The organism is Pseudomonas sp. GW822-FHT03F04 (genome assembly GCF_058801405.1).
This window is the reverse complement of the sequence record NZ_JBXANF010000009.1, coordinates 52,956-109,370: the sequence shown is the minus strand read 5'-3', so window position 1 is coordinate 109,370 and position 56,415 is coordinate 52,956. Positions and strand designations below refer to the sequence as shown.

The following is a 56,415-nucleotide window of genomic DNA, read 5'->3' as shown; positions in this document are numbered from 1 at the left end:
CACTTCGACTTTACCGATCACGTCGCCCTTGGCGATTGGCGCGGTCAGTTGCGGGTTCATGGTCATGCTGGCAGCGAGCTTTTTCAGCTGGCCTTTCGGCAGGGTCATGGTCAGGTCTTCAGCCAGGCCGGCCTTGACTTGATTGGTGGTGCCTTTCCACACCGGGGCCTGAGCCAGTTCGGTGCCCTTCTGGTAGAAGGTCTGGGTTTCGAAGAAACGGAAACCGTAGGTCAGCAGCTTCTGGGTTTCAGCAGCGCGAGCCACTTCGCTGTTGGTGCCGAACACCACGGCGATCAGGCGCATGCCGTCACGTACGGCCGAGGACACCATGCAGTAGCCGGCTTCGTCGGTGTGACCGGTTTTCAGACCGTCAACGGTCTTGTCGCGCCACAGCAGCAGGTTGCGGTTAGGTTGCTTGATGCCGTTCCAGAAGAACTCTTTCTGCGAGTAGATCGCGTAGTGAGCCGGGTCTTCGTGGATGATCGCGCGAGCCAGGATCGCCATGTCGTGAGCCGACGAGTAGTGCTCAGGGTTCGGCAGACCGGTCGGGTTCATGAAGTGGGTGTTGGTCATGCCCAGATCGGCGACGGTCTTGTTCATCAGGTCGGCGAAGGCGTCTTCGCTGCCGGCGATGTGCTCGGAAACCGCGACGCTGGCGTCGTTGCCGGACTGGATGATGATGCCGTGCAGCAGGTCGCTGACAGTCACTTGCGAGCCGACTTTGATGAACATCCGCGAGCCGCCGGTGCGCCAGGCGTTTTCGCTGATGGTCACTGGATCGTTTTCACCGATCTGGCCGCGACGGATTTCCAGCGTAGCGATGTACGCGGTCATCAGTTTGGTCAGACTGGCCGGTGGCAGACGCTGGTCACCGTTGTTCTCCACCAGCACGTTGCCGCTGCTGGCGTCCATGAGCACGTAGGCTTTTGCGGCCAGTTGAGGTGGCGACGGCATCATCTCGGCCGCGAAGGCGGCTGGCGAGAGGAGCAGCGGGACTAGCAGACACAGGCGTTTGGCAAAGGTGGTGATGTTCATCCGTCTCTCGAAATCGCTAATGGAAACTTGCCCGAGGGCAAAAACTAATCAAATAACCTTCTAACGGGTTATCGCGTGTTCAGTTGCTCACTCCAGTCACCCTTTGCCGGGCTTTTGTTCTTCGACGAGCCAACAACCTGGCTCACCCCCCAATCGCTGGTGAACCGTCAATCAAGTGCTACGTATTACTTACTCGGTGACCACGCTTGGCGAACCAAGATTGGCCGAGCGCACGCTGTTCTGTACCTGGGCAATTTCACCCGGCGAACCGATCGGTCCCAGGCGTACCCGGTGCAGGGTCTGCTGATTGCGCACGATCGAGCTGATGAACACCGGAGCGCTCACCATCCCGCTGAGCTTCGACCTCAGGAGTTCTGCAGCGTCCGGGTTGGCGAACGCGCCCACCTGCAGATACTGGCCAGACGCTGGTGCAGAAGCGTTTTTTTTTGCGCTGATCTGTACAGGTACAGTGTCAGAGGCATGTTGTTGCGGCGGTGGAGTCCACTGCTCGATGGTACCGGCCGAGGCCGTGATCACCGGCGCAGTATTCTGCGCGACTTGCGGCTCGTTGAGCATCAAAGGCGCCGGACGGCCCTTGGCGGCCCACCATTGTTGCGGGTCGATACCCTCGACCTTGACTCGCGCGGTGCCGATTTCGGCATAACCGAGCTTTTTCGCCGCAGCGTAGGACAGGTCGATGATCCGGTCCGAATAGAACGGCCCGCGGTCGTTGACCCGCAGGATCACGCTCCTGTTGTTGTCCAGGTTGGTCACCCGAACGTAACTTGGCAGCGGTAATGTCTTGTGGGCGGCGCTCATGCCGTACAGGTCATAGACTTCGCCGTTGGCGGTGTTCTGACCGTGGAACTTGGTGCCATACCAGGATGCAGTACCCGAAGCCACGTAGGTCTTGGATTCCTGCAACGGGAAGTAGGTCTTGCCCAGCACGGTGTACGGGTTGGCCTTGTACGGGCCGGTGTGCAGGGTCGGCGTGGCGTCCGGGATGCGCGACACATCGACGTCCCACCACGGCGCGCCATCTTTGTGGGCCCGGTTGATATCCAGGCCCGGCTGCGCGCGAACAGCAGTGGACGAAGTCTTCTGGCTCGGCGCACGGCTGGTCGAGCAACTGGCGACCAACACTGCCAACGCAGCGAATGCCACCAGCTTCAGGGGTTTGTTGATAGGCAATGCCTGCATTACTTGACGCCCCGTGCTTTTACCAGCTCTTCAGACAGTTGATGTACAGCCATGGCGTACATCACGCTGCGGTTATAACGCGTGATCGCGTAGAAATTCTTCAGGCCCATCCAGTATTCCGGGCCGTTGTCGCCTTCCAGGCGAAATGCAGTAACCGGCATATCATCGCGCAGCGCATCATGACTTGACCAGCCCAGCGCTCGCAACTCCCCGACGGTCTTCGTCGGTTCGATCCCGGTGGTCAAACCCTCATCCACCTGTTCGCCGCGCACATCGGCCCGACTGACCACCGGCTCGCCGGCCACCCAGCCGTGACGCTTGAAGTAGCTGGCGACGCTGCCGATCGCATCATCCGGGTTGTTCCAGATATTGATGTGGCCGTCGCCATCGAAATCCACCGCGTAGGCGCGAAAGCTGCTTGGCATGAACTGCGGCAAGCCCATCGCCCCGGCGTAGGACCCCTTGAGGGTCAGCGGGTCGACCTGCTCTTCACGCGCCAGCAGCAGGAACTCACGCAGTTCCTTGCGGAAAAATTCGGCACGGGGAGGATAGTCGAATCCCAGCGTGGACAAGGCATCGATCACCCGGTAATTACCGGTATTACGTCCGAAAAAGGTCTCAACGCCGATGATCGACACGATCACCTGGGCCGGAACGCCGTATTCCTGCTCGGCGCGGGCCAGCACGGCCTCGTGCTGGCGCCAGAAGTCCACACCCCGGGCGATGCGCGCGTCGGTGAGGAACATCGGCCGGTATTCTTTCCACTGCTTGACCCGTTCGGCGGGTTTGGAAATCGCGTCGAGAATCGCCTGCTTGCGCTGCGCCTCGCGGAACACCGCCATCAGCTGTTCGCCGGCGAAACCGTAGTCGCGGGTCATTTCACCGACGAATTCGGCCACCTGGGGCGAGCCTTCGTAATCGCCGGCCAGCGCTTCCTGCGCGCTGCCAAGGATGCCTACCAGGCCGAGCCACGGTGCGTATCGTGTCGCCCAGTCACGCATTACTTGCATTGAACTCTTCACCTTATTCAAACCTGTGCGATCCATTTGCGATGCGTATGGATCGACATCAAAACCCCAAACGCTGACAGCAGTGTCACCAGCGAAGTTCCGCCGTAGCTAATGAACGGCAACGGCACCCCCACCACCGGCAACAGGCCACTGACCATACCGATGTTGACGAAAACATAAACAAAAAACGTCATGGTCAAGGCGCCGGCGAGCAGTTTGCCGAACAGCGTCTGGGCCTGAGCGGTAATCACCAGGCCGCGACCGATCAGCAAGAGATAGATCAGCAGTAGCGCGCAAATCCCCACCAGGCCGAACTCTTCGCCGAGTACAGCGATGATGAAGTCGGTGTGGCTTTCCGGCAGGAAGTCCAGGTGCGACTGAGTGCCCAGCAGCCAACCCTTGCCGAACACGCCGCCGGAACCGATAGCGGCCTTCGACTGAATGATGTTCCAGCCGGTGCCCAGCGGATCGCTTTCCGGATCGAGGAAAGTCAGGATCCGTTGCTTCTGGTAGTCGTGCATGATGAAGAACCACATGGCGATCGCCACGGGTACGGCGGCGGCCAGCACGCTGAGGATCCAGCGCCAGCGCAACCCGCCCATGAACAGCACGAACGCACCGCCGGCCAGAATCAGCAGCGAAGTGCCCAGATCCGGTTGACGCACAATCAGAATGAACGGCACGCCAATCAGCATCAGGCTGATCCCGACATGCTTGAGCTGCGGCGGCAGCGTGCGTTTGGACAGGTACCAGGCGATGGTCGCCGGCATCAGGATCTTCATGAATTCCGACGGCTGGAAGCGGATCACCCCGGGAATGTTGATCCAGCGGGTCGCACCCATGGCGTTGTGGCCCATGATGTCCACCACCATCAGCAGCACCACCCCGACCACATAGCCGAGCGGCACCCAACGGGCCATGAACCGTGGTTCGAACTGCGCGATGACGATCATCGATACCAGACCGATGCCGAACGATGTGGCCTGTTTGGCCAGCAGGTCCCAGCTCTTGCCGCTCGCCGAATACAGCACGAACAGGCTGCCGGCCGCGAGGATCAACAGCAGAACCAACAACGGGCCATCGATATGCAGGCGTTGCAACAGCGTCGCCCGGCGACGCATCACATCCTCGCTGGAGAGCATGCGATCGAAATTATTCTTCACGGGCCGTAGCCTCCGCACTGATAGGGCTGGCGTATTCGGCCTTCAAGCGTCCGTCCTGATCCAGCAGCCAGGCGTCCATCACCTGACGCACAACCGGCGCGGCGACGCCGGAACCGGACTCACCGTTCTCGACCATCACCGACACCACGATTTTCGGGTTGTCGGCCGGTGCAAACCCCACGAACAAGGCGTGGTCGCGGTGGCGTTCCTGCACTTTGGAGCGGTCGTACTTCTCGCCTTGCTTGATCGCGACCACCTGGGCGGTACCCGATTTGCCGGCGATCCGGTATTGCGAGCCGATAGCCGCTTTGCGCGCGGTGCCCCGGGCGCCGTGCATCACCTGCTGCATGCCGTGATTGACCTTGTTCCAGTCCGACGGATCGCGCAGGACGATGTCCGGCATCGGATTTTCATCCTTGGGCCTCTCGCCTTCGACGGTCTTGGCCAGGTGCGGGCGGTTCCACACACCCTTGTTGGCCACCAGCGCAGTGGCCTGGGCCAGTTGCAACGGGGTCGATTGCATGTAGCCCTGGCCGATCCCGAGAATCAGGGTCTCGCCCGGGAACCACGCCTGGCGACGGGTCGCGCGTTTCCACTCGCGGGACGGCATCAGGCCTGGGGATTCTTCGAACATGTCCAGCGAGACCTTCTGGCCGATGCCGAACTTGTTCATGTACGCCGACAACCGATCGATGCCGAGCTTGTGCGCCAGGTCATAGAAGTAGGTGTCGTTGGACCGCATGATCGCTGTGTCGAGGTCGACGAAGCCGTCCCCGGTGCGGTTCCAGTTGCGGTATTTGTGATCGTAGTTGGGCAGCATGTAGTAACCCGGGTCGAACACGCGGCTCGACGCCGTCACCACGCCCGCGTCCAGACCGGCAATCGCTACCGCCGGTTTGATCGTCGAGCCCGGCGGGTACAGACCGCGCAGTACGCGGTTGAACAGCGGCCGGTCGATGGAATCGCGCAGCTCGGCGTAAGCCTTGAAGCTGATGCCGGTGACGAACAGGTTCGGGTCGAAGCTCGGCTGGCTGACCATCGCCAGCACCTCGCCGGTGTTCGGGTCCAGCGCCACCACCGCACCGCGTCGCCCGCCCAGCGCGGCTTCGGCGGCTTCCTGCAATTTGATGTCGAGGCTCAGGACGATGTCCTTGCCCGGCACCGGATCGGTACGCTTGAGCACCCGCAACACACGGCCCCGAGCGTTGGTCTCGACCTCTTCGTAACCCACCTGGCCGTGCAGTTCGGCTTCATAGAAGCGTTCGATGCCGGTTTTACCGATGTGGTGGGTGCCGCTGTAATTGACCGGGTCGAGGGTTTTCAGCTCTTTCTCGTTGATCCGCCCCATGTAACCCACCGAGTGCGCAAAATGCGCACCCTGCGGGTAGTGACGCACCAGTTGCGCGACCACTTCCACGCCCGGCAGGCGGAACTGGTTCACCGCGACGCGGGCAATCTGCTCTTCGGTCAGCTCGAACAAGATCGGCACCGGCTCGAACGGCCGGCGCCCCTGACGCATGCGTTTCTCGAAGATCACCCGGTCTTCCGGCGTCAGCTCCAGCACCTCGACGATCACATCGAGCACTTGCTGCCAGTCGCCGGAGCGCTCGCGGGTCATGCTCAGGCTGAAGCTCGGGCGGTTGTCCGCCACCACCACGCCGTTACGGTCGAAGATCAACCCGCGGGTTGGCGGAATCGGCTGGACATGCACCCGATTGTTTTCCGACAGGGTCGAGTGGTACTCGTACTGGATGACCTGCAGGAAATACAGCCGGGCAATCAGCACACAGATCAGCAACACCACCGCAATGGCCCCGAACACGACGCGGCTACGCACCAGACGGGCGTCTTTTTCGTGGTCCTTGATGCGGATCGGCTGGGACATGAGGGCAGGATTACTTGTGGTAAGGGTGGCCGGACAACACGGTCCAGGCACGATACAACTGCTCGCCGATGAGGATGCGCACCAGCGGGTGCGGCAGCGTCAACGGCGACAACGACCAGCGCTGATCCGCGCGGGCACAGACTTCCGGCGCCAGCCCTTCCGGGCCGCCGACCATGAAATTGACCGTGCGCGAATCCAGCCGCCAACGGTCGAGTTCGACCGCCAGTTGCTCGGTGCTCCAGGGCTTGCCGTGCACTTCGAGGGTGACGATCCGCTCGTTCTGCCCGACCTTGGCCAGCATGGCTTCGCCTTCCTGACGGATGAAGCGTGCCACGTCGGCATTCTTGCCACGGGTATTGAGCGGTATTTCCACCAGTTCCAGCGCCAGCTCGGACGGAAGACGCTTGGCGTATTCATGCCAGCCTTCTTCCACCCATTTGGGCATGCGTGAACCGACGGCGATCAGTCGCAGTCGCACAGCGCGTCCCTTACAGCTGGTCTTTGTTGAGCTTGGTGAAATGCTCGTGGGTGTTTTCCGGGCTGTGGTGCTTGGCGTCCGCCGCACGGCTTTGCTCGGCACCGGCCCACAGGCGCTCCAGGTCGTAGAACTGACGAGCCGAGGCGGTCATCATGTGCACGATCACCAGGTCCAGGTCCAGCAGCACCCAGTCGCTGTCGCCCTTGCCTTCTTCGCCCAGCGGCTTGGCGCCCTGCTTTTTCACTTCTTCGCGAACCTTGTCCAGCATCGCGTTGATCTGGCGGTTGGACGTACCGGTGGCGATGATCATGTAGTCAGTGATGCTCTGCTTGTCGCGCACATCGATGATCTGGATGTCCTGGGCCTTGACGTCTTCCAGGGCTGCCACGGCAATCTTGACCAGTTCGTCGCCTTTCAGCGGCTCGTTGGTGTTGACCGGCTCTGGCAGCGGAGCGCTCTTGAACGTGCCTTTGCGCTTTACTTTGGTTTGGTCTTTGTCAGTCATATAAAACTCGTTTTGCTCATGTATTCGGCGTCTCGTCCCACGATGATCGTGTTACTTGAGCACGCCTTGTTCAGTTCGACGCACGATACAGACCGTGCGCATCGATGTAGGCCAGGACCGCGTCGGGCACCAGGAAACGTACCGACTTACCGCTGGCCAGCAGTTGACGGATCTGGGTGGCGGAGACCGCGAGCGGTGTCTGCCAGACGAATGCAATCTGTCCGCTCGGCCCTTTCAGGGCCAGCGGGTCGCTCACCGAACGCGCTGCCAGCAGGTTGCGCAAGGCATCCGGCGGTTCGCTGTCGGCGTCCGGGCGCTGTAGCACCAGGATGTGGCAATGCTGGAGCAACTCCTCCCAGCGGTGCCAAGTGGGCAGGCCGCAAAATGCGTCCCAGCCCAAAAGCAGAAAAACCTGGGTCTCGGCGGCCATTTCGGCGCGCAGCGACTCCAGGGTATCGATGGTCCAGGACGGTTTGTCCCGCTGCAATTCGCGGGCGTCCACCACCAGCGGCGGCACTCCGGCCACCGCACATTCAACCATTGCCAGCCGATCCTGCGCCGACACCTGCGGGGTATCGCGATGCGGCGGCCGGGCGCTGGGCATCATGCGCAGCTCATCGAGGGCCAGCGCTTCGGCGACTTCCAGCGCGCCACGCAAATGGCCGACATGCACCGGATCGAACGTTCCGCCCAGAACGCCAATGCGCCGGGGGCGAGACTTTCTGCCGGATTTCGGCGCTTTCAGGTCGAGGTCGGACAAGTCAGACCGTCGCCTGGCCGCGCAACTGGCCATCACCGACCACGATGTACTTCTCGCAGGTCAGTCCTTCGAGGCCCACCGGGCCACGGGCGTGCAGCTTATCAGTAGAAATGCCGATCTCGGCACCCAATCCGTATTCGAATCCATCGGCGAAGCAGGTCGGGGTGTTGATCATCACCGACGCCGAGTCGACCTGAGCCACGAACTGGCGGGTGTCGGCGAGGTTTTCGCTGACGATCGAATCGGTGTGATGGGAGCCGTAATGGTTGATATGTTCGATGGCCTGGTCCAGACCGTCGACCACACGGATCGACAGAATCGGCGCCAGATACTCGGTGCCCCAGTCTTCTTCGCTGGCCGGCACCGCATCGATGATCGCCCGGGTGCGCTCGCAACCACGCAGCTCGACGCCTTTTTCGCGGAACTGGGCAGCCATCGACGGCAGGAAATCCTTCGCAACACTTTGATCGACCAGCAAGGTCTCCATCGCGCCGCAGATGCCATAACGATAGGTCTTGGCATTGAAGGCGATGCGCTGGGCTTTCGGCAGGTCGGCGTGTTCGCTGACATAGACGTGGCAGATGCCGTCCAGGTGCTTGATCACCGGCACCCGCGCGTCACGGCTGATGCGCTCGATCAGGCCACGGCCACCACGCGGCACGATCACATCGACGTACTCGGGCATGGTGATCAACGCGCCAACGGCGGCGCGGTCGGTGGTTTCCACCACTTGCACCACGGCGGCCGGCAGTTCGGCTTCGGCCAGGCCGCGCTGGATGCAGGCGGCAATCGCACGGTTGGAATGAATCGCCTCGGAACCGCCACGCAGGATCGTCGCGTTACCGGACTTCAGGCACAGGCTCGCGGCATCAATGGTCACGTTCGGACGGGACTCGTAGATGATCCCGATCACGCCCAGCGGCACGCGCATCTTGCCAACCTGAATGCCCGACGGACGGAAGCTCATGTCGCGGATCGCACCGACCGGGTCCGGCAAGGCCGCCACCTGGCGCAGGCCGACGATCATCCCGTCGATACGCGCCGGGGTCAGTTCCAGACGTTCCAGCAGTGCAGGCTCCAGACCGTTGGCGCGACCGGCGGCCAGATCCTGTTCATTGGCTGCCGCAAGCTCGGCGCGGGCGGCGTCCAAGGCATTGGCGGCAGCCAGCAGGGCGCGGTTTTTCTGCGCGGTGCTGGCACGGCCGATGACCCGGGAAGCTTCGCGGGCGGCGCGACCCAATCGGGTCATGTAGTCAAGAACGGACTCAGTCATGGTCTGCTGGGGTCTTGGCAAAGAGGAAAGCGGCAGATTATAGCTGTCGCGTCCCGGGACTAACAGCGGTGACGGGCGGATGGTCGAAATGGACGGCGATTTGCCGATGTTCAGCCGTAATTAAGGCTCGGATTGTTATCATCACGACCTCTTTCGCCTGGATAAACACCGTTTGCCATGTCCAATCTGACCGTTCGTGCCCACGCCGAGCGCCTGCCGATGGGCCTTCCGGACGCTTTTTTCGACCGTGACGCCCAGACGCTTGCCCGGGATCTGCTCGGTAAAGTCATCCGTCACCGGGTCGGCGACCTGTGGCTCAGCGCCCGGATCATCGAAACCGAAGCGTATTACTGCGAAGAAAAAGGCAGCCATGCCTCCCTCGGCTACACGGAAAAGCGTAAGGCTTTGTTTCTGGATGGCGGCCACATCTATATGTACTACGCCCGTGGCGGCGATTCGTTGAACTTCAGTGCACAGGGACCCGGCAATGCGGTGCTGATCAAATCGGCCTATCCATGGGTCGATGAAATCAGCGGCCCGGCCAGTCTGGCGCAGATGCTGCTGAACAACCCCGATGCACAGGGTCGCCCGCGACCGTCGCAAAAGCTTTGCGCCGGGCAGACCCTGCTGTGCAAGGCCCTGGGGCTGAAAGTGCCGGTGTGGGATGCCAAGCGTTTCGATCACGAGATACTGCTGGTGGAAGACACCGGCCCCGCGCCAGGCCACATCATCCAGACCACCCGCCTGGGCATCCCCCATGGGCGTGACGAGCATTTGATGTATCGCTTCGTCGATGCGGCCTACGCCCAGTGGTGCACCCGGAACCCGCTGCGCCGGGGGCAGGTCGAAGGGCGCGATTATTTTCTGCTGTGAATTTCCCCTCTGCGGTACGCCGATCAGGGACATCAATGAAATGGAGTGTGTTGTATGGGCCCATGGCTCGATAGCGTGACCGGGTGGCTGGCCGCCAATCCGCAGTGGCTGGCCGCCGCAGTGTTCGTCGTAGCCTGCGTTGAATGCCTGGCGATTGCCGGGCTGATTGTTCCCGGCACTGTGTTGCTGTTTGCCGTGGCAGTGCTGGCCGGCAGCGGTGCGCTGTCGTTGAGCGAAACCCTGTTGCTGGGTTTTCTCGGCGGGATTCTCGGCGACGTGATTTCGTACTTCCTGGGCCGCCACTTCCACCAGAACATCCGGCGCCTGCCGGGCTTGCGCCATCATCCGGAATGGATGGCCGGCGCAGAAACCTACTTCCAGCGCTACGGTATCGCCAGCCTGCTGGTCGGGCGTTTCATCGGCCCGTTGCGACCGATGCTGCCGATGGTCGCCGGGATGTGCGACATGCCCTTCCCGCGCTTCGCGGCCGTGAGTCTGCTGGCGGCGGCGGGCTGGAGCATCGCGTACCTGCTGCCGGGCTGGGCTACCGGGGCGGCGATTCGTCTGCCATTGCCGGAAGGCTTCTGGCTGCAGGCCGGGATCGTCGCCGCCAGCATTGCGGTGATGGTCGGCCTGAGTGCCAACAGCAGCCTGCGCCGCCATCGTCGGGCAACAATCTGGATCAGCAGCATGAGCCTGTTGATTCTGATCGGTCTGTTTGTCAGTTACCCATACCTGACCGCCCTTGATCAGGGCGTCATGACCCTCGTACAGGAACACCGCAACGCGGTGCTCGACGAGGTCGCGGTGGTCTTTACCTTGATCGGCGAGTTCCGCAACATGCTGGTGTTCAGCATTTTGCTGACCGGCCTGTTGCTGCTGTGCCGCCAGTGGCGTCAGGCAATCTTCGCTGGCAGTACCCTGCTCGTCACCGCGCTGGCCAACACCGGAACCAAACTGTTTTTCGCCCGGGTACGCCCGGAGGTGCTGACCGACCCGTTGACCAGCTACAGCATGCCCAGCGGCCATGCGTCCGGATCGTTCGCGCTGTTCCTGACCCTGGCCGTGCTGGCCGGACGCGGGCAACCGCCAAGAATGCGATTGACCTGGCTGCTGGTCGGCTGCATTCCGGCACTGGCGATTGCCTTGTCACGGGTGTACCTGGGGGCACACTGGCCAACCGATGTGCTGGCCGGTGCAATGCTTGCCGCCTGTGTCTGCGCCGCGAGCCTGTGGCTGATTCAGCGCCGTTCGCCCCTTGAAGCGATGCCGCAGAAAGTCTGGTGGCTGGTGCTGCCGGCACTGGTCGCCTTGTTCGGTTTCTTCGTGTTGCGGCATTTGCCGCATACATTGTTGCGATATTCGTACTAGGTGACGGCAGACAGCGCCGAAGGCTGGGGCCTCAAGACGAACGACGCTGACACGGGATTGTAGGCATTGTGCTCGGGGTCGTTCGGATTCCTGTCGAGGAAGTGCTTGAGACCGCCCTTTGTTTCGTGCTGAAACAGCCCCAACTTCTTCTCGACACTGAACAACGCCACAGGGGCCGGATTGGAGGGCAGGTCGCCAAAGGACTTCAGCTTTCCCTCGTAGGTTTCCAGTTCGAAGTAGCTGCCGATATTCTTCGATGTTTCAGACATGGAGCCGGACACCGAACGCAATTACGAGACGACCCTTTCACTGCCGAGCGGCAAGGACTGGTTCGCCAACGACATCGTCTGGCCCGAATAACCTGAACGCGTCTTAAGCGAACAACTCGCCCTGCAATTCATCGAGCAGCGCCTGGATCGCATCCAGTCGCTGCTGTGGGTCGTCGAGTTGCAGCAGGTCGATCTTGTCTTCCTCGGCGAACGGCAGCAGATACGCCAACTGATTGGCCAGCGACTGTTGCCCCGCCGCTTCGATGCCCATGTTCAGCGCCTCGACCATCGGGTGCTCGGCCAGGGCCTTGAGCAGCGCCACCAGATCAGCGTCTTCATCCTGCAAGGGTTGCTCGGGTTCGTCGTCCAGCCACTCGACTTCGGCGACGATCAGTTGATCGCGCTGCACTTCGGTGCGCTGCACGATGAACCGGCGCCCGCCCTGCACCCGGATGCCCAGCAGTCCGTTGTCCTGCTGCTGGAAATCGGTGATGCGCGCTTCGCAGCCGACCATGGCGAAACCTTCGGGGGCGACACCGACTTCGCTGCCTTCAAGGATGCACACCACGCCGAACCCACCGCCCTGTTTCATGCAGCGGCCGATCATGTCCAGGTAGCGTGCTTCGAAGATCTGCAGATCCAGGTTGCAGCCGGGAAACAGCACCGTGTTCAGCGGAAAAAGCGGCAGACTCATAGACATTTCCTTACACCACCATCGACACCGCCAACGGCAGGAACACCGCCGTGGCCACGCCCATCAGACTCATCGCCAGCGCCGCGAAGGCGCCGCACTCATCGCTTTCCTGCAACGCCACCGACGTACCGACCGCATGCGCCGTCATGCCCAGCGCCATGCCGCGCGCCTCCGGGCTGTGCACGCCCAGACGAGTCAGCAGTGCCGGGCCGAAGATCGCGCCGATCACCCCGGTGATCAACACGAACACCGCGGCCAGCGCCGCGACGCCACCGATCTGTTCGGCCACCAGCATGGCGATCGGCGAGGTCACTGACTTGGGCGCCATGGTCATCAGGATCATGTGATCGGCGCCGAACCACCAGCCCAGCGCCACGCCCATGCCCGTGGCGACCACCCCGCCTATCACCAGCGTAGTAAAAATCGGCCAGAACAATTGGCGGATGCGCCGCAGATTCAGATACAGCGGCACCGCCAGTGCCACGGTCGCCGGGCCCAGCAGAATGCTGAGGATCTCGGTGCTCTTGCGGTACTCGACATAAGTCAGGCCGCAACCCACCAGCACACCGATCACCAACAGCATGGAGACCAGCACCGGTTGCAGGAAAATCCAGCGGGTTTTCTCGAACGCCGCCAACACCAGTTGATAAGCCCCCAGGGTGATACCGATGCCGAACAGTGGATGGTGAATCACCGAAGCCCAGGCACCTTGCCAGTCGAACAGCATCAGGATTCCTCCGAATGCGGGGCGTGACGCTTGACCAGCCGTTGCATCAGCACACCGGCGAAGGCCATGGACAGAATCAGCGAGACCACCAGCGCACCGACGATGGCCCAGAAATCGGCGGCAATGGCCGTGGCGTAAACCATCACGCCCACCGCCGGCGGCACCAGCAGCAACGGCAGATAACGCAACAGACTGCCGGCGGCGAGATTCAGCGGCTCGCCGACTTCACCGCGCACGATCAGGAACACCAGCAACAGCAAAAGACCGATGATCGGCCCCGGCAGCACCGGCAACAGCAAATGATTGAGGGCGGTGCCGAGCAATTGAAACAGCACCAGCATGGTCAGGCCGCGTAGCAACATCCGTCATCTCCGTCCGACATCCCGCCAAGCACGGGCCGGGCATTATAAGCACGCCAGCGCTATGGATCGGCATTCGCCAAAAGCATGGTCGGTTGACCTGAGCAAATCGTCATGATGATCTACAGTGGTTCGCAGGGCGGTCAAATCCCCCACCTGAAAAACTATAAAACCGATGAACCCAAGGAGAGTCTCAATGCCCTATGTTCCAGTTGCAGAGCTCAAAGATTATGTCGGCAAGGAACTCGGACGTTCCGAATGGCTCACTATCGATCAGGAGCGCATCAACCTGTTCGCCGAAGCCACCGGGGATTATCAGTTCATCCATGTCGACCCGGTCAAAGCTGCGCAAACGCCATTTGGCAGCACCATCGCACACGGTTTCCTGTCGTTGTCGCTGATCCCCAAACTGATGGAAGACATCCTGATCCTGCCGCAAGGCGTGAAGATGGTGGTCAACTACGGCCTGGACAGCGTGCGTTTCATCCAGCCGGTCAAGGTCAATTCCAAAGTCCGGCTCAAGGTCGACCTCGGTGAAGTGACCGAGAAGAAACCTGGCCAGTGGCTGCTCAAGGCCACCGCCACCCTGGAGATCGAAGGCTCGGACAAACCGGCCTACATCGCCGAACCGCTGTCGCTCTGCTTCGTCTGAGTGCCGGGATGCGAAGCGGCTCACGCTGTTTCGCATCCACTCCCCTCCGCCGGCTGTATAAGGTCACATAGCTGCGGCATACTCGGTCGCCTAATTGCCCGGATCCCGCTATGCGCTCACTTGCTGCTCTTGCACCGCTTGCCTTGACCCTGATGCTCACCGCTTGCGGCGATGGCGAATCGCTGTTGCCCCCGGATGCGCGCCTGCCCGATGGCGGACGCTATCGCGGCGAGCTGGTCAACGGTCTGCTGCAAGGCCAGGGCCGGGTCGACTACCCGAACGGCAGCTGGTACGCGGGCGAGTTCGACAAGGGCCAGTGGCACGGTCAGGGCGAATGGCACGGCAGCAACGGCGAGGTTTATCGCGGGAATTTCCAGCAAGGCCTGTTCGACGGCCAGGGCTCGCTGACCACCCACGGTGGCAGCTACACCGGCGGTTTCAAGCTCGGCCGACGCGAAGGCGAAGGCACCCTCAAAGAAAACGCGATGACCTATCGCGGCGAATTCAAGGCCGACCAGTATTCCGGGCTCGGCCGCCTGGAGCTGGACGACGGCAGCTCCTATCAGGGCCAGTTCGCAAACGGCAAACCCAACGGTGAGGGCCAGCGCGGCGATGCCAGCGGCAATCAGTTCACCGGCCATTTCGTGAACGGCCAGCTCGAAGGCAACGGCACCTTCAACAGCGCCGACGGCGATATCTATGTCGGCGGCTTCAAGAACAATCAGCTACACGGCAAGGGCCGCTACGAAAACGCTGACGGCGACGTCTGGCTCGGCCAGTTCAAGGAAGGCGCGCTGACCGGCAAGGGCGAACTGATCGGCGCCGACGGCAGCCATTACACCGGCTACTTCAATGACTGGCGCTTCAGCGGTCAGGGCCGACTGAACCTGTCCGACGGCAGTTTCTACATCGGCGGGTTCGACAGCGACAGCTACGCGGGCCGAGGCACGCTGGTGCTGACTGACGGCAGCGTGCTCAGCGGCACCTGGATCAACGGCCAGCGCGTGCGCGACGCCGACGGCAAATTGTTGCCCGATACACTCGAACTCGGCCTGTTGGCCCAGGGCCGCCTGCTCGAGGAAGCGCTGGCCAATGTGCCAGCCTCGACCCCGGCGGTGGAGTTGTACTCCCTGACCCTCGGCGGCGACGGCAAACAGAGCGTGTTCCTGCGCGAATCCGATTACGTGGCCAACATGCTCGCCAGCCGCTTCGGCGCCTTTGGCCAGATCCGCCTGGTCAACCATCGCGACCACCTCGGTGACCGGCCGATGGCCACCCGCGAAAATCTGCGCCGCGCGGCGTTGACCCTGGCCGAACGCAGCGGCCCGGAAGATCTGGTGTTCATCTACCTGACCAGCCACGGCACCGCCGAACATGAACTGGTGCTCGACCAACCGCGCATGGAACTGGCCGACCTGCCCGCCGACGAACTCGCCGCCGTGCTCGCACCGCTGAAGAACCGCGACAAGATCATTGTCATCTCCTCGTGCTATTCCGGTGGCTTCATTCCGGCGCTGAAGGACGAACGTACGTTGATCATGACCGCGTCGCGCGCCGACCGGGTCTCGTTCGGTTGCTCCGAAGAAGCCAACTTCACCTACTTCGGCGATGCCCTGTTTGCCCAGGCGCTGAACCAGACCGATGATCTGGAGCAAGCCTTCAAACTGGCCAAGGCCACCGTCGCCGAGCGCGAACTGGCGGACAACTTCGAAGCCTCGGAACCGCAGATCTGGGCGCCGAAAACAGTGCTCGCCCATTGGCAGCTGCTGCGCAAGCAGCAAGCGAGAAAAGCGTTGCAAAGTGCTGCGCTGAACGACGGAGCGACAAAGAGCAACTAAGCTGAACAGTATCAAGGGAGAGACACTATGTACTTGACGCCTCAGCATGTCTTGCTTGCCGGAGCCACCGGGCTGACCGGTGAACACCTGCTCGACCGTTTGCTCAACGAACCGACGATCACTCGCGTCCTGGCCCCTTCACGCCGGCCGCTGGCCGAACATCCTCATCTGGAAAACCCGGTCGGCGACCCACAGACCTTTCTGCCGCAACTGGCCGGTCGCGTCGACATCGCCTATTGCTGCCTCGGCACCACCATCAAACAGGCCGGCTCCGAAGAGGCGTTCCGCGCCGTGGATCTGGACATGGTCGTGGCGTTCGCCAAACGCGCCCGGGAAATGGGCGCACGGCACCTGATCGTGATCAGTGCCCTGGGGGCTGATCGCCGATCCTCGATTTTCTACAACAAGGTCAAAGGCGAGATGGAACACGCATTGCGCGCGCAGGACTGGCCACAACTGACCATCTGCCGGCCTTCGTTGTTGCTGGGGGATCGCAGCGAGCCACGGCTGGGCGAGCAGCTTGCTGCACCGTTTTCGAAACTGATTCCCGGCAAATACCGCGGCATCGAAGCCTGCCAACTGGCCCGAGCCATGTGGCGGCTGGCGCTTGAGGAACAGGACGGAGTGCGGATCGTCGAGTCAGATGAGTTGAGAAAGCTCGGCAAGTAAAAACAAAAAATCGCAGCCATCGGCTGCGATTTTTTTAGAGCCCGCCAGTCGCCTGAAAGCCTACGCCGATCACCGTCAGCAACGACAACGGCAACAGCAGCGTATCGAGCAATGCACTGGCCGGCAGATCCACCCCGGGATAGCTTGGCGCCTCGGCACCGAACCGATCCATCGCGCAACACCCGCCATTCATGGCGTACAAATCCAGCCGAGTGCCGGAATACACCACCGGTGCGCCGGGTTTGGCGGCATCGAGCGTGCGTGCCGTGGCGCAGCCGGTCAGTTGCAATATCAGCAGGATCGCCAGCAGCTTATTCATCGCTGCTCAGGTGATGCTCGCCCCAGCGCGGCAGCATGTCCTGGGGGATGCCCAGCAGATTGAGAATCCGCGCCACCACGAAATCGATCAGGTCATCGATGGTCTGCGGCTGGTGATAAAAGCCAGGCGAGGCCGGCAGGATAGTCACGCCCATGTTCGACAACTTGAGCATGTGCTCCAGGTGAATGCTCGAATACGGCGCTTCGCGCGGTACCAGAATCAACTGGCGACGCTCTTTCAACGTTACATCTGCCGCTCGCTCGATCAGGTTGTTGCAGGCGCCGGTGGCGATGGCCGACAAGGTGCCTGTCGAGCACGGCACCACTACCATTGCCGCCGGCGCCCCGGAGCCCGAGGCCACTGGCGACATCCAGTCTTCCTTGCCATACACGCGGATCTGCCCCGCGGCGGCGCCGGTGTATTCGGTGAGGAACGCCTGCATCATTTGCGGCTTGGCCGGCAGCGACACGTCCGTCTCGGTAGCCATCACCAGTTGCGCTGCCTTGGAGATCAGGAAATGTACTTCGCGATCCTCGCGCACCAGGCAATCCAGCAGGCGCAAGCCGTACTGGGCGCCGGACGCGCCGGTCATCGCCAGCGTGATGCGTTCCGGGCCGTTGTTGTTCATTTCAGCGCCTCGGCGAGTTTGCCGTGCAGACCGCCGAAGCCGCCGTTGCTCATGATCACCACGTGGGTGCCGGGCTGGGCCTGGCTTTTCACGCGCTCGATGATGCCTTCCAGCGAATCGCTGACGATCGACGGCACGGTGCACAACGCGGCAGTGCCAGCCAGGTCCCAGCCGAGGTTCGCCGGGGCGTACCAGATCACCTGATCGGCATCGACCACGCTGTCCGGCAAGCCATCACGGTGTGCGCCGAGCTTCATCGAGTTGGAACGCGGCTCGATGATCGCGATCAGCGGTGCGTCGCCAATGCGTTTGCGCAGGCCGTCGAGGGTGGTCGCAATGGCGGTCGGGTGGTGGGCGAAGTCGTCGTAGATGGTGATGCCGCGCACTTCCGCGACTTTTTCCATCCGACGCTTGACGCTCTTGAACGCGCTCAACCCGGCGATGCCCATGGACGGCACAACACCAACGTGACGCGCTGCCGCCAGAGTAGCCAATGCGTTGGCTACGTTGTGCTGCCCCGTCAATTCCCACTCGACGACGCCTTGGGAGACGCCCTCGAACATCACTTCGAATGCCGAGCCGTCGTCCTTCAGCAACTTGACCTGCCACTGACCGCCAGCACCGGTGGTTTGCACCGGGGTCCAGCAGCCCATCTCGATCACGCGCTGCAAGGCGGGTTCGGTGGTCGGGTGGATCACCAGGCCTTCGCTCGGAATAGTCCGCACCAAGTGGTGGAACTGGCGCTCGATGGCCGGCAGATCCGGGAAGATGTCAGCGTGATCGAACTCAAGGTTGTTGAGGATCGCCGTACGTGGGCGGTAGTGGACGAACTTCGAGCGCTTGTCGAAGAAGGCACTGTCGTACTCGTCAGCCTCGATCACGAAGAACGGTGTGCCGCCCAGACGCGCCGACACCGAGAAGTTCTGCGGAACGCCGCCGATCAGGAAGCCCGGGCTCATGCCGGCATGTTCCAGCACCCAGGCGAGCATGCTGCTGGTGGTGGTCTTGCCGTGAGTACCGGCAACCGCCAGCACCCAGCGACCTTGCAGCACATGGTCGGCCAGCCACTGCGGGCCGGAGACGTACGGCAGGCCTTTGTTCAGCACATATTCCACCGCCGGATTGCCGCGGGACATGGCGTTGCCGATCACCACCAGATCCGGCGCCGGATCAAGCTGCGCCGGGTCGTAGCCCTGAGTCAGCTGAATGCCCTGGGCTTCGAGCTGAGTGCTCATCGGCGGATAAACGTTGGCATCGGAGCCAGTCACGTGATGGCCCAGCTCTTTGGCCAGAACCGCCATCGAGCCCATGAAAGTCCCGCAGATACCCAGAATATGAATGTGCATAGTCGACCTCGTAAAACATGGCCGCAGGGTAGCCCAGGCAGGGGAAAACCGCATCCTCGTTTTCAGGGGTCAAGCGCTGCGGGCGATCCCGTGCTTGCGCAGCTTTCTATAGAGCGTATTGCGACTGACGCCCAGTTGCTGCGCCGTGTGGGTCATGTGCCAGCGCGTGTGTTCCAGCGCATTGAGCAACGCCAGCCGCTCGGCATCCTCCAGCGGCTGCCCGGATGACACTTCATCGACTTTGACCAGCAGCGGCTGCACCTGCCGGAACATCACCGGCAGATCATCCAGCCCGATCCGCCCTTCATCGCACAACGCCGCCAGCGTGCGCAGCACGTTACGCAACTGCCGCACATTGCCCGGCCAGTTGAACCCCAGCAAGGCCTGGCGCGCCGGCTCTTCGATCAGGATCGTTTCACCGCCTGCCTCTTCGGCCAGCAGGAAATCCAGCAACTGCGACTTGTCACTGCGCTCGCGCAATGGCGGTAGCGCCACTTCCAGCCCGTTGAGCCGGTAATACAAATCTTCCCGAAAACTGCCGTCGCCAACCCGTTCCAGCAAGTTACGGTGTGTGGCACTGATGATCCGCACGTTGACCGCTTCCGGCTCGCCGCCGATCGGCACCACTTGCCGGTCTTCAAGCACCCGCAACAGACGGGTCTGCAAGGCCAGCGGCATGTCGCCGATTTCATCGAGGAACAGCGTGCCGCCATCGGCCTGCTGCAACTTGCCGCGCATGCCGTCCTTGCGCGCGCCGGTGAAGCTGCCGCCGCGATAGCCGAACAGTTCGCTCTCGATCAGGCTTTCGGGAATGGCCGCGCAATTGAGGGCGACGAACGCTTTGCCGGCGCGTTGACTGGCGCTGTGCACAGCCTTGGCGAACGCTTCCTTGCCGGAGCCGGTTTCGCCATTGATCAGCAGTGGAACGTCACGCTCGAACACCCGCAAGGCCTTGCGGAAATCCGCTTGCAGTCCGGCGTCGCCCAGACAAATGCCAGCCAGGCGTGGCGCCTCGGGAGCCTGAGGTTTCGGCAAGACGATGGATGGCTTGCGCGACTCGCCGCGCAGCACCGCGAACAGATGCCGTCCGTCACGAGTGCGCAACGGCCAACTGGCGCTGGCATTGGCACTCGCACGCCCCAGCAACTCATCCAGCGAACAATCGAAAAACGCCTCCACCGGTTTGCCGAGCAAACCACCGCGAATGTGCCCCAGCAGGTTCAAGGCGCTCTGATTGACCGCACTGATCCGCCCTTCCCCGTCAAACGCCAGCAGCCCTTCGCTGAACAGCCCGACAGACTCGGCCTGGAGATGGAATCGCAACAACCATTGGTTATCGAAACAGCGCAGGAAGTAGCAGCTCTCGATCATCTTCGCCGACAGATTGACCAGCGCCATGGTGTGGAACTGGCTCTGGCGCGAGACGTCATGCCGCGCAGAGGAAACATCGAGCACCGCCAGCAGTTCGCCGTGCGGGTCGAACACCGGGCTCGCCGAGCAGGTCAGGCCGGTGTGACGGCCGCGAAAGTGTTCGTCCTGATGGATGGTCAGGGCCTGACGTTCCACCAGGCAGGTGCCGATGCCGTTGGTGCCTTCACAGGCCTCGCTCCAGTCGGAACCGAGCCAGAGCCCTGCGCGTTCGAAGATCTTGCGTTCGGCAGGAGCGGTGACGCAGTTGAGGATTACCCCGCGCGCATCGGTCAGCAGTACCGCGTGGCCGGCGCCGGAGAGTTGTTGATGCAGGCTGCTCATTTCATTGCCGGCGATCTGCAACACCTGTTGCAGCCGTTCGCGGCTTTCGAGGACACGACCGTGTTCGAGCACGGTCGGCGCCATGGTCAGGGCCGGGTCGAGGTGATAGTCCTCAAGACAACGCAGCCACGAGCGGGCGATCGACGGGTCGGCACCGGGGCCGTGCAGGTGCGGCTTGCCCTGGGTGACGGTGAGAACCTGTTGGGCATGGCGACTCAAATGGTTGTCGTGCATTTCTTATTATTCTCCCCGAGGCTCATCGGCCCATGCGTGAAGTGGTGCCCAGCATCCTCCAGCCAACCGGTCTTTGCAATGCTGGCAAGACCGCCCGGTCACAGGTTGTGCCAGAAGCGGTACAAACTGTCACCCGAGCTGTACCGATACCGTCACAGACGCTTGCCACTTGTCCGACAGAAATCACGCAAGGCCTTGATTTGCCTGACCTGCACGGCGGTGGCCCGACCTTTGCTCTACGCTTATAGCAAGCGCTCATGCGCGTTTCTCTAATAAGTACAAAGCCAAGGAGAACATCATCATGCGTTACGCTCACCCCGGTACTGAAGGCGCCAAAGTCTCGTTCAAGAGCAAGTACGGTAACTACATCGGCGGCGAGTTCGTCGCGCCTGTCAAAGGTCAGTACTTCACCAATACCTCGCCAGTGAATGGCCAACCGATTGCCGAATTCCCGCGTTCCACTGCCGAAGACATCGACAAGGCCCTGGACGCCGCTCACGCCGCTGCCGATGCCTGGGGCTCGACCTCCGCCCAGGCCCGCTCGCTGATCCTGCTGAAAATCGCTGATCGCATCGAACAGAACCTCGAACTGCTGGCGATCACCGAAACCTGGGACAACGGCAAAGCCATCCGCGAAACCCTCAACGCCGACATCCCGCTGGCCGCCGACCACTTCCGCTATTTCGCCGGGTGCCTGCGCGCCCAGGAAGGCAGCGCCGCCGAAATCGATGGCAATACCGTCGCTTATCACATCCATGAACCGCTGGGCGTGGTCGGCCAGATCATCCCGTGGAACTTCCCGATCCTGATGGCCGCGTGGAAACTCGCCCCGGCCCTGGCCGCCGGCAACTGCGTGGTGCTCAAACCTGCCGAGCAAACACCGCTGGGCATCAGCGTGCTGCTGGAGCTGATCGGCGACCTGCTGCCACCGGGCGTGCTCAACGTGGTGCAAGGGTTCGGCAAAGAAGCCGGCGAAGCCCTGGCCACCAGCAAGCGCATCGCCAAGATCGCCTTCACCGGCTCGACCCCGGTCGGCTCGCACATCATGAAATGCGCCGCCGAGAACATCATTCCGTCCACCGTGGAACTGGGCGGCAAGTCGCCGAACATCTTCTTCGAAGACATCATGAAGGCCGAGCCGAGCTTCATCGAAAAAGCCGCTGAAGGTCTGGTGCTGGCGTTCTTCAACCAGGGCGAAGTCTGCACCTGCCCGTCCCGTGCGCTGGTACAGGAATCGATCTACGACGAATTCATGGCCGTCGTCATGAAGAAAGTCCTGCAGATCAAACGCGGCGACCCGCTGGACACCGACACCATGGTCGGCGCCCAGGCGTCCGAGCAGCAATTCGACAAGATTCTTTCGTACCTGGAAATCGCCAAGGGCGAAGGTGCCGAACTGCTGACCGGCGGCAAGGTGGAAAAACTCGAAGGCAACCTGGCTTCCGGTTATTACATCCAGCCGACCCTGCTCAAGGGCACCAACAAGATGCGTGTGTTCCAGGAAGAAATCTTCGGCCCGGTGGTGAGCATCACCACCTTCAAGGACGAAGCCGAAGCCTTGGCAATCGCCAACGACACCGAGTTCGGCCTGGGCGCCGGCCTCTGGACCCGCGACATCAACCGCGCCTATCGCATGGGCCGCGCCATCAAGGCCGGTCGTGTGTGGACCAACTGCTACCATCTGTACCCGGCGCACGCCGCGTTCGGCGGGTACAAGAAGTCCGGCGTCGGCCGTGAAACCCACAAGATGATGCTCGACCACTACCAACAGACCAAAAACCTGCTGGTGAGCTACGACATCAATCCGCTGGGCTTCTTCTAAAAAACCGAGGGCGGTGCCGAGATTTCGGTACCGCCCTTTTCATCCCGATGACTACTCCCTGGCCTGGCCGCTCTGGCACGGGCCTTGCGTACCCGTCATTCAGGATTTGCGTGAACACTGCCGCTGCGTGAACAGCGCCCACCCACTCAACCGCTGCACCCGAAAGTCCAACAGATCGAACAATAAAAAAGACAGAGAGGACTTATGACTTCCACCACACAGCTCAAACCCACACTCGGCACCCTGCATCTCTGGGGCATTGCCGTCGGCCTGGTGATTTCCGGCGAATACTTCGGCTGGAGTTACGGCTGGGGCACGGCGGGAACCCTGGGTTTCCTGGTCACGGCCCTGATGGTCGCGACCATGTACACCTGCTTCATCTTCAGTTTCACCGAACTGACCACCGCGATTCCCCACGCGGGCGGGCCGTTCGCCTACAGCCGTCGAGCGTTCGGCGAGAAAGGCGGATTGATCGCCGGGATCGCCACGCTGATCGAGTTCGTGTTCGCCCCGCCGGCCATCGCCATGGCCATCGGTGCCTATCTCAATGTGCAATATCCGGAACTTGACCCGAAAGTCGCGGCGGTCGGCGCGTATTTCGTGTTCATGACCCTGAACATCCTCGGCGTCAGCATCGCCGCGACCTTCGAACTGGTGGTCACCGTGCTCGCCGTCGCCGAACTGCTGGTGTTCATGGGCGTGGTTGCGCCGGGCTTCAGTTTCAGCAACTTCGTGCTGAACGGCTGGTCGGGCGCCAACGAATTCACGATGGGCTCGATTCCCGGCATTTTCGCCGCAATTCCCTTCGCGATCTGGTTTTTCCTCGCCATCGAAGGCGCAGCCATGGCGGCCGAGGAAGCCAAGGACCCGAAACGCACGATTCCCAAGGCTTATGTCAGCGGCATCCTGACCCTGGTGTTCCTGGCCATCGGCGTCATGGTGATGGCCGGCGGCGTTGGCGACTGGCGTCAACTGTCGAACATCAACGACCCGTTGCCTCAAGCGATGAAAGCAGTGGTCGGCAACAATTCGACGTGGATGCACATGCTGGTCTGGATCGGCCTGTTCGGGCTGGTGGCGAGTTTCCACGGGATCATCCTCGGTTACTCGCGGCAGTTCTTCGCCCTCGCCCGGGCCGGTTATCTGCCGAAAAGTCTGGCCAAACTCTCGCGTTTCCAGACGCCGCACCGGGCGATTCTGGCCGGCGGTGTGATCGGCATCGCGGCAATCTACAGCGACGGACTGGTCAATCTGCAAGGCATGACCCTGACGGCAGCGATGATCACCATGTCGGTGTTCGGCGCCATCGTGATGTACATCATCAGTATGCTCAGCCTGTTCAAACTGCGTAAAACCGAGCCGAACCTGGAACGCACCTTCCGCGCGCCGGGCTATCCGGTGGTGCCGGCCATCGCGCTGTTCCTGGCGGTGGTGTGCCTGGTGGCGATGGCCTGGTTCAACACGCTGATCGGTTGTGTGTTCCTCGGGTTCATGGCCGCCGGTTACCTGTACTTCCAGCTGACCGCCAAGCAACGCTCCGAAGCACCGGCAGACGCTATGCTCGAAGGTATCTAAACGCTAACTGAGCTGCACCGGCATCGGGCCTCGGGCTCGGTGCCCGCACTAAAAGCATTCATTCAGGAGGAACGCGCCCCATGGCCGCATTTGCCCATACCGTCGGCGCCCAGACCTATCGCTTCGACAGCCTTAAAGACGTGATGGCCAAGGCCAGCCCGGCGCGTTCCGGGGATTTTCTGGCCGGCGTCGCCGCGCTCAACGATGGCGAGCGGGTGGCCGCGCAAATGACGCTGGCCGACATCCCGCTGACACATTTCCTGCAGGAAGCGCTGATTCCCTACGAATCCGATGAAGTCACCCGACTGATCATCGACAGCCATGACAGGCAGGCCTTTGCGGTCGTCAGCCATCTCACCGTTGGCGGCTTTCGCGACTGGCTTCTGAGCGAAGCGGCCGACGAGTCCAGCCTGCGGGCCCTCGCCCCTGGCCTGACGCCGGAAATGGTCGCGGCAGTGTCGAAGATCATGCGCGTGCAGGATCTGGTGCTGGTGGCGCAGAAGATCCGCGTCGTCACGAAATTTCGCGGCACCCTCGGCCTGCGTGGACGGTTATCCACAAGGCTGCAACCCAATCACCCGACCGACGAACCGTCCGGCATCGCCGCGAGCATTCTCGACGGCCTGCTGTACGGCAATGGCGATGCGATGATCGGCATCAACCCGGCCACCGACAGCATCGCCTCGATCTGCGCAATGCTGGAAATGCTCGACGCGATCATCCAGCGCTACTACATTCCGACCCAGGCCTGCGTGCTGACCCACGTCACCACCTCTATAGAGGCGATCAACCGTGGGGTGCCGCTGGATCTGGTGTTCCAGTCGATTGCCGGCACCGAAGCGGCCAATGCCAGTTTCGGCATCAATCTGAATATCTTGCAGGAAGGCTATGACGCCGGGCTGAGCCTCAATCGGGGCACGCTTGGACAGAACCTGATGTATTTCGAAACCGGCCAGGGCAGCGCGCTGTCGGCCAATGCCCACCACGGCGTCGATCAACAGACCTGCGAGACCCGGGCCTACGCCGTGGCGCGGCATTTCAAACCGTTTCTGGTGAACACCGTCGTAGGATTCATCGGCCCGGAGTACCTCTACAACGGCAAGCAGATCATCCGCGCCGGCCTCGAAGACCACTTCTGCGGCAAGCTGCTCGGCGTGCCGATGGGCTGCGACATCTGCTACACCAACCACGCCGAGGCCGACCAGGACGACATGGACACCCTGCTGACCTTGCTGGGCGTGGCGGGGATCAATTTCATCATGGGCATCCCCGGCTCCGACGACATCATGCTCAACTACCAGACCACTTCGTTCCACGACGCCCTCTACGCGCGTCAGACCCTGGGCCTGAAACCGGCGCCGGAGTTCGAGCAGTGGCTGGCGAACATGGGCATCTTCACCCAGGCGGACGGCAAGGTCCGCTTCGGCAACAACCTGCCGCCGGCCTTCCGCCAGGCGTTGGCGCAACTGGGATGAGTCAGATGGAAAAACCGCCCGTCGATCCACAAAACCCCTGGCTTGAGCTGCGCCGCCTGACCCCGGCGCGGATCGCTCTCGGCCGCACCGGCACCAGCCTGCCGACCCACGCGCAGCTGGATTTCCAGTTCGCCCACGCTCAGGCCCGTGATGCGGTGCATTTACCCTTCGACCATGCAGGGCTCAGTGCCCAACTGACGGAGCGTCAGCGTGACAGCCTGCTGCTGCACAGCGCGGCTGCGGATCGCAACAGCTACCTGCAACGCCCGGACCTGGGGCGCAAGTTGAGCGATCAATCGGCGCAAGCCCTGCGTGAATACGCCCTGGCGCATCCGGGCGGCGTGGACCTGGTGATCGTCGTGGCCGACGGCCTCTCGGCACTGGCGGTGCATCGGCACACCCTGCCCTTTCTCACCCGTCTGGAAGAACAGATGACCGCCGACGAATGGTCGACCGCGCCGGTAGTGCTGGTAGAGCAAGGCCGAGTGGCGGTTGGCGATGAAATCGGCCAATTGCTGGGCGCAAAAATGGTCGTGATGCTGATCGGAGAGCGCCCCGGCCTCAGTTCGCCGGACAGCCTCGGTTTATATTTCACCTACAATCCAAAGGTCGGCCTCACGGATGCCTACCGCAATTGCATCTCCAATGTGCGGCTGGAGGGCCTCAGCTACGGCATGGCGGCCCATCGCTTGCTGTATCTGATGCGTGAAGCCTGTCGGCGACAACTGTCGGGCGTCAATCTGAAGGACGAAGCGCAGGTTCAGACGCTGGAATCGGAAGCCGGTGCAGATATGAAGAGTAATTTCCTACTCGATCCGCCCCCAGCCTGAACCGTTTCCGCATTGCGTTTCTGCGCCGGTTTCAGGCAGGATCGATGCACGGCCGCACGGGTTTCCCATCGCCGTCAGAGCAGTTGAAGACAGCCACTTGAAGACGAGACCTATCATGCGGATTATTCAAGCGACCCTCGAACACCTGGACCTGCTGGCCCCGCTGTTCGTCAAGTATCGCGAGTTCTACGGTTCCCTGCCCTATCCGGACTCGTCCCGGGCATTCCTTGAAAAACGCCTGCGGCGCAAGGAATCGGTGATTTACCTGGCCCTGGCCGATGACGACGACAAAAAGCTCATGGGTTTCTGTCAGCTCTACCCGAGCTTTTCCTCGCTGTCGCTCAAGCGTGTATGGATCCTCAACGACATCTACGTCGCCGAAGACGCCCGCCGCCAGCTGGTCGCCGACAACCTGATCCGCACCGCGAAGAGAATGGCCAAGGAAACCCAGGCCGTGCGTATGCGCGTATCCACCAGCAGCAACAACGAAGTGGCGCAGAAAACCTACGAATCCATCGGATTCAAGGAAGACACCGAGTTCAAGAACTACGTGCTGCCGATCAGCGACGAACTCTGATTTTTTCTAACAATGCGCAAGCCGGCCATCGTGGCGAAGGAGCAAACCTCCTCGCCACCAAGGCTGGCGCCTCGTTCCACCCTCGAAACGCCCCGCTACAAAACCAACGCGCTTTTCACCTATCAGCTCGTATAATCCTGAGCTTTCCGGCTTGTAAGAAAAACTACACCCGCTTGTAGGCTTACACCGAATCATCCGCACAGGCCTGCCGAGTCGGGCCGTCACCACAGGTGCCCACATGGATTTCAACCCGATCGACCTCATCCTGCATCTCGACGTCTATCTCGACATGCTGGTGAACAACTATGGGACCTGGATCTACGCCATCCTGTTTCTGGTGATCTTTTGCGAGACCGGCCTGGTGGTCATGCCATTCCTGCCGGGTGATTCGCTGCTGTTCATCGCCGGCGCCGTTGCCGCAGGTGGCGGCATGGACCCGGTGCTGCTGGGCGGCCTGCTGATGCTGGCGGCGATCCTCGGTGACAGCACCAACTACGTGATCGGACGAACGGCCGGCGAAAAACTGTTCAGCAATCCGAATTCGAAGATCTTCCGCCGCGACTATCTGCAACAGACCCACGATTTCTACGACAAGCACGGCGGCAAGACCGTGACCCTGGCGCGCTTCCTGCCGATCATCCGCACCTTTGCGCCGTTCGTCGCCGGTGTCGCAAAAATGCCTTACGCGCGTTTCTTCGGTTTCAGCGTGTTCGGCACCGTTCTGTGGGTCGGTGGTCTGGTGACGCTGGGCTACTTCTTCGGCAACGTGCCGTTCATCAAGAAAAACCTGTCGCTGCTGGTGGTCGGCATCATCCTGCTGTCGCTGGTACCGATGATCATTGGCGTGGTTCGCAGTCGTTTCGGCGGCGCCAAAGCTCAATCGAACTAAGTCGATGTGGTCGCTGAGCGCCTGGCGACGCCGGCGCATCCTGGCAAAGCACCCGATTGCCGATGATATGTGGCAGCGGGTGCGCCACCACCTGACCTTTCTCGACGGCATCAGCGCCGAGGAGGATCAGTGGCTGCGCGAAACCAGCGTCCTGTTCCTTGAAGACAAACACCTGACCGCCCTGCCCGGTGTCGAGCTGCATCAGGAACAACGCCTGCTGCTCGCCGTCCAGGCGCAATTGCCGCTTTTACACCTCGACGATCTGAACTGGTATCAGGGTTTTCACGAAATCGTCCTCTACCCCGACGACTTCCTCAGCCCCCAGCGCCATCGCGATGCCAGTGGGGTGGAACACGAATGGGACGGCGAACACAGCGGTGAAGCCTGGCAGCAAGGGCCGATCATCCTCGCCTGGCCCGGGGTGATGGCCAGTGGTGGCTGGGAAGGCTACAACCTGGTGATCCACGAACTGGCGCACAAACTCGACATGCTCAATGGCGACGCCAACGGCCTGCCGCCGCTGCATGCCGACATGCGGGTCAGCGACTGGGCCCAGGTGATGCAAGCGGCCTACGACGATCTCAACCGCCAGCTCGACCGCCATCCCGACGCCGAAACCGCCATCGACCCGTATGCCGCCGAGAACCCGGCCGAGTTCTTCGCCGTCACCAGCGAGTACTTTTTCAGCGCCCCGGATCTGCTGCACGAGGCTTATCCACAGGTGTATGCGCAGCTGCGGCTTTTCTATCGACAGGATCCGCTGGCACGACTGAAGCAACTTCAGGCCACGGACCCGGTCTATCAGGCACACGAGTAAGGCCTGGACGACCTTCGGTGCATGGCATCGCGGGTGGAATATGCCTATAATCGCCGCCACTTTTTGGTCAATCCGGCCAAGTGTTTTGGTCTACTAACGGGGGCAACGCCCAATGAGCTACAGCAAGATTCCGGCTGGCAAAGACCTGCCGAACGACATCTACGTCGCGATCGAGATCCCGGCCAACCACGCGCCGATCAAATACGAAATCGACAAAGACAGCGATTGCCTGTTCGTTGACCGTTTCATGGCCACCCCGATGTTCTACCCGGCCAACTACGGTTACATCCCGAACACCCTGGCTGACGACGGTGATCCCCTGGACGTGCTGGTCGTAACCCCTTACCCGGTTGCTCCAGGTTCGGTGATCCGCGCTCGTCCAGTCGGCATCCTGAACATGACCGACGACGGCGGCGGCGATGCCAAAGTCATCGCAGTCCCACACGACAAGCTGTCCCAGCTGTACGTGGACGTGAAGGAATACACCGACCTGCCAGCCCTGCTGATCCAGCAGATCGAGCACTTCTTCGCGAACTACAAAGATCTCGAAAAAGGCAAATGGGTGAAAATCGAAGGCTGGGCCGGTGCAGACGCCGCCCGCGAAGCGATCACCAAGTCGGTTGCTGCCTACAAAGGCTAAGCCTCGCGACCTGCGACACGCTTGAAGAAAACCCCGGTTGATCCGGGGTTTTTTGTGCCTGACTGGCAGGGGCTTAAACAGCTTGTTTATGGCTGCCTACAGAAAAGTTTTAGTGTGTGTAATTTCCCACAAGTACGTCTTACATCCCGTCGCAAAATTTGCCGCGATTTTGAACGCCAGGTTTATTCAAACCGCTCTAGGCCGGCCGTAGACTCGTGTTTATGAGAAAGAACACTAGCGGTCCAAGATTCAAGGCACTCCTGAAAGCTGCGAATATCACCACCACGGGATTCGCAAAGTTCTGGGGCACGGAAGCCCAAAACGTTCATAACTGGTACACCCGGGGCGTACCCGCGTACCGCATGGAAGAAGTCGCGCGCCTGCTGTCCGTCAACAGCCAATGGCTGAAAACCGGTGAAGGCCCGAAAGAAGCGCCGCACCTGTACACCGCCGGCGACACGCTGGATGCACAGGCGATTCAGGGCGTCTATACGGTGCTCGAATCCACCGACATCGAACTGCCGCTCTACAAGGAAGCCCCGACGGCCCCTGGCTCCGACAAGACCCATGTCATCAAGGACCCGGAGCAAACCATCCGCCTGCCCCGCAGCCACCTCGAAACCCTGGAAATCCGCCACACCGACGCCATCTGCACGCACATGATCGGCAACAGCATGGCCGAGAAGATCGAAGACGGCTCCACCCTCGCCATCGACCGCGGCCTGACCCAGGTGGTGGACGGCGAAATCTACGCCATCGAACACGACGGCATGCTGCGCATCAAATACCTGCACCGCATGCCCGGCAACGCCCTGCGTCTGCGCAGCCACAACAGCGCCGAATACCCGGACGAGATCTTCCGGGCCGCGCAGATTGAGGAGCAGAGGATTCATGTATTGGGGTGGGTGTTCTGGTGGTCGACGCTGGGCAAACGGCGGCCGGTGGTGCCGTTTCTCTGAGGTTACTGCTGTTGTGGGAACTCGCCGGCTGGCGATGAGGCCCGGAAAATCAGTACAAATCCCGAATTTGTTCTGCGGCGGTCGCTCTAAACCGCACTTCAGGCTGGGAATCCCCGGCAAAACTCAGTATCCTGCGCCCCACATTCGCGCATCGACCGCCCTGCGGCCCAGATGACGCCTGACGCGGCAGACCACTGTCTGACCAAGTCCCACAGCCGGACGCAAGATCCGGGTGTACGTTTTGAAGGCTGGCGCGGTTTACCAAAAATAAACCAAGCCAGTCCCCGAGAAGCCGGCCACAAGCCGGCTTTTTAATGCCTGCTGAAAAGCCGGTCGGGTGTCGGTTTACAGTCAGAGCGCTGTGCAAGGGCGCCTGCACAACTCATCACACAACAGAGCCCCGCCTGCTGGAAGCAACGGCAACTCTGATTGCTCAAGTCACCCCACAAGGACGTTCATTATTGATGCCCCAATCCATTAGTTCCCACGTGAAATCAACTGGCCTGGCAGCCGCCTTGTGCCTTTGTCTTTCAGGATGCGTTGGAGCAATCGTATCGCTCCCGGAAAAGACAACCGTCAAGACAGACGCTTACAAAGCGCAAAGCTATCGGTCAATCACACCGCAAATCAGCAGAACGGTCACGTCGACGCCTACACGGGAATGGTGCGGGATAACCGTTTGGGCACTGATCATTCCGGTGCCATTGAAACTACCGGTGTGCACATCGTATTTCGAGCAGTCCTTCGGCAACGACGAATTCGGAAACGAAGCCGTTCTGCTCGACTCGCAACAAACGGTGCCATCCCCTTTCTACGCCTGCGGCCCATTCATGATGTTGGGACCGATCGTTCATGGTTACCAAGGTAATGCGCTTTGCGGCGTTTTTCCGAAATGATGGCGGTTCTGTAACTGCCCCCCAACACTTGCCAACCCCAACCCCCACAGTGCTAAATCCCGCGCGACAACACCCTTCACCGGCCGGATTTCGGTATTGAACCCCACGGGGAACCCAAGGAATGGCGCTCCACATCCCGACCCTGCTGGTCGTCTCGGTCTTCGTTTTCTTGTTAATGGGCCTGTTGACCCTCCACGCCTGGTATCGCGAAACCCGTGAGCGGCCGCTGGCGTATCTGGGCTGCATGATGTTGCTGGCCGCGCTGGGTATGTTGTTGGTCAGTTGGCGGGGTAAAGGGGTCGATATCATTCCGATCGTGATCGGCAATGTGATCCTGCTGCTCAGTGCCGGGCTGAACTGGACGGCCATGCGGGTGTTTGTCGGTCGGTCGCCGTCAGTGCCGGGGATCGTGGGCGGTGCAATCATCTGGTTGACCCTGTGTTTGATCCCCGCGTTCTACAACGCGATGCCGGCCCGCGTTGTTGCGTATTCGCTGCTCGCGTTCGGCTATGGGCTGCTGACGGCAATGGAGCTCTGGCGCAGCCGCAAAAGTCTGGACGTTGCCTACACGCCCGCGCTGCTCCTGACGTTGTGGCACACCGCGTTCTACGGCATCAGAAGCCTGATCGATGAGGGTTTGCCGCTGGATCAATCGCGATCCGGCGTCGGCGATGGCGCGCACTTTTTCTCTTTCATGCTGTTCGAGTCGATGCTCTATGTGATCGGCATCGCCTACATGACGCTGGCGATGGTGAAGGAGCGCGCCGAACGGAAATTCAAGGCGGCTGCACTGACCGATCCGTTGACGGGGATTGGCAATCGTCGGGCCTTTCTGCAGCAAGCCGAACAACTGTTGACCCTCGGCAAACGCCGGACGGAAACCGCCGCATTACTGCTCTGCGATCTCGATCACTTCAAGCGTCTTAACGATACCTTTGGCCATCCGGCCGGTGATCAGGCATTGATCGCCTTCAGTCGAGTGATGAGCAATCAGTTGCGTAAGGGTGACGCGTTTGGGCGTATCGGTGGCGAAGAGTTCGCCTGTCTGCTGACAGGCGCCGATGAACAGGTTGCCGTGCAAGTGGCCGAGCGGATTCGCGAGGCGTTTTCCGAACTGACGACTCTGGGAGCCGGCGTCCTCAGCGTCAGCATCGGCGTCGTGACGACACGGGAGTCGGGTTACGAACTGTCCCGCCTGCTCTCGGAAGCCGACGAAGCGCTGTACGGCGCCAAGGATCGGGGACGCAACCGCGTGCAGACTTTGCGCAAGCTGTACCTGAGCCTCACGGATAGCTGAACGACTTCACCAGCGTCAACTCTCCCACCGCCCGCATCGGCACGATGAAAGTCTCCATCTTCTCGCTCGGCGTCCCTTCCTCGGTAATCACCGTCACCTGCGCCGTGGTCAGCGGCTGCACCGCCTCCTCCCCGCCCTCGTCATCACCGCGATAACCACCGCCGAAGTAGTTCACATACACCAGATACTGCCCCTTGATCGGCGCCGGCATGGCGAAGATTTCCGGGCCGTAACCGGTGGTCACGTCAACGTCCAATGCAGCGCCGTTGGGGGCGACGCGGTTGCCGTACCAGATGTGCGCGCCGTCCGGTGTGACCAGATGCAAGTCGAGGTCGGTGCCGTCGCTGTCCCAGGACAGCAGCACGCGCAGTTTGGCCGGGGTGGCGCCGCCGCTGACGTTGAGGAATTGCGTGCGGTGGCGTTGCTGGCCGTCGGGGCTGCGGACTTCGACGCTGTTGCTGCCGTTGGGGAATGAGAATGGGCGGTCGAAGCGGCCGCTGTCATCGATTTTCAGCGGCATGCTGACGCCATTGACGATCAGCCGGCCGGGCTCTTTGTTTTTCGGTGTGGCTTTGATTTCGCCGCTGATGCGTGCGGTGTTGGCCTGGCCGACCGGGGTGTTCACCGAGGAGGCCGGGTAGTTGACGGTCTGGCGGAAGTTTTCGCCGTCGCCCTCGGGCGCGCCGCTGCGCCAGCCGCCGATCGGGGTGTCGAGTTTGACGCTGTCGGCGGCCATCGCCATCGGCAATGCATTGAGCGCGCAGAGCAACAGCAAGACCTGTGGATAACGGAGTGTCATGGTCTATTCCAGCAAAAGGTGACGGGCGAGCCCTTCGATATAGGTTTCATCCTGGCCGTTGGGGTGTGCTTCAAAGGCCAGGTGCAGGTATTCGTGAGTCAGGTCGAGGCGATCCTGCAAAGACAGCACGCCGCGCACGTAGATGCGCTGGCGTTCGCGGTCGACGAAGGGTCGTCCGAAGGCGAGTTTGCAGACGGCGAAAGTGCTGACTTCGTTGTAGCCGGTTTCGCTTTCCAGCTTCGGACGCCAGCCACGCCGCTGTTTTTGCAGCCAGTCTTGCGCGGCGGGCAACGCTTCGCAGGACGCCACCGGGTTGTCCCAACGGCTAAGGCTGGCCCGGGGATAGGCGTGCAGCAGAATCGCGTCGTAACGCTGGCCGGTATTGGCTTGCTCGACGGCTTGTTGCCAGGCGAGTTTGTCGGGACCGGGTTGATCGGAGTGATAGGTGACGGTGCTGCCGGCCAACACCAGATCCGCCGTCCACGCCGCAATGCTGCGCGACTCGGCGGAGGCTGGACGCGGTGCGACCCGTTGGCGGGTGCTGCTGTCATCAATGCTCAAACACTCGCCGTTGCGCGTGGCGTTTTGCAGCAGATACGTGCGGATTGCCACGGCCAACGCTTTGGCGGCTTCGGCGGGTTCGGGTTTGGCTTCACGCTCCAGCACACGGGCGACGTACTCTTCACGATCGAGCCGAGCAACAAGCTTGTCGTTGAGCAGAAACAGTTCGCCGTCGCTGTGGATATCCAGCGCATTGCCATTGGCGAATTCGACGCGGTAATCACCCTGCAATGGGCCTGAGCCAGCAACGCGCTCACCCGACAGAACCCGCGAAACCGGATAACGCGAGAACAGTCCGACCTCGACACAACGCCCCGCCTCCGCCGGCCAGGAAGAAGGCAACACCGTCGCCAACGCCGAACCGTAATGCCGCAGAACCATCTGACTGGTACCCCGGCCACCCGCCCAGATCGGCGAACCATCCGCCGTCCAGCCAGCGAATCCGCCCTGGCGTGATTGACGGTCCTGATCGCCGAGCCAGCTCCAGGTTTTCACCCGCAAGCGTCCGCCGAGCTCACCCACGACATTGCCGTCCGCCGCGTTCAGCACCACGTCGAGCAGCACACGGCGCATCTGATCCTGAGCCGGCAGCAAAGCCAAAACTTTCAGCAAGTCAGCCACGGAAACCCGAGTAGCCGGTTGCACCGATGGCAGGTCCAGCAACCACGACGGCGCCTGTCGCGCCTGCCAATAGGTTTTCCAATCGCCAGCGGTTATGCCCAACCGCGCCGGCTCGAAATACAGCCCGCAGGATTTCACCAGCGCCTGATCACGTTCGATCTTGCCGCCCGCGGTGCAGCAATAGACTTCTTCCTTCGACTGCCCGCGGCATTCATACGCCGGCTCTTGCGCGCCGGTATCCACCAGCCACGCGTAAACGAACACCTTCCACAGACTGCCCAGCGGCGTATCCAGAGACGAAGGCAGCGGCTCGCGAGCGGTCAGTTGCGTGGTGTTCAGCGACAACAACTCGCCCTTGTAGGCCACGCGCAACGGTTCATCCTGCGCCGTCGCCAGCGCAGGAATCACACACATCAGCAGCCACAGCAGCGGCCGGGTCATGTCAGTTGACCGTGACCTGACCGAGGGCGGCTTTCGCTTCCTGGGCCTGATGCTGCGGCGCGTAGACCTGAGTGAAGCGCACCGGCGGCAAGTTGAACTGGCCTTTCTGCGAGAAGCGCACCAGATGCCGCAGACGCAATTCACCGCTCAGCGCATCCACCGGCACGGCGTAGGCCAGTTGGCCCGGTTCGAACCGTGCTTTCTCCAGCGCGGTCGGCTCGGTGCCATCCTTGCCCTGCAACTTGATGCCCCATGTGGTGCGCTCGACATCCGCGCCCGGCGGCAGCGGCACTTCGAGCATGCCGTAGCGCAGCGGTTTCGGTGCCTTGCTGGTGAGGATCACCTCGTCCAGGTACAGGCTGTCGCTGGACAGCGGCTTGGTGCCGACCGGCTCCAGTTTGAAAGTGAAGGCTTCGTCACCCGGCACCAGACGCGACAGACGACGAGTGATGGTCACCGCCATCGGATCAACCGCCGGTTGCTGGGTCTGGAAGCTCAGCGCGGCACGCAACGGACGCTCCTGAGTACCCGACACCGTCAACACGCTCGGCACCGGCGCAGCACCTTGCCACGTCCAGAACATCTCGCCGGTCGCGCCGTAGTTTTTCTTCCAGCCTTCGCCCGGTGCCAGCGCGATGGTCGGCGACGCCTGAGCGATGCTGCGTTGCAGCCAGGTCAGCGCCAGCGCGCGTTCGAGGGTCGATTGCTGCGGCAACAGGCGTTGCAGCAGCGCGTTCGCACGAGCCTGATCGAACGGTTGCAGCGACAGGTTCAGCGCTTCGACAAACGGCTGCGAACTGACCGACAAGCGCTGTTGCGCAGCGCCCAACTGACGATTGAATGCTTCCGGCAGAGCAACTTTCGACTGGGTGGCCAGCGATGCGGTCAGGACCCGCGCCGCCGCCAGACCGAGCGCCGAATCCGGATCGCTCATCACCAGACTGTCCTCACCGTCGTCCATCAGGTTCGCGGCATTGCCCTCACCGGCCTTCGCCAGATCGTCCATCAAACCGCTGAGCAGCGTGTTGACCGGCAGATGCATCTGCTTGGCGAACGACAGGATCAGCGCCCGTTGCAGCAACGGCGTGTTCGGCGCCTGCTTGGCGTAAACCTCCAGCACCCGCTGCCAGTGCTCCGGCGGCAGGGTCAGATCCAGCACTTGGCTGGCGTTCCAGTCGGCGTAATAGGCGTAAGCGGTGAGGAACGCATCCGGCTCGCCGTCGAAGCCCCACCAGGTGAAGCTCGCCGACGGCCCGGCCATTTGCACCAGACGCAGACGGCTGTTCTGCATGATCAGGCGCAGGCGATCGCGAATCTGCGGGCTCGACGCCAGCGACGGATAAGCGATGCTCAGCGGCAGCAAGCGGCTGGCGGTCTGTTCGACGCCGCCGTACGGATAGCTCAGCAGATCGTCGAGGGCCGAACGGAACAGCGCTTGCGGACTGTCATCCAGACGCAGGCGAATGTCGGTGGCGTCCGCCGGTAGAGTCAACGGCGTGTCGCCGCTGGCCACGTCGAGGCTCTGGGTCTGCGTCACTTGCCAACCTTCACCGGTCGCAGTCAGGCGCACAGCGAGGGCGTCGGCGGTTTTGCCGTCCTGCACCAGTTCGGCCGTCCACTCGCCGGTAGCCAATGCAAACGCCGGTAGCGGCAAGTAGTTGATGCCGTTATTGAGGGTCACCGGCAGGCGCTGTTCGGCACCGGCGTAGTGCGTCACCAGCTCAGCCTTGACCGGTTTCTCGGCCTGGCTGAAGGCGAACACGCCGAGTTGCGGCTGATCGCCCTTGCGGAACTTGCTCGGCCCGCTCCACTTCAGGTACAGCGGTTTTTCCGAGCGGACGAACTGCTTCTTCTGCCCGACCTGACCGTCATCGGCAATCGCCCGCGCAGTGATGCGCCAGCGAGTCAGCGAGTCCGGCATCTTGAAGGTGAAGCGGGTCTTGCCGTCGGCATCGGTCAGCAATTCTGGCTGCCACGCAGCGGTATCGACGTCTTCGCGACGCGGCCGTTCCAGCACTTTCACCCCGCGTTCGCTGCGGTTGGCCTTGCCCGGTGCGCCGGGGCTACCCGGCAATGCCACGTCGTAACTGATGAACGACAGGCTGGCGCTGGTGCGCACGTTGTTGCGGCGCGGGTGATAGAAGAACTGGTCGATGGTCGGCGCGACTTCCGGTTGCAACGCGTAGACCATTTCATCCACGACGCTGACCGTCAGGTGCGCCGGCACTGCCTTGCCGGCGAACTGCGTGGTCAGGTCGACCGTCACGGTATCGCCCGGCTGATAAGTCTCTTTGTCAGTCTTGATCGCCACGTCGATCTGCGGCGCGACGACCTTGATCCCGGCGTTCTGGAAGCTGTACTGACCGCCCTTGGTGTAGAGCACGGAGAACGTCAGGTTCGGCGCGAAGTTGTCCTTCACCGGAATGCGTGCGCGGTATTGGGTGTCGCTGAGTTTTTCCAGTTTCAGCCAGTCGCCGCCCTTGGCCAGCAGCGCGGTGGCTTCGACCTTGTCGCGCTCCAGCGACAACAGGGCATCACTCACCGGCTCCGGGAAAGTGATCAGCGCCAGCGCTTCGTCGCCGGCCTTGTACTCAGTTTTGTCGAGGACGATTTCCACGGTGCCCGGCACCGCCTTGACGCCGTCGCCGGTGACCGAATGGCCGGTCGCACCAAGCACTCGACCGTGCTGATCTTTCAGCGACAGGTTGTAGGTGCCCGGGCGATCGAACGCCACGCTGAAACCTTTGTCTTTCGCCGCCAGTTTGCCTTCGCCGGTGGTCTGGTCTTCCAAACGCACCCAGCTGTAGCTGCTCGGCACAACGGCCTGAGCCTGTTCGCTGCCACCTTCGTTGGCGTAGCTGAACGCGACCTTGTCACCCACCGCGCTGAAACGCTGCGGCGCAGTCAGGCGGAAGCTGGCGGCGCCCCGGTCGATGAGGATTTCCTTGGTGGTCTTGACCCGGTACGCCGCGCCATCGCTGGCGAACACGGTGAGCATGTAGCGGCTTGGCTTGTCGGCGGCCGGCAGGTCGAGGGTCGCGTTGCCTTTGCTGTCGGTGGTCAGTTCGGTGCTGGTCAGCTCCACCGGGAATTGCCCGAGGTATTGCAGCTCGTTGTCGACCATCGACAGTTGCTGGGCGCGCAGGCTCAGGGTCAATTTGGCGTTGACCACCGGTTTACCGTCCGGGTACAGCAGCACCAGGCTGCCCTTCACCGGTTCGCCGGTGCGGTAATCCTGCTTGGCCAGATTCAGCGAGATTTCGAAGTGCGGCTTGATGTACTCCGCCACACGGAACGCGCTGCTGTAGGCCTGATCCTTGTAGTTGAAACGCAGCTCATAACCACCGGCCACCGCGTTGTCCGGCAACTGGAAGCGGCCCTGGGTGCCGGCCTTCGAATCGAGTTTCAGATCAAGGCGCTGCAACTCGGTGCCGGTCGCATCGAGCACGCTGACATTGACGTCCGCCGCACCCGGCAATACCGAGTCCCGCGCGTTCTTGAATTCGCGGCCGACGATTTTCAGCGACACCCAATCGCCCGGGCGATACAGCGGCCGGTCGGTGAAGGCGTAGAGTTTGGTGTCGTAGATTTCGCTGTCGTAATAGAAGTTTTCCGAGACGAACACGCCGCCCTCTTCGTCCTCGCCGATCACGAACGAACGCTCCGGGCTGACGTGTTTCAGGCGCAGCAAACCATCGGTGTCGGTGGCGCCGCTGCTCATCACGCCGAGGCCGTCGGTCCACAGCACATTGACCTTCGACACCGAGTTGCCTTCGTGTTTGCGCGCGGCCCACACCAGCAACTCATCACCGGCAATCTTGCTCACCGCCACGGTGTTGGAAACGAACACCATGGTGGTCGCGCGGTACTTGCCGATCAGCGCTTCAACCAGGTACAGGCCCGGCTTCAGATTGCCCAGCGGGATGTAGACGTTGCCCGGCGCGACGCTGACGAATTCACTGGAAGAACCGGCCAGATTCACGCCTTCCGGTGGCTGGATCGGCTTGGCCTGCCACAGTGGATAGCGGAACTGACTGACCACCGGCAGGCCCGGAATCAAGGCGAACTGCGGCTGCGCGTCGTACGGCGTCGGCGCAGCGATGGCGCTGCCCATCTTCAGCTCCGGCACCTCTTCGGTGACTTGCTGACGCGATTCGTAGGAGAACGCACGCTGCATCACCCGACGGGATTTGCGGTACCAGTTGTCCCACAGGTACGCGAGGGTGTTCGACAGGCCTTCGCCCTTGAACTGGCCGTCGCTGACCACGCGGTGCAGGTTCTTCTGGCGCTTGAGGAAGTCCAGCGGCTTGTCGATCTTATACACGCGAATGTCGGCGCCGCCGTACGGTTCCATGCGGAAACGACGGTAGTCACGGCCCGGCGCTTCGAGGCGCACAACCGCCTGTTCGTCGCTGGCGAAACTGCTGTCGGCCAGCAGGAAGAAGCTTTCACCGGACACCGGCGAGTAGCCGCTTGGCTCGACGGAGTCTTCGGCATTCACGGCCGAAAATGGCAGGGCTAACAGCAACAGAAAAGGCAGTAAACGCAGCATGCGGGCACCGGTCATTGGGAGAGAAAGTTCAGTCGATAGACGCCGATGAAGTTGGGGTTGGCTGCGTCGGGTATCCATCGGGTGTCCTTCCATGTCATGAGTTGCTGCAGGCTTGCCGAACGCATGCCGTTGTCAGTGGGGGTGGTCGTGCCGGTGTGATAGGCGATGTAACGGCCCATCCAGATCATCAGGTGCTGGTCGTCGCCCTGATCGAAAAACATCAGATCGCCGGGCCGTGCCTGAGACACGTCGCGGCCGATCAGATGGCTGTTGAACTGAATCAGTTTGATCGCGTTGACGTAGGGCCCGACCTTGCCGCCGCCCTGTTGCCATTGCTGGGCAAACTTGCGTTGCTCGTCGCTCAACGCCAGCTCCGGCGGCAGGTAGCGGTTGGACACGCCATTGCTGCGCAGCCATTTGTCGTCATGGACTTTCAGCGCTTCGTTGGCGGCAAACCGCACCAGTCCGGCGCAGTCCTGCTGATACCAGCGCGGGCTCGGGCCTTTGCTCAACTGCTCCTGAGCGATGCGCACGAACCAGGCGCGAAAGACCTGGGACTGCGCAGGATCGAGCGCCGGCGCTTCGACCGCTCGGGCACCCGCGCTCAGTAACAGCGCGAGCAAGCCGAGGCTGCGGATCAGTGCCGTCACAGCGCTTTCCACTCCAGCGGCAGCCATTGCCAGTGACCGTCGGGCTCACTGCCTTCCGGCAACGTCAGGGCGTATTTGCCGTAACCGCCGAGGGTGCGCAGTTTCGGGATCAGGTAGGTTTGCGCGGCGTTGTAGAACACCGGCTCCATGTCCTGCGGCAGGCTGTCGAGGGTTTCCTGCTGCATCAGCTGCGCCATCGAATCCGGGCCGAAGTAGATCGGCATCAGCACGTCTTTGGGCAGCACATCGGCCATCGGCGGGAAGCGTTTGTCGAGGGTGCCGAGAGCCTTGTCGACCAGTTTGTCGTCGAGGGAAAACAGCAGCGTCGAACCGTGGCGCGCCAGGCTGACTTTCATGAAAGCCTTGCCGGTGATCGCGTCCGGATTCTCGGCATCCTTGGCCGCATACGGGCCGAAGTTGGAGCTGACCTGACGTTGCCAGAGGTGGCTCTGGCCTTCCTGTTTTTCCACCACCGGGAACGCGTGCTCATCGACGTTGCCTTCATAGGCGCCGACCATCGAATCGAACAGCGTGCCGATATCACCATCGAGTTTGCCGCTGTCCTCGTCCTTCAGACTGGCTACCAGCAATGGCGTATACAGCCGCGAATCGGCGTACCAGCACAGACCCGCCGCGCCGGCCACGTGTTCGGTAAGTGTCTGCGCTACTGCTTCTTCGGCGCCGAGTTTAACCAGCAATGGTTTCTGCGGCTCGGCAGCTACCGGCAAGGTCACGCAGGCACTGGCACCCAGCGGCATGGCTTGCCAGACCGGTTTGAAATCGAAGTCCGGCTGGTTCTCCAGTTCATCCATGGCCAGGAAGCTGTGCCAGCCCTTGTCGTCCATGTCGAAACGCAGGCCGGCGAAGTTCGGGATGAAGCGTTGGTAACCCATGGCGAGGACGCTGGAGTTGACCGACAGACGCTGCTTGGTTTCAGGTGTTTTAGCTGGCAGCCCGAACGCTTCGGGGAACAGTTTTTCGCCATTGAGCAGCGCCGCCAGCGCTTGTGGCGAAACATGGCCAGACTCTTCGGAGGCGCCACTTTCAGGGTCGTAGAATTTGGTCGGATTGGACAGCACCACCAGTTTGTCGCCACGGGAAGCGAACAACAGGGATTTGCTGGCGTTGTAGGTCAGTTGATACAGCGGCACCTCGTCACTGCCGACTTTCAGGGTGCTCAACACGCTCAGTTGCGAATCATCCAGCGCGACTTTCGCCAGCGGCTCCAACAGCTTGGCCAAACCGCCGCGATCCATCACCAGCAGGAAATCCTTCAGACGACCATCGGCGCCACGCCACAACGCCACGTCTGCCGGTTGATCGAAGAGCTGCTCTATGAGGCTGTCCTGCAGCTTCAGGTCATGTTCGTAAATGATCCGCCGCAGACTGCCGATCAGTCCGAGGCGATCAGCATGGGTCTCGTAATAGAAGACAAAATCCTCGGTGAGCGTGGCCTTGAGGAACGGCACCGTCAGCAAGTCCTTGGGCAACTGGCTCAGGGAGCGGGTTTCCAGCAGCGCGTCCGGGCGGCTCAGGCCGAGCTTGTCGCTGGCCAGTGCCGCCGCAGGCAGCTTGGGCTTGTGCATCAGCCAGCCGAGCCCGCCCGCCACGCCGGCCACCAGGCACAGCCCGACCACCAGCAACGGCCAGCGCCGGGAGGGTTTGCCGGCAGGCGTTACGGCGGCCGGTGTAGCAGTGTTATCGCTCATCTTTCCAGAACCCGAGTTCATCCGTGGCGGGATGCTTAATAGTTGAAAGTCTTGACCAGCAGCAGATCACCGATGGCCCGCAGGGGCACGATGAACGTTTCGCGTTTTTCGTCGACGGTGTTTTCGTTGAGCACCAGCGTGATCTGCGAGGTGATGACCTCGTTCTGGTTGCTGGTCTCCTCGAAGTTATAGCCGCCGTCGCCGAAGTTGCCCCAATAGTTGACGTAAACCAGATAGGTGCCATGCAGCGGCGCGGTCATGGTGAACATTTCCGGGCCGGGGCCGTCGACGCCGTCCGGGTCCAGACCGCCGCCATTGGTCAACGCCGTGTGGGCGAAAAACGCATGCTGGCCGTCAGGCGTAATGATGTGCAGGTCGAGTTCGGCCTTGGGATCATCCCAGCCGAGCACCACGCGAATTCGCGCCGGAGTGCGCAGGTTGTTCGCTTCGTAGAACTGCACGCGCTTGAGCGACTGGCCTTCGGCGCTGCGCACTTCGACGCTGTTGGAGCCTGCGCCAAATGCATAAGGCCGGGCGAAACGCCCATCGTCGTCGGTGTACAGATTCAGCGGATTGCCGTTGACCGCCAGAGTGTGCGGCCCGCGCTGGTTGCCGATGGCCTTGAGCTGGCCCTGGATCATCGTGCGATTACGCTGGATGCCGCGATCGATCGGCGGCGTGGGATAGGCGACTTGCGGGTTTTCACTGCGGTCGAGCAAACCGTTATAGCGCCAGCCGCCCACTGGTTCTGACAGATCAGCGCTCGGCGCCGCCCATAAAGCGGGGGCGCAGGCCAACCCGACCAGCAGCAAAAGAAATGAACGCATGTGATGCCTCCTGCCATGCCTGAACGAAACCTTGCACCCGATCCTCGGTACTTCACAGCGGTGAAAACTGCGTTTCGTCTGAAAGACCCGTGACTGTCGGGTCGTAGAAGGCGCGAAGGTTAGCGATTCGGCAGTTTTTTAACAATCGGATACATCTTGAAATGCGGTGGGAATCACGCACCTGGGTGGACGATGAGCCGAATAGGCGTCATATTCGGCTCATAAAATGAGCCGAATAGCATTTCTATTCGGCTCACGCACTCAGGAACAGCATTTCATGGCAACTCACTGGATCTGGCAGCAACCCGATTGGCCCGACTTCAATTGGCAGGCAGAGCGTCTCACTGCGCTGTTGCGCGAATGCGTTCAGGCGCAGGGACAATTGATGGGCATGGCGCGATCAGCGGGCAATTCACTGAGCGCTCAGACTGAGCTGGACGCGTTGCTGCAGAACATCGTGACCTCCTCGGCCATCGAGGGGGAGCAGTTGAATGTTGAATCCGTGCGTTCTTCATTGGCACGACGTCTGGGGCTGGAATCACCGGATGGCGACAACGTCAGCAAGCGCAGCGAGGGGCTGGCGCAACTGATGCTCGATGCCACTCAACGTTTTGCCGAACCGCTGACGCTGGAACGATTGCGGGAATGGCATTCATGGCTGTTTCCAGAACAGGAGAGTGGTTTCCTTTCGCGAGCAATCAATGTCGGCGCATTACGCGGCGATGAGCCGATGCAGGTGGTTTCCGGACGAATCGACCGTCCGACCGTGCACTTCGAGGCGCCACCGCGACAAGGCCTTGAGCGACAACTCGACAGTTTTCTCAAGTGGTTCGACGCCAGTCAGCATCAGGCAGGCCTCGATCCTTTACTGCGAGCCGGTATCGCACATTTCTGGTTCGTCACCTTGCACCCGTTCGATGACGGCAACGGACGCCTGACTCGCACCCTCACCGATCTGGCACTGGCGCAGGGCGAAGCGCAGGCGATTCGTTTTTACGCGATGTCCGCCAGCATTCTCGATGACCGCGCGGGCTACTACCGAATTCTGGAATCCAGTCAGAAAGCCACGCTGGACATCACCGACTGGCTCGCATGGTTCCTGCAAACCCTGCTGCGCAGCCTGCAGCAGGCCATCGCACGGATTGAAAGTGTGTTGGGCAAGTCGCGCTTCTGGCAGGCACACCGCGAATCCGGGCTGTCGGCGGAGCAGATCAAAGTGCTCAATCGTTTGCTCGACGGTGGTGAGCGCGGTTTCGAGCACGGCATCAGTGCGGCGCAATACCAGAGTGTGGCCAAGGTCTCCAAAGCCACGGCGACCCGACATCTGGCGGAACTGCTGGAAAAAGACTGCCTGCAACGTCTTCCGGGCGGCGGGCGGAGTACTCGGTATCAGATCAGTTATCCGGGCGAATCGACCGACTGACAGCATTGTCCATCAGCCCGCTCATTTGCCCATAAACCCCCTATCTGCTAGTGTCGCGCCGGTTTAACGTCAACCGGAATTAGCCGCCATGGCCCGCAAAAAAGCTGCACTGGATTTCGAACAGTCCCTCGCCGACCTGCAAACGCTGGTCGAGCGTCTGGAGAACGGTGAATTGTCGCTGGAAGACTCGCTGACCGCTTTCGAGCAGGGCATCGGCCTGACCCGTGACTGCCAGGCAGCGCTGGCCCAGGCCGAGCAGAAGGTCCAGGTGTTGCTGGAGCGCGATGGCGAGCTGGCCGAGGAACCCTTCGACGCAGATCAGCCAGAATGATCGCGGCGTATTCGGCGACCAGCCAGGCGCGGGTCAATGCGGCACTGGAAACCTTGTTCAACGCACCACTGCCAGAGCTGGCGCGGCTTTATGAAGCAATGCGCTACAGCGTGATGAACGGCGGCAAACGCGTGCGTCCATTGCTGGCCTACGCCGCGTGCGAAGCCCTCGGCGGCAAGGCCGAGCAGGCCAACGGCGCGGCGAGTGCAGTGGAGTTGATCCACGCCTATTCGCTGGTACACGACGATTTGCCGGCGATGGACGACGACGATCTGCGTCGCGGTCAGCCGACTACCCACAAAAAATTCGATGAAGCCTGCGCGATTCTTGCCGGTGACGGCTTGCAGAGCCTGGCGTTCAGCGCCCTGCTCGACCCGCGCCTGAGCGACCTGAGCGCGGATATCCGTCTGCAACAGGTCACGGCGCTGGCGCACGCGGCAGGCCCGGCCGGCATGGTCGGCGGTCAGGCCATCGACCTCGGTTCGGTCGGTCTGAAGCTCAATCAGAAAGCCCTTGAACAGATGCACCGGCACAAGACCGGCGCGCTGATCGAAGTCAGCGTCAAGCTCGGCGCCCTGGCCAGCGGCCGCGCCGAGAAGGATGAACTCAAGGCCCTGCAAAGTTATGCACAGGCCATCGGCCTGGCGTTCCAGGTGCAGGACGACATCCTCGACGTCGAAAGCGATACCGAAACCCTCGGCAAGCGCCAAGGCGCCGACATTGCCCGCGACAAGCCGACCTACCCGGCCCTGTTGGGTCTGGACGCAGCCAAGGCCTATGCCCTGGAACTGCGCGATCAGGCGTTGCATGCACTGCGACCGTTTGACGCGGCCGCCGAGCCATTGCGCGATCTGGCCCGGTATATCGTCGACCGGCGCAACTAAAGGCTAATCAGCCAAAAAAGACCAACGCGTGGGCAGGGGACGATGCATCAGGTAAACTGCCGCATCTTTTATACCTATAACGATTCGCCTGATGCCCACGACGTTCCATGAGATTCCCCGCAAGCGCCCGACCACGCCCCTGCTCGACCGCGCGAACACGCCGGACGGCCTGCGCCGGTTAGGCGAAGCCGAGCTGGAAACCCTGGCTGATGAGTTGCGCCTGGAATTGCTCTACACGGTCGGCCAGACCGGTGGGCATTTCGGTGCCGGCCTGGGCGTCATCGAGCTGACCATCGCGTTGCATTACGTCTTCGACACCCCGGACGACCGGCTGGTGTGGGACGTCGGTCATCAGGCCTATCCGCACAAGATCCTCACCGGTCGTCGCGAGCGCATGGAAACCCTGCGCCAGAAGGACGGCATTGCGGCCTTCCCGCGTCGCTCCGAGAGCGAGTACGACACCTTTGGCGTCGGCCACTCCAGCACCTCGATCAGTGCCGCCCTGGGCATGGCCATCGCCGCCCGCCTGCAGAACAGTGATCGCAAGGCGATTGCCGTGATCGGCGACGGCGCATTGACCGCCGGCATGGCCTTCGAGGCGCTGAACCATGCGCCGGAAGTGAACGCCAACATGCTGGTGATCCTCAACGACAACGACATGTCGATCTCGCGCAACGTCGGGGGGCTGTCGAACTATCTGGCGAAGATCCTTTCCAGCCGCACTTACGCGAGCATGCGTGAAGGCAGCAAGAAAGTCCTGTCGCGCCTGCCCGGCGCCTGGGAAATCGCCCGTCGCACCGAAGAATACGCAAAAGGCATGCTGGTCCCCGGCACCCTCTTCGAAGAACTGGGCTGGAACTACATCGGCCCGATCGATGGCCACGACCTGCCGACCCTGATCGCCACCCTGCGCAACATGCGCGATCTGAAAGGCCCGCAGTTCCTGCACATCGTCACCAAGAAAGGCAAAGGCTTCGCCCCGGCGGAAGTCGACCCGATCGGTTACCACGCCATTACCAAACTCGAACCGCTGGGCGCCCCGGCTGCCGCGCCGAAGAAGGCCGGCGGGCCGAAGTATTCCGGCGTGTTCGGTGAATGGCTGTGCGACATGGCCGCTGCCGACCCGCGTCTGGTGGGCATCACCCCGGCGATGAAGGAAGGTTCGGATCTGGTGGCGTTCAGCGAGCGTTTCCCGCTGCGCTACTTCGATGTGGCGATTGCCGAGCAGCACGCCGTGACCCTCGCGGCCGGCATGGCCTGCGAAGGCGCGAAACCGGTGGTGGCGATCTACTCGACGTTCCTGCAACGCGGCTACGACCAGTTGGTGCACGACGTTGCGGTGCAGAACCTCGACGTGCTGTTCGCCATCGACCGCGCCGGTCTGGTGGGCGAAGACGGCCCGACCCACGCCGGCAGTTTCGATCTGTCGTTCCTGCGTTGCATCCCGGGCATGGTCATCATGACCCCGAGCGATGAAAACGAACTGCGCAAGATGCTCACCACCGGTCACCTGTACAACGGCCCGGCGGCGGTGCGTTACCCGCGCGGCACCGGCCCGAACGCGACCATCGAGAAAGACCTCGAACCGATCGAGATCGGCAAGGGTGTGATTCGTCGCCAGGGCAACAAAGTCGCCCTGCTGGTGTTCGGCGTGCAAATGGCCGAAGCGCTGAACGTCGCCGAAACACTGGACGCCACCGTGGTCGACATGCGGTTCGTCAAACCGATGGACGAAGCGCTGGTGCGTGAAATCGCCGCCAGCCACGACCTGCTGGTGACCATCGAAGAGAACGCGATCATGGGCGGCGCCGGTGGCGCGGTCAGCGAATTCCTCGCCCGCGAGAACATTCTCAAGTCGGTGCTGCACCTGGGCTTGCCGGACGTTTACGTCGAGCACGCCAAACCGGCGCAGATGCTGGCCGAGTGCGGGCTGGACGAGGCCGGGATCGAAGCGGCGGTGCGTGAGCGCCTGGAGCTGCTTAACAAGTAAAACGCAATGCCCATGTGGGAGCGAGCCTGCTCGCGATAGCGTACTGTCAGTCACTTCAATGCCGACTGACACACCGCAATCGCGAGCAGGCTCGCTCCCACATTGATTTGCGCACACCGGAAATACCGACGGAATACCGATGAACCTCTCGCGTCTCGCCCTGCCCCTTCTCCTGCTGCCAACCGCCAACGCCCTCGCCGATACCTTCGAACGCGATCAGGCCCTGAAGCTGCCGGACATGCTGATCAGCGCCAACCGCCAGGTGGAAGCCCGCAACGACAGCAGCGCCGCCAACACCGTGTTCACCCGCGAAGACATCGAGCGCCTGCAACCGAGCAGCGTCACCGACCTGCTGCAACGTGTGCCCGGTGTGCAAGTGGCGCAACTCGGCGGACGCGGCAGCCTGCCGGGGATCTACATTCGTGGCACGCAATCGGCGCAAAGTCTGGTGCTGGTCGACGGCCAGCGCATCGGCAACTCCACCTCCGGCGACAGTAACCTGCAACACCTGAACATCGAGCAAATCGAACGCGTCGAAGTGCTGCGCGGTTCGCGTTCGGTGATCTATGGCAGCGATGCAATTGGCGGGGTGATTCAAATCTTCACCCGGCGCGGCGGCGAACAAGGCTTGCAGCCGCGGATGCATGTCGGATTCGGCAGCCATCAGACCTGGGAGCGCAGTGTCGGCCTGTCCGGCGGCGACGAGAAAACCCGCTTCAACCTCGGTGCCAGCCTCGATGAAACCGCCGGTCTCGACCGCACCCACGAGTCGTATCCCAGCGACAGCGACCACGACGCCTACCGCAACAAATCCATCAGTCTGAGCCTCAGCCATGCGCTGACCGATGATGTCGAAGTCGGCGCCAACCTGCTGGATAACCTTGGTAAAAGCGAGTTCGACAACCCGTTCGGACGCTTCGACCCAGTCACCTTCGACTCCGTCCAACAGCAGCCCTACAGCGATTTCACCGTCAGCAGTTTCAGCAGCTACATCGACGCACGGATCAACGAGCGCTGGAAATCGCGCCTGGAACTCGGCCACAGCGAAAACCGCGGGAAGACGTTCGACAAGCTCAGCGACGAACGCTCGGTGTTCAACACCTACCGCGACTCGGTGACCTGGCAGAACGACCTGACCCTGGATGCGCGCAACAGCCTGATCCTCGGCGGTGACTGGTACGAAGACCGGGTCAACAGCAGCACCGCGTTCGACGAAGACAGCCGCTGGAACCGTGCGGCGTTCATTCAGCATCGCTTCCAGGCCGACAGTTTCTCCACCGAACTCGGCCTGCGCCGTGACGACAACCAGCAGTTCGGCGGCCAGAACAGCTGGAGCGGCACGCTGACATTGCCGGTCAACCCGGACAACGATCTGCTTCTCAGCTACAGCGAAGGCTTCCGTGCACCGACCTTCAACGACCTGTATTACCCGGACTTCAGCAACCCGGATCTGAAACCGGAAACCTCGAAAAGCTACGAGCTGCAATGGCGCAGCCAGTTGAGCGACAACAGCCGTCTTGAGGCCTCGTTGTATCGGACCGATCTGGAAGACGCGATCATCTTCGGCAGCAACTCCCGGCCAGAGAACGTCGCGTCGGCGCGGATCAACGGCTTTGAGGCAGCGCTGAAACAGGAACTGCTGGGCTGGCAGAGCAACCTCGGCGTGGCAATCATCGATCCCCGCGACCGTGACACCGGCCACACTTTGGCGCGGCGTGCACGGCGAACATTGAGCTGGGATCTGGATCGGCAATTCGACCGTCTTGGCCTCGGCGCCAGTTGGCAAGCCGTCAGCAGCAGTTATGACGACCTGAACAATCAGCAACCATTGGGTGGTTATGCGCTGCTCGGACTGCGCAGCAGCTGGGCGCTGAACCGCGAAATCAAACTGGATTTCAAGGTGGATAACCTGCTGGACAAGGGTTACAGCCGGGCGCTGTACAGCCATGACGGCAGTCAGTATGGCTATCGCGAGGAAGGTCGGGCGTTCATGTTCGGAGTGACCTGGACACCGCAGCTCTAGCGATCAACGGTCTGGCGCGATCAGTTGGCAGAGCTTGGCGGTCGCCTCGATCATCTGCCCGCTCGGACGCTCCAGACCTTTGTCGGTGACCAGCAGCAACTGCCTGTACTTGACCGCTGCCACCTGCGGCCAGGCGCTCCATGCGTTCAGTTGCGACTGGTCGCCGGCCAGAATCACTTCGGGGTCACGCTGTAAAACGGCTTCGATGCTCACCTGCGGCGCCGGCAATGTCAGGTCGGCAAACGCATTGCGTGCACCGCACACTTCAAGCGCATCGCTGATGATCTGACCGCCACCGACGGTGTACAGCGGCTTGTCCCAGACCTGGTAGAACACCCGCAACGGTGTTTCCCGCCGATAGCGCTGGCGCAGGTCATCAAGCTTGCGCCGCAACCCGGTCGCCCGCTCAACCCCGCGTTCAGGACGACCAAGCTGCGCAGCGATGGCTTCGATCTGCGTGATCAACTGCTCGAAACTGTGGGGTTCGGCAACGAAAGTCGGGATGTTCAGGCGTTTGAGCTGATCGCGCTGGGCCGGGCCGACACTGCCGGGCCACAGCAGCAACAAGTCAGGCTTGAGGCTGAGCAGCCGCTCCATGTCGAGCTGACCATAACGACCCACCGAAGGCACATCCTTGATCGCAGACGGCCGGTCACCGGCATCCAGCACGCCGACCAACAGATCGGCCGAATCAAGCTCAACAACGATTTCAGACAGGGATGGCGCGAGGCTGACCACTCGCAGAGCGGCCAGGGTTTCGCTGCTGACGGCCAGTAGCAGAACCGCCAGCCAGAGACGACGCATCAACCGAGTTGACGCGGGATACGGTAGAGGTAGAACAGCACCGCCGTGGACAGCGCCAGCAACATCAGCGGCACGGCCTCCAGGCCGACGAACACCGCCAGTGCACCGATCCACGCCGGCAACCCCGCCACCAGAAACGCTGTGCGACGACGAGCCGCAAGGGCTATCCACGCAGCGGGTTCTTCAGGGGTATCGAGGGCTTTTTGCGTGGCGATCAGCGCATGTTTGTAACGGCCGAAAAACTTCAGGCTGACAAACATCGAGGCCACGCCGGCAATGAAAAACGGCATCGCCAGCACCGGCATGATCGCCTCGCTCTCGCCGAACACGGCATTGAGAACAAACAGCGGCACCAGCGCCAGCGCCAGGTATTTCCACCAGGCGACTGACAGACGGCGCCGCACCTGACCGCGAGTCACGCCCGGTCTACCTCGCCCTGATGTTCGTTGCCCATCATGTGGTCGAGTTTGCTGGCTTTGGTCGCCAGGTAGAGTTTGTTGTGCGGGTTGTGGCCTGTGTGCAGCGGCACGCGCTCGGCGACGACGATATTCATGTCGGTCAGGGCTTTGACCTTGCGCGGGTTGTTGGTCATCAGGCGCAGGGATTTCACGCCCAGATGCTCAAGCATCGGCAGGCACATGGCGTAGTCACGCTGGTCGGCGGCAAAACCCAGACGCTCGTTGGCTTCAACGGTGTCGGCACCGCCGTCCTGCAATTCGTAGGCACGGATCTTGTTCAGCAGGCCAATGCCACGGCCTTCCTGACGCAGGTACAGCAACACGCCACGACCTTCACGGGCGATCGCCTTGAGGGCGGCCTCCAGTTGCGAGCCGCAGTCGCAACGCTGACTGAACAAGGCATCGCCGGTCAGGCATTCGGAGTGCAACCGGCCGAGTACCGGGGCACCGTCGGCAATCTCACCCAGGCTCAGCACGACGTGCTCGCGGCCGGTGGCTTCATCGAGAAAACCGTGCATGGTGAATTGCGCAAAAGGCGTTGGCAGCTTGGAAGCGGCGACAAAAACGACAGGCACCGGTGTGCTCCTGATCTAAAAAGTCTGAAGATTCGCTGGGCGGCATTGTAACAGCAGGTTCCTGCAGGCGCTTAGGCTGAATTATCGGCCATAACGATCAAAAAGTTTGATAACAGGCCCGACATCATCGCGTTTACTCGAACGGATACGGCTGCTTCCAGTGCTCGAAGATCGGTTTCAGCTCGCCGCTTTTCACCAGTTGTTCCATGCGCTGGTCGTAGATCGACATCAGTGCGCGGGCCTGCGGGGTGTCGGCGAAACCGAGGTACAGCGGCAACTCCGCCAGATGCGAGTAATGGTATTGCGAAGGGTCGGCGGCGTTTCTCACCACCGCTTCGATTTCCGTCAGGGCATCGATGTAGTAATCCGCCCGCCCCTGCTTGAGCATCGACAGGATTCCGGTACGGCGTTCGATCTGGTTGAAGCGCTTGACGTTCGGCAGGTAGGTTTCATAACGATAACCCCGCACCCAGGCCAGTCGGTACTTGCCAAGGTTCGCCTGGGTCGGCGACGGGTTGCTGGCAAGACCGAGTGCGTAGATGTGGTCGGAATCGAAGTTCCATTTCGGGTACAGCACCTGCTCGGCTTCACCGCGATAGGAACCGACCAGTGCGTCGACTTCCTTCAGTTGCACCAGGCCCACCGAACGGGTGTACGGCACGGAGCGGATATCCAGAGTCACGCCCGCCGGCTCGAACACTTTGCGCAACACATCCCAGCCCAGGCCGTGGCCGTCGGCAGCGGTGTAGTCTTCCCATTCTTCGCTGGCCAGGTGAATGACCGACGGCGTTGCGTCCTGCGCCTGTGCCACCGCACCGGCCAGCACACCCAGCAGGGTAAAAAACAGTACCAACAAGCCGCGTCGAGCCATCCCTGTGTCCCTCATCCACGCCTTGAAATCAGGCGAAAATCCACACCAGTCCCTGCATCGCCAGCCAAGCGAACACGCCCGCCAGCACGTCGTCGAGCATGATGCCGACGCCGCCATGCACATGCCGGTCGATCCAGCGGATCGGCCATGGCTTGAGGATGTCGAAGAAGCGGAACATCAAGAACCCGGCGAGCAACCAGTACCAGCCTTCCGGCACCAGCCACAGGGTGATCCACATCCCGACCATTTCGTCCCAGACGATGCCTTCGTGGTCGTGTACCCGCAGATCGTCGGCGACCTTGCCGCACAGCCAGAAGCCGAACAGCATGGTGATCCCGAGCATCAGCCAGTAACCCCAGTCGGGCAACATCTGCCACAACGGAATAAAGGGTAGCGCAACTAACGAGCCCCACGTGCCCGGTGCTTTCGGCAAGGTGCCGGAACCGAAGCCGAACGCGAGGAAATGCCAGGGGTTGCGCCAGACCGACGGCGGAACGAACTCGCCGGGAACCTGTTTCGGGTGATCTGTCACGGTGACTCCTGAAAATGTTGATAACCCCGGATTTGCGGGGTGATGTCATGTCCTTCGCGATCCAGCAGCACCACGCCCTGCCCCTCGGCCACGCGCCCGATCACATGGATCGGCCAGCCATCGGCCAGCAGCGCCGGCAATTCGACGGACGGCAAGGTAAAGGCCAGCACGTAATCATCGCCACCGCTCAGCGCCGCACGTTCGGCGCCGCGCTGACCGAGAAACGCCACCAGCGCCTCCGACAGCGGCACGCGCTCACGCTCGACTTCGAGGCGAACCTTCGAGGCCAGTGCAATGTGGCCGCAATCGGCGAGCAAGCCATCGGAGATATCCAGCGCCGACGTAGCCTTGCCACGCAAGGCCTGACCGAGGGCGAGTTGCGGTTGCGGCGACCAGTAATGATCGAGCAGCGGCTGTGCGATGTCCGGCTCGGCTTCGCGCTGGCCGAGCACCAGCGGCAAGGCCCCTGCGGCATTGCCCAGTTCGCCGCCGACGCACAGCAGATCGCCCGGCTGCGCGCCGCTGCGGGTCAGGGCCTGTCCGGCCGGGACACGACCGAACACGGTGACGGTCAGGCTCAACGGCCCACGCGTCGTGTCACCGCCAACCAGTGCCACGCTGCAGCTTTGCGCCATACGGTTCAAACCACGGGCATAGGCTTGCAGCCAATCGGCAGTCACCGTCGGCAAGGTCAGGGCAAGGGTAAAGGCAACGGGCGTGGCGCCCATGGCAGCCAGATCGCTGACCGCCACGGCCAGCGAGCGCTGACCGAGCAGAAACGGATCGCAGGGATCGGCGAAATGCACGCCGGCCACCAGCGTATCGGTGGAAATCGCCAGCTGTTCCCCGGAAGGAACCGCCAGCAAGGCGCAGTCGTCGCCGATCCCCAGTGCAACGCCTTCGCCACCCTGCGCACAAGGCGCGGCGGCGAAGAAATTGCGGATCAGCTCAAACTCGCCCATTGCGATATCAAGCGCTGATCAGCGCTTGAACGCCTTGACTTCAGCTTCACGCAGGCGCGGAGCCAGCTTGTCGAGAACGCCGTTGACGAACTTGTGGCCGTCGGTGGAACCGAACACCTTGGCTAGTTCGATACCTTCGTTGATCACAACGCGGTAAGGCACGTCGACGCGCTTGAGCAGCTCCCAGGTGGACAGGCGCAGAACCGCCAGTTCAACCGGGTCCAGCTCTTCGATCGCCAGATCCAGGCAAGGCGTGAGCGCGTTGTCGATTTCGGTGCGGCTGGCCGGAACCCCGTGCAGGATTTCGCGGAAATACGCGCCATCGACATCGGTAAAATCGTTATCGACCCGGAATTGCGCTTCGATCTCGTTCAGCGAAGCCTTGGCCATGTGCCATTGATACAGAGCCTGAGTCGCGAGCTGACGGGCTTCGCGGCGCTTGACGCTCTTCGATGGCTTGCCGGCATCCGCAGGTTTCGGATCGCGCGGGTTGAAACGATCGCTTTCGTCGCTAATCACTTGGCCTCCAACTGCGCCAGCAGGCTGACCATTTCCAGAGCGGACAGGGCAGCTTCAGCACCTTTGTTGCCGGCCTTGGTGCCGGAACGTTCGATGGCTTGCTCGATGGAATCAACGGTCAGGACGCCGAAAGCGACCGGTACGCCGAACTCCATGGACACCTGGGCCAGGCCCTTGGTGCACTCGCCAGCCACGTATTCGAAGTGCGGAGTGCCGCCACGAATGACCGCGCCCAGGGCGATGATTGCTGCGAACTCGCCTTTCTGGGCGACTTTTTGCGCAACCAGCGGGATTTCGAAGGCGCCAGGTGCGCGGATGATAGTGATGTCGCTTTCGCTCACGCCGTGGCGAACCAGGGCATCAACTGCACCGCTGACCAGGCTTTCAACCACGAAACTGTTGAAACGGCCCACTACCAAAGCGTAGCGGCCTTTAGGGGCGATGAAGGTACCTTCGATGGTCTTCAGGGTCATTCGTCAGATCTCTTAAAGAGCCGGGACGCGTCTGTTTCGCGTCCCTCAGTGATTTATTTGCCGCGAATTCGGGTCCGGAAACAACCGGTCATTATTCGGAGGGCACGTATTCTACAACTTCCAGATCGAAACCGGATATCGCATTAAATTTCATCGGTGCGGACATCAGGCGCATTTTGCGCACACCGAGGTCACGCAGGATCTGCGAACCGGCACCGACGATGCTGTAGGTGGTCGGTTTTTTCACCGCCGCCTGATCGCCGGTTTCACGGATATGCGCCAGCAACACGTCGCCATCGAGCGGGTGACCGAGCAGCAGCACCACACCGCTGCCGGCCTCGGCAACCGCAGCCATGGCGGCGCGCAGGCTCCAGCGGCCCGGTTGCTTGACCATCAGCAGGTCGCGCAGCGGGTCCATGTTGTGCACACGAACCAGGGTTGGCTCTTCGGCGCAAACGGTGCCCAGGGTCAGTGCCATGTGCACGTCGCCTTCCACGGAATCACGATAGGTCACCAGGTTGAATTGGCCCAGTTCGCTGTCCAGTGGCTGCTCGGCAATCCGCTGAACGGTACGTTCGTGGATCATCCGGTAGTGAATCAGGTCGGCGATGGTGCCGATCTTGATGTTGTGTTCGGCCGCGAAAGCTTCCAGTTCGGCGCGACGGGACATGGTGCCGTCGTCGTTCATCACTTCGCAGATCACGCCGCTCGGTTCGAAACCGGCCATGCGCGCCAGGTCGCAAGCCGCTTCGGTGTGACCGGCGCGGGCCAGGGTGCCACCGGCCTGAGCCATCAGCGGGAAGATGTGGCCGGGGCTGACGATGTCTTCGGCTTTCGCGTCTTTCGCCGCAGCCGCTTGCACGGTGCGCGCGCGGTCAGCGGCGGAGATGCCGGTGGTCACGCCCTCGGCAGCTTCGATCGATACGGTGAACTTGGTGCCGAAACCGGAACCGTTGCGCGGTGCCATCAGCGGCAGCTTCAGGGTTTCGCAGCGCTCGCGGCTCATCGGCATGCAGATCAGGCCACGGGCGTGCTTGGCCATGAAGTTGATGTGCTCGGCCTTGCAGCATTCGGCGGCCATGATCAGGTCGCCTTCGTTCTCGCGGTCTTCGTCATCCATGAGAATGACCATCTTGCCTTGGCGGATGTCTTCAACCAGTTCTTCGATGCTATTGAGCGCCACAAGGCACCCCCTTCAGTCAGGATTTGAGGTAGCCGTTGGCGGCCAGAAAGCTTTCAGTGATGCCGCCGGACGTTGGCTCTGCAGCCTTGTCGCCCAACAGCAGACGCTCCAGATAACGCGCCAGCAAGTCGACTTCCAGGTTCACCCGGCGACCTGGCTTGTAGGACGCCATGATGGTTTCACTCAAGGTGTGCGGGATGATCGTCAGCAGGAATTCGGCGCCATCGACCGCGTTCACGGTCAGGCTGGTGCCGTCGACGGTGATCGAGCCTTTGTGGGCGATGTACTTGGCCAGCTCTTTCGGCGCGCGGATGCGAAATTCCACGGCGCGGGCATTGTCGCTGCGCGAGACCACTTCGCCGACACCGTCGACGTGACCGCTGACCAGATGTCCGCCGAGACGGGTAGTC

54 protein-coding genes (2 of these 54 running past the window's edge) are annotated in these 56,415 nt (G+C 61.7%); 21 read left to right on the top strand and 33 right to left on the bottom strand.

The window, feature by feature from the left end; genetic code table 11:
• The 9 genes from AC1RMX_RS21515 to AC1RMX_RS21475 form a co-directional block, all read right to left on the bottom strand.
• On the bottom strand, positions 1-1,035 hold the 5' portion of the coding sequence (locus AC1RMX_RS21515) for a D-alanyl-D-alanine carboxypeptidase family protein (protein WP_096820787.1). 123 nt of this gene lie to the left of the window's left edge; only the first 1,035 of its 1,158 coding nucleotides appear in the window; it begins with the start codon at positions 1,033-1,035; the stop codon falls past the left edge of the window.
• A 189-nt stretch (positions 1,036-1,224) separates the two neighbouring features.
• Entirely contained in the window at positions 1,225-2,235 is a 1,011-nt protein-coding gene (locus AC1RMX_RS21510) for a septal ring lytic transglycosylase RlpA family protein (RefSeq protein ID WP_096820786.1), read from the bottom strand.
• Entirely contained in the window at positions 2,235-3,245 is a 1,011-nt protein-coding gene (mltB, locus tag AC1RMX_RS21505; RefSeq protein ID WP_096820785.1) for a lytic murein transglycosylase B, read from the bottom strand. The genes AC1RMX_RS21510 and mltB overlap by 1 nt, the downstream gene beginning before the upstream one ends.
• A 17-nt stretch (positions 3,246-3,262) precedes the next feature.
• Complete coding sequence (gene rodA / locus AC1RMX_RS21500; RefSeq protein ID WP_085712360.1) at positions 3,263-4,366, bottom strand: rod shape-determining protein RodA; 1,104 nt, start codon at positions 4,364-4,366, stop codon at positions 3,263-3,265.
• Between the two features lie 31 nt (positions 4,367-4,397).
• Positions 4,398-6,293 (bottom strand): penicillin-binding protein 2, encoded by a 1,896-nt coding sequence (gene mrdA, locus AC1RMX_RS21495; protein ID WP_493072961.1) that lies wholly within the window; start codon positions 6,291-6,293, stop codon positions 4,398-4,400.
• A gap of 10 nt (positions 6,294-6,303) precedes the next feature.
• A complete protein-coding gene (gene rlmH, locus AC1RMX_RS21490; protein WP_009051038.1) occupies positions 6,304-6,771 on the bottom strand; it encodes a 23S rRNA (pseudouridine(1915)-N(3))-methyltransferase RlmH in 468 nt (155 codons plus the stop codon).
• Positions 6,772-6,781: 10 nt separating this feature from the next.
• Positions 6,782-7,276 carry a ribosome silencing factor gene (gene rsfS, locus AC1RMX_RS21485; protein ID WP_008087903.1) on the bottom strand — a complete coding sequence of 165 codons (495 nt, stop codon included), beginning with the start codon at positions 7,274-7,276 and terminating at the stop codon, positions 6,782-6,784.
• A gap of 70 nt (positions 7,277-7,346) precedes the next feature.
• Positions 7,347-8,069 (bottom strand): nicotinate-nucleotide adenylyltransferase, encoded by a 723-nt coding sequence (gene nadD / locus AC1RMX_RS21480; RefSeq protein ID WP_085732954.1) that lies wholly within the window; start codon positions 8,067-8,069, stop codon positions 7,347-7,349.
• The gene (locus AC1RMX_RS21475; protein WP_102620852.1) at positions 8,038-9,309 is read right to left on the bottom strand and encodes a glutamate-5-semialdehyde dehydrogenase; all 1,272 of its coding nucleotides are present in this window, start codon (positions 9,307-9,309) and stop codon (positions 8,038-8,040) included. The genes nadD and AC1RMX_RS21475 overlap by 32 nt, the downstream gene beginning before the upstream one ends.
• 177 nt (positions 9,310-9,486) lie before the next feature.
• On the opposite strand from AC1RMX_RS21475, the gene AC1RMX_RS21470 reads away from it, so the two are divergent.
• Both AC1RMX_RS21470 and AC1RMX_RS21465 read left to right on the top strand, forming a co-directional pair.
• Positions 9,487-10,182, top strand: a complete 696-nt coding sequence (locus tag AC1RMX_RS21470) for a DNA-3-methyladenine glycosylase (RefSeq protein ID WP_096820781.1) — start codon at positions 9,487-9,489, stop codon at positions 10,180-10,182.
• A 54-nt stretch (positions 10,183-10,236) separates the two neighbouring features.
• On the top strand, positions 10,237-11,553 hold the full coding sequence (locus AC1RMX_RS21465; protein WP_493072960.1) for a bifunctional DedA family/phosphatase PAP2 family protein: 1,317 nt from the start codon (positions 10,237-10,239) through the stop codon (positions 11,551-11,553).
• On the opposite strand, the gene AC1RMX_RS21460 is transcribed toward AC1RMX_RS21465, so the two are convergent.
• The 4 genes from AC1RMX_RS21460 to AC1RMX_RS21445 all read right to left on the bottom strand — a co-directional run bounded on the left by AC1RMX_RS21460 (position 11,550) and on the right by AC1RMX_RS21445 (position 13,605).
• Positions 11,550-11,822, bottom strand: a complete 273-nt coding sequence (locus AC1RMX_RS21460; protein WP_493072958.1) for a hypothetical protein — start codon at positions 11,820-11,822, stop codon at positions 11,550-11,552. The genes AC1RMX_RS21465 and AC1RMX_RS21460 overlap by 4 nt on opposite strands.
• Before the next feature lie 103 nt (positions 11,823-11,925).
• Positions 11,926-12,516, bottom strand: coding sequence for an LON peptidase substrate-binding domain-containing protein (locus AC1RMX_RS21455; RefSeq protein WP_102620857.1), 591 nt, complete (start codon positions 12,514-12,516; stop codon positions 11,926-11,928).
• A 10-nt stretch (positions 12,517-12,526) separates the two neighbouring features.
• The gene (locus tag AC1RMX_RS21450; protein WP_096820777.1) at positions 12,527-13,243 is read right to left on the bottom strand and encodes an LrgB family protein; all 717 of its coding nucleotides are present in this window, start codon (positions 13,241-13,243) and stop codon (positions 12,527-12,529) included.
• Complete coding sequence (locus AC1RMX_RS21445; RefSeq protein WP_007958636.1) at positions 13,243-13,605, bottom strand: CidA/LrgA family protein; 363 nt, start codon at positions 13,603-13,605, stop codon at positions 13,243-13,245. Before AC1RMX_RS21445 ends, AC1RMX_RS21450 begins: the two co-directional genes overlap by 1 nt.
• Positions 13,606-13,798: 193 nt before the next feature.
• On the opposite strand from AC1RMX_RS21445, the gene AC1RMX_RS21440 reads away from it, so the two are divergent.
• The 3 genes from AC1RMX_RS21440 to AC1RMX_RS21430 all read left to right on the top strand — a co-directional run bounded on the left by AC1RMX_RS21440 (position 13,799) and on the right by AC1RMX_RS21430 (position 16,761).
• Positions 13,799-14,254 carry a MaoC family dehydratase gene (locus tag AC1RMX_RS21440; protein ID WP_007909575.1) on the top strand — a complete coding sequence of 152 codons (456 nt, stop codon included), beginning with the start codon at positions 13,799-13,801 and terminating at the stop codon, positions 14,252-14,254.
• A 110-nt stretch (positions 14,255-14,364) separates the two neighbouring features.
• Complete coding sequence (locus AC1RMX_RS21435; RefSeq protein WP_096820776.1) at positions 14,365-16,092, top strand: C13 family peptidase; 1,728 nt, start codon at positions 14,365-14,367, stop codon at positions 16,090-16,092.
• A 27-nt stretch (positions 16,093-16,119) separates the two neighbouring features.
• Positions 16,120-16,761, top strand: coding sequence for an oxidoreductase (locus AC1RMX_RS21430; RefSeq protein WP_096820775.1), 642 nt, complete (start codon positions 16,120-16,122; stop codon positions 16,759-16,761).
• 34 nt (positions 16,762-16,795) lie between these two features.
• Here the strand turns inward: AC1RMX_RS21430 and AC1RMX_RS21425 are convergent, their stop codons facing one another.
• The 4 genes from AC1RMX_RS21425 to AC1RMX_RS21410 form a co-directional block, all read right to left on the bottom strand.
• Positions 16,796-17,080 (bottom strand): YceK/YidQ family lipoprotein, encoded by a 285-nt coding sequence (locus tag AC1RMX_RS21425; RefSeq protein WP_039771878.1) that lies wholly within the window; start codon positions 17,078-17,080, stop codon positions 16,796-16,798.
• On the bottom strand, positions 17,073-17,708 hold the full coding sequence (gene ubiX / locus AC1RMX_RS21420; protein WP_011336112.1) for a flavin prenyltransferase UbiX: 636 nt from the start codon (positions 17,706-17,708) through the stop codon (positions 17,073-17,075). The genes AC1RMX_RS21425 and ubiX overlap by 8 nt, the downstream gene beginning before the upstream one ends.
• Positions 17,705-19,054, bottom strand: coding sequence for a UDP-N-acetylmuramate:L-alanyl-gamma-D-glutamyl-meso-diaminopimelate ligase (mpl, locus tag AC1RMX_RS21415; protein WP_007958628.1), 1,350 nt, complete (start codon positions 19,052-19,054; stop codon positions 17,705-17,707). Before mpl ends, ubiX begins: the two co-directional genes overlap by 4 nt.
• Positions 19,055-19,123: 69 nt before the next feature.
• Positions 19,124-21,040: a sigma-54-dependent Fis family transcriptional regulator gene (locus AC1RMX_RS21410; RefSeq protein WP_493072957.1), complete on the bottom strand. Its 1,917-nt coding sequence runs from the start codon at positions 21,038-21,040 to the stop codon at positions 19,124-19,126.
• 301 nt (positions 21,041-21,341) lie between these two features.
• Between AC1RMX_RS21410 and exaC the strand changes: the two genes are divergently transcribed.
• The 11 genes from exaC (at position 21,342) to AC1RMX_RS21355 (ending at position 32,817) form a co-directional block, all read left to right on the top strand.
• The gene (gene exaC, locus AC1RMX_RS21405) at positions 21,342-22,862 is read left to right on the top strand and encodes an acetaldehyde dehydrogenase ExaC (protein WP_096820773.1); all 1,521 of its coding nucleotides are present in this window, start codon (positions 21,342-21,344) and stop codon (positions 22,860-22,862) included.
• A gap of 204 nt (positions 22,863-23,066) precedes the next feature.
• Positions 23,067-24,437 carry an ethanolamine permease gene (eat, locus tag AC1RMX_RS21400; RefSeq protein ID WP_096820772.1) on the top strand — a complete coding sequence of 457 codons (1,371 nt, stop codon included), beginning with the start codon at positions 23,067-23,069 and terminating at the stop codon, positions 24,435-24,437.
• A gap of 80 nt (positions 24,438-24,517) precedes the next feature.
• Positions 24,518-25,912, top strand: coding sequence for an ethanolamine ammonia-lyase subunit EutB (locus AC1RMX_RS21395; RefSeq protein WP_493072955.1), 1,395 nt, complete (start codon positions 24,518-24,520; stop codon positions 25,910-25,912).
• The gene (gene eutC / locus AC1RMX_RS21390) at positions 25,909-26,742 is read left to right on the top strand and encodes an ethanolamine ammonia-lyase subunit EutC (RefSeq protein WP_493072953.1); all 834 of its coding nucleotides are present in this window, start codon (positions 25,909-25,911) and stop codon (positions 26,740-26,742) included. Before AC1RMX_RS21395 ends, eutC begins: the two co-directional genes overlap by 4 nt.
• 115 nt (positions 26,743-26,857) lie before the next feature.
• Positions 26,858-27,319: a GNAT family N-acetyltransferase gene (locus AC1RMX_RS21385; protein WP_096820770.1), complete on the top strand. Its 462-nt coding sequence runs from the start codon at positions 26,858-26,860 to the stop codon at positions 27,317-27,319.
• A 238-nt stretch (positions 27,320-27,557) separates the two neighbouring features.
• Positions 27,558-28,208 carry a DedA family protein gene (locus AC1RMX_RS21380; RefSeq protein WP_096820769.1) on the top strand — a complete coding sequence of 217 codons (651 nt, stop codon included), beginning with the start codon at positions 27,558-27,560 and terminating at the stop codon, positions 28,206-28,208.
• A 4-nt stretch (positions 28,209-28,212) separates the two neighbouring features.
• Positions 28,213-29,025 (top strand): M90 family metallopeptidase, encoded by an 813-nt coding sequence (locus AC1RMX_RS21375; RefSeq protein WP_096820768.1) that lies wholly within the window; start codon positions 28,213-28,215, stop codon positions 29,023-29,025.
• A 112-nt stretch (positions 29,026-29,137) separates the two neighbouring features.
• Positions 29,138-29,665 carry an inorganic diphosphatase gene (ppa, locus tag AC1RMX_RS21370; protein WP_007990564.1) on the top strand — a complete coding sequence of 176 codons (528 nt, stop codon included), beginning with the start codon at positions 29,138-29,140 and terminating at the stop codon, positions 29,663-29,665.
• A gap of 221 nt (positions 29,666-29,886) precedes the next feature.
• Entirely contained in the window at positions 29,887-30,624 is a 738-nt protein-coding gene (locus tag AC1RMX_RS21365; protein ID WP_493072951.1) for a S24 family peptidase, read from the top strand.
• A gap of 464 nt (positions 30,625-31,088) precedes the next feature.
• Positions 31,089-31,520 carry a hypothetical protein gene (locus AC1RMX_RS21360; protein ID WP_096820767.1) on the top strand — a complete coding sequence of 144 codons (432 nt, stop codon included), beginning with the start codon at positions 31,089-31,091 and terminating at the stop codon, positions 31,518-31,520.
• A gap of 121 nt (positions 31,521-31,641) precedes the next feature.
• Positions 31,642-32,817: a GGDEF domain-containing protein gene (locus tag AC1RMX_RS21355; protein WP_096820766.1), complete on the top strand. Its 1,176-nt coding sequence runs from the start codon at positions 31,642-31,644 to the stop codon at positions 32,815-32,817.
• Here the strand turns inward: AC1RMX_RS21355 and AC1RMX_RS21350 are convergent.
• The 6 genes from AC1RMX_RS21350 to AC1RMX_RS21325 are packed head-to-tail and all read right to left on the bottom strand — an operon-like array spanning position 32,804 to position 42,977.
• On the bottom strand, positions 32,804-33,616 hold the full coding sequence (locus AC1RMX_RS21350; RefSeq protein ID WP_096820765.1) for a YfaP family protein: 813 nt from the start codon (positions 33,614-33,616) through the stop codon (positions 32,804-32,806). The genes AC1RMX_RS21355 and AC1RMX_RS21350 overlap by 14 nt on opposite strands.
• 3 nt (positions 33,617-33,619) lie before the next feature.
• Entirely contained in the window at positions 33,620-35,239 is a 1,620-nt protein-coding gene (locus AC1RMX_RS21345) for a DUF2300 domain-containing protein (protein WP_493072949.1), read from the bottom strand.
• A 1-nt stretch (position 35,240) separates the two neighbouring features.
• Positions 35,241-39,806 (bottom strand): alpha-2-macroglobulin family protein, encoded by a 4,566-nt coding sequence (locus tag AC1RMX_RS21340; RefSeq protein ID WP_493072948.1) that lies wholly within the window; start codon positions 39,804-39,806, stop codon positions 35,241-35,243.
• Positions 39,803-40,468 carry a DUF1175 domain-containing protein gene (locus tag AC1RMX_RS21335; RefSeq protein ID WP_170931650.1) on the bottom strand — a complete coding sequence of 222 codons (666 nt, stop codon included), beginning with the start codon at positions 40,466-40,468 and terminating at the stop codon, positions 39,803-39,805. The genes AC1RMX_RS21340 and AC1RMX_RS21335 overlap by 4 nt, the downstream gene beginning before the upstream one ends.
• Positions 40,438-42,150, bottom strand: a complete 1,713-nt coding sequence (locus AC1RMX_RS21330; protein WP_096820762.1) for a DUF2138 domain-containing protein — start codon at positions 42,148-42,150, stop codon at positions 40,438-40,440. The genes AC1RMX_RS21335 and AC1RMX_RS21330 overlap by 31 nt, the downstream gene beginning before the upstream one ends.
• 35 nt (positions 42,151-42,185) lie before the next feature.
• Positions 42,186-42,977: a YfaP family protein gene (locus AC1RMX_RS21325; RefSeq protein WP_096820761.1), complete on the bottom strand. Its 792-nt coding sequence runs from the start codon at positions 42,975-42,977 to the stop codon at positions 42,186-42,188.
• A 277-nt stretch (positions 42,978-43,254) separates the two neighbouring features.
• Here AC1RMX_RS21325 and AC1RMX_RS21320 point away from each other — a divergent pair, with 277 nt between their 5' ends.
• From AC1RMX_RS21320 to AC1RMX_RS21300, 5 genes are all read left to right on the top strand, one after another.
• Complete coding sequence (locus tag AC1RMX_RS21320) at positions 43,255-44,400, top strand: Fic family protein (RefSeq protein ID WP_493072946.1); 1,146 nt, start codon at positions 43,255-43,257, stop codon at positions 44,398-44,400.
• An 88-nt stretch (positions 44,401-44,488) separates the two neighbouring features.
• Positions 44,489-44,731, top strand: coding sequence for an exodeoxyribonuclease VII small subunit (locus AC1RMX_RS21315; protein WP_007894317.1), 243 nt, complete (start codon positions 44,489-44,491; stop codon positions 44,729-44,731).
• Positions 44,728-45,615, top strand: a complete 888-nt coding sequence (gene ispA, locus AC1RMX_RS21310; protein WP_493072945.1) for a (2E,6E)-farnesyl diphosphate synthase — start codon at positions 44,728-44,730, stop codon at positions 45,613-45,615. Before AC1RMX_RS21315 ends, ispA begins: the two co-directional genes overlap by 4 nt.
• A 91-nt stretch (positions 45,616-45,706) precedes the next feature.
• A complete protein-coding gene (gene dxs, locus AC1RMX_RS21305; RefSeq protein ID WP_493072943.1) occupies positions 45,707-47,605 on the top strand; it encodes a 1-deoxy-D-xylulose-5-phosphate synthase in 1,899 nt (632 codons plus the stop codon).
• A 139-nt stretch (positions 47,606-47,744) separates the two neighbouring features.
• Complete coding sequence (locus AC1RMX_RS21300) at positions 47,745-49,628, top strand: TonB-dependent receptor domain-containing protein (RefSeq protein ID WP_493072942.1); 1,884 nt, start codon at positions 47,745-47,747, stop codon at positions 49,626-49,628.
• Between the two features lie 3 nt (positions 49,629-49,631).
• On the opposite strand, the gene AC1RMX_RS21295 is transcribed toward AC1RMX_RS21300, so the two are convergent.
• The 10 genes from AC1RMX_RS21295 to AC1RMX_RS21250 form a co-directional block, all read right to left on the bottom strand.
• Entirely contained in the window at positions 49,632-50,432 is an 801-nt protein-coding gene (locus AC1RMX_RS21295) for a cobalamin-binding protein (RefSeq protein WP_493072941.1), read from the bottom strand.
• Complete coding sequence (locus AC1RMX_RS21290; RefSeq protein ID WP_096820755.1) at positions 50,432-50,851, bottom strand: MFS transporter; 420 nt, start codon at positions 50,849-50,851, stop codon at positions 50,432-50,434. The genes AC1RMX_RS21295 and AC1RMX_RS21290 overlap by 1 nt, the downstream gene beginning before the upstream one ends.
• The gene (gene ribA, locus AC1RMX_RS21285) at positions 50,848-51,465 is read right to left on the bottom strand and encodes a GTP cyclohydrolase II (RefSeq protein WP_065259552.1); all 618 of its coding nucleotides are present in this window, start codon (positions 51,463-51,465) and stop codon (positions 50,848-50,850) included. The genes AC1RMX_RS21290 and ribA overlap by 4 nt, the downstream gene beginning before the upstream one ends.
• A 133-nt stretch (positions 51,466-51,598) precedes the next feature.
• Positions 51,599-52,336 carry a substrate-binding periplasmic protein gene (locus AC1RMX_RS21280; RefSeq protein WP_192559097.1) on the bottom strand — a complete coding sequence of 246 codons (738 nt, stop codon included), beginning with the start codon at positions 52,334-52,336 and terminating at the stop codon, positions 51,599-51,601.
• A gap of 28 nt (positions 52,337-52,364) precedes the next feature.
• A complete protein-coding gene (locus tag AC1RMX_RS21275) occupies positions 52,365-52,868 on the bottom strand; it encodes a phosphatidylglycerophosphatase A family protein (protein WP_096820753.1) in 504 nt (167 codons plus the stop codon).
• The gene (gene thiL / locus AC1RMX_RS21270; protein ID WP_493072940.1) at positions 52,865-53,830 is read right to left on the bottom strand and encodes a thiamine-phosphate kinase; all 966 of its coding nucleotides are present in this window, start codon (positions 53,828-53,830) and stop codon (positions 52,865-52,867) included. The genes AC1RMX_RS21275 and thiL overlap by 4 nt, the downstream gene beginning before the upstream one ends.
• A gap of 18 nt (positions 53,831-53,848) precedes the next feature.
• The gene (nusB, locus tag AC1RMX_RS21265; RefSeq protein ID WP_096820751.1) at positions 53,849-54,349 is read right to left on the bottom strand and encodes a transcription antitermination factor NusB; all 501 of its coding nucleotides are present in this window, start codon (positions 54,347-54,349) and stop codon (positions 53,849-53,851) included.
• Positions 54,346-54,822, bottom strand: coding sequence for a 6,7-dimethyl-8-ribityllumazine synthase (ribH, locus tag AC1RMX_RS21260; RefSeq protein ID WP_003228649.1), 477 nt, complete (start codon positions 54,820-54,822; stop codon positions 54,346-54,348). Before ribH ends, nusB begins: the two co-directional genes overlap by 4 nt.
• A gap of 91 nt (positions 54,823-54,913) precedes the next feature.
• The gene (ribBA, locus tag AC1RMX_RS21255) at positions 54,914-56,005 is read right to left on the bottom strand and encodes a bifunctional 3,4-dihydroxy-2-butanone-4-phosphate synthase/GTP cyclohydrolase II (protein WP_065259547.1); all 1,092 of its coding nucleotides are present in this window, start codon (positions 56,003-56,005) and stop codon (positions 54,914-54,916) included.
• Positions 56,006-56,021: 16 nt separating this feature from the next.
• Positions 56,022-56,415: the 3' portion of a riboflavin synthase gene (locus tag AC1RMX_RS21250; protein WP_085712322.1), read on the bottom strand. It continues 269 nt past the right edge of the window; only the last 394 of its 663 coding nucleotides appear in the window; the start codon falls outside the window, past its right edge; it ends in the stop codon at positions 56,022-56,024.

What these genes read in the sequence shown, in the direction of transcription:
- AC1RMX_RS21510 (WP_096820786.1), bottom strand. Translation starts at nt 2,235, where the DNA reads ATGCAGGCATTGCCTATCAACAAACCCCTGAAGCTGGTGGCATTCGCT.
- mltB (WP_096820785.1), bottom strand. Translation starts at nt 3,245, where the DNA reads ATGCAAGTAATGCGTGACTGGGCGACACGATACGCACCGTGGCTCGGC.
- rodA (WP_085712360.1), bottom strand. Translation starts at nt 4,366, where the DNA reads ATGCGTCGCCGGGCGACGCTGTTGCAACGCCTGCATATCGATGGCCCG.
- mrdA (WP_493072961.1), bottom strand. Translation starts at nt 6,293, where the DNA reads ATGTCCCAGCCGATCCGCATCAAGGACCACGAAAAAGACGCCCGTCTG.
- rsfS (WP_008087903.1), bottom strand. Translation starts at nt 7,276, where the DNA reads ATGACTGACAAAGACCAAACCAAAGTAAAGCGCAAAGGCACGTTCAAG.
- nadD (WP_085732954.1), bottom strand. Translation starts at nt 8,069, where the DNA reads ATGGCCAGTTGCGCGGCCAGGCGACGGTCTGACTTGTCCGACCTCGAC.
- AC1RMX_RS21475 (WP_102620852.1), bottom strand. Translation starts at nt 9,309, where the DNA reads ATGACTGAGTCCGTTCTTGACTACATGACCCGATTGGGTCGCGCCGCC.
- AC1RMX_RS21470 (WP_096820781.1), top strand. Translation starts at nt 9,487, where the DNA reads ATGTCCAATCTGACCGTTCGTGCCCACGCCGAGCGCCTGCCGATGGGC.
- AC1RMX_RS21465 (WP_493072960.1), top strand. Translation starts at nt 10,237, where the DNA reads ATGGGCCCATGGCTCGATAGCGTGACCGGGTGGCTGGCCGCCAATCCG.
- AC1RMX_RS21460 (WP_493072958.1), bottom strand. Translation starts at nt 11,822, where the DNA reads ATGTCTGAAACATCGAAGAATATCGGCAGCTACTTCGAACTGGAAACC.
- AC1RMX_RS21455 (WP_102620857.1), bottom strand. Translation starts at nt 12,516, where the DNA reads ATGAGTCTGCCGCTTTTTCCGCTGAACACGGTGCTGTTTCCCGGCTGC.
- AC1RMX_RS21450 (WP_096820777.1), bottom strand. Translation starts at nt 13,243, where the DNA reads ATGCTGTTCGACTGGCAAGGTGCCTGGGCTTCGGTGATTCACCATCCA.
- AC1RMX_RS21445 (WP_007958636.1), bottom strand. Translation starts at nt 13,605, where the DNA reads ATGTTGCTACGCGGCCTGACCATGCTGGTGCTGTTTCAATTGCTCGGC.
- AC1RMX_RS21440 (WP_007909575.1), top strand. Translation starts at nt 13,799, where the DNA reads ATGCCCTATGTTCCAGTTGCAGAGCTCAAAGATTATGTCGGCAAGGAA.
- AC1RMX_RS21435 (WP_096820776.1), top strand. Translation starts at nt 14,365, where the DNA reads ATGCGCTCACTTGCTGCTCTTGCACCGCTTGCCTTGACCCTGATGCTC.
- AC1RMX_RS21430 (WP_096820775.1), top strand. Translation starts at nt 16,120, where the DNA reads ATGTACTTGACGCCTCAGCATGTCTTGCTTGCCGGAGCCACCGGGCTG.
- AC1RMX_RS21425 (WP_039771878.1), bottom strand. Translation starts at nt 17,080, where the DNA reads ATGAATAAGCTGCTGGCGATCCTGCTGATATTGCAACTGACCGGCTGC.
- ubiX (WP_011336112.1), bottom strand. Translation starts at nt 17,708, where the DNA reads ATGAACAACAACGGCCCGGAACGCATCACGCTGGCGATGACCGGCGCG.
- mpl (WP_007958628.1), bottom strand. Translation starts at nt 19,054, where the DNA reads ATGCACATTCATATTCTGGGTATCTGCGGGACTTTCATGGGCTCGATG.
- AC1RMX_RS21410 (WP_493072957.1), bottom strand. Translation starts at nt 21,040, where the DNA reads ATGCACGACAACCATTTGAGTCGCCATGCCCAACAGGTTCTCACCGTC.
- exaC (WP_096820773.1), top strand. Translation starts at nt 21,342, where the DNA reads ATGCGTTACGCTCACCCCGGTACTGAAGGCGCCAAAGTCTCGTTCAAG.
- eat (WP_096820772.1), top strand. Translation starts at nt 23,067, where the DNA reads ATGACTTCCACCACACAGCTCAAACCCACACTCGGCACCCTGCATCTC.
- AC1RMX_RS21395 (WP_493072955.1), top strand. Translation starts at nt 24,518, where the DNA reads ATGGCCGCATTTGCCCATACCGTCGGCGCCCAGACCTATCGCTTCGAC.
- eutC (WP_493072953.1), top strand. Translation starts at nt 25,909, where the DNA reads ATGAGTCAGATGGAAAAACCGCCCGTCGATCCACAAAACCCCTGGCTT.
- AC1RMX_RS21385 (WP_096820770.1), top strand. Translation starts at nt 26,858, where the DNA reads ATGCGGATTATTCAAGCGACCCTCGAACACCTGGACCTGCTGGCCCCG.
- AC1RMX_RS21380 (WP_096820769.1), top strand. Translation starts at nt 27,558, where the DNA reads ATGGATTTCAACCCGATCGACCTCATCCTGCATCTCGACGTCTATCTC.
- AC1RMX_RS21375 (WP_096820768.1), top strand. Translation starts at nt 28,213, where the DNA reads ATGTGGTCGCTGAGCGCCTGGCGACGCCGGCGCATCCTGGCAAAGCAC.
- ppa (WP_007990564.1), top strand. Translation starts at nt 29,138, where the DNA reads ATGAGCTACAGCAAGATTCCGGCTGGCAAAGACCTGCCGAACGACATC.
- AC1RMX_RS21365 (WP_493072951.1), top strand. Translation starts at nt 29,887, where the DNA reads ATGAGAAAGAACACTAGCGGTCCAAGATTCAAGGCACTCCTGAAAGCT.
- AC1RMX_RS21360 (WP_096820767.1), top strand. Translation starts at nt 31,089, where the DNA reads ATGCCCCAATCCATTAGTTCCCACGTGAAATCAACTGGCCTGGCAGCC.
- AC1RMX_RS21355 (WP_096820766.1), top strand. Translation starts at nt 31,642, where the DNA reads ATGGCGCTCCACATCCCGACCCTGCTGGTCGTCTCGGTCTTCGTTTTC.
- AC1RMX_RS21350 (WP_096820765.1), bottom strand. Translation starts at nt 33,616, where the DNA reads ATGACACTCCGTTATCCACAGGTCTTGCTGTTGCTCTGCGCGCTCAAT.
- AC1RMX_RS21345 (WP_493072949.1), bottom strand. Translation starts at nt 35,239, where the DNA reads ATGACCCGGCCGCTGCTGTGGCTGCTGATGTGTGTGATTCCTGCGCTG.
- AC1RMX_RS21340 (WP_493072948.1), bottom strand. Translation starts at nt 39,806, where the DNA reads ATGACCGGTGCCCGCATGCTGCGTTTACTGCCTTTTCTGTTGCTGTTA.
- AC1RMX_RS21335 (WP_170931650.1), bottom strand. Translation starts at nt 40,468, where the DNA reads ATGGCTGCCGCTGGAGTGGAAAGCGCTGTGACGGCACTGATCCGCAGC.
- AC1RMX_RS21330 (WP_096820762.1), bottom strand. Translation starts at nt 42,150, where the DNA reads ATGAGCGATAACACTGCTACACCGGCCGCCGTAACGCCTGCCGGCAAA.
- AC1RMX_RS21325 (WP_096820761.1), bottom strand. Translation starts at nt 42,977, where the DNA reads ATGCGTTCATTTCTTTTGCTGCTGGTCGGGTTGGCCTGCGCCCCCGCT.
- AC1RMX_RS21320 (WP_493072946.1), top strand. Translation starts at nt 43,255, where the DNA reads ATGGCAACTCACTGGATCTGGCAGCAACCCGATTGGCCCGACTTCAAT.
- AC1RMX_RS21315 (WP_007894317.1), top strand. Translation starts at nt 44,489, where the DNA reads ATGGCCCGCAAAAAAGCTGCACTGGATTTCGAACAGTCCCTCGCCGAC.
- ispA (WP_493072945.1), top strand. Translation starts at nt 44,728, where the DNA reads ATGATCGCGGCGTATTCGGCGACCAGCCAGGCGCGGGTCAATGCGGCA.
- dxs (WP_493072943.1), top strand. Translation starts at nt 45,707, where the DNA reads ATGCCCACGACGTTCCATGAGATTCCCCGCAAGCGCCCGACCACGCCC.
- AC1RMX_RS21300 (WP_493072942.1), top strand. Translation starts at nt 47,745, where the DNA reads ATGAACCTCTCGCGTCTCGCCCTGCCCCTTCTCCTGCTGCCAACCGCC.
- AC1RMX_RS21295 (WP_493072941.1), bottom strand. Translation starts at nt 50,432, where the DNA reads ATGCGTCGTCTCTGGCTGGCGGTTCTGCTACTGGCCGTCAGCAGCGAA.
- AC1RMX_RS21280 (WP_192559097.1), bottom strand. Translation starts at nt 52,336, where the DNA reads ATGGCTCGACGCGGCTTGTTGGTACTGTTTTTTACCCTGCTGGGTGTG.
- thiL (WP_493072940.1), bottom strand. Translation starts at nt 53,830, where the DNA reads ATGGGCGAGTTTGAGCTGATCCGCAATTTCTTCGCCGCCGCGCCTTGT.
- ribH (WP_003228649.1), bottom strand. Translation starts at nt 54,822, where the DNA reads ATGACCCTGAAGACCATCGAAGGTACCTTCATCGCCCCTAAAGGCCGC.